60 protein-coding genes (3 of these 60 cut by a window edge) are annotated in these 53,922 nt (G+C 67.9%); 24 read left to right on the plus strand and 36 right to left on the minus strand.

Annotated elements, in window-relative coordinates:
- A protein-coding gene (locus tag ABIC65_RS02270) for an META domain-containing protein (protein ID WP_354306559.1) crosses the window boundary here: on the minus strand, nt 1-13 show its 5' end (the start). It extends 494 nt beyond the left edge of the window; only the first 13 of its 507 coding nucleotides appear in the window; its start codon is at nt 11-13; the stop codon falls past the left edge of the window.
- A protein-coding gene (locus ABIC65_RS02275) for a TrmH family RNA methyltransferase (RefSeq protein WP_354306560.1) crosses the window boundary here: on the minus strand, nt 1-785 show its 5' portion. 19 nt of this gene lie to the left of the window's left edge; the window shows 785 of its 804 coding nt (coding positions 1-785); the start codon lies at nt 783-785; its stop codon lies off the left edge, out of view. Before ABIC65_RS02275 ends, ABIC65_RS02270 begins: the two co-directional genes overlap by 32 nt.
- A 161-nt stretch (nt 786-946) precedes the next feature.
- Complete coding sequence (locus tag ABIC65_RS02280) at nt 947-1,219, minus strand: HPr family phosphocarrier protein (protein WP_064312097.1); 273 nt, start codon at nt 1,217-1,219, stop codon at nt 947-949.
- Complete coding sequence (locus ABIC65_RS02285; RefSeq protein WP_064312096.1) at nt 1,216-1,620, minus strand: PTS sugar transporter subunit IIA; 405 nt, start codon at nt 1,618-1,620, stop codon at nt 1,216-1,218. Before ABIC65_RS02285 ends, ABIC65_RS02280 begins: the two co-directional genes overlap by 4 nt.
- Nucleotide 1,621: 1 nt before the next feature.
- Nucleotides 1,622-2,554 carry an RNase adapter RapZ gene (gene rapZ / locus ABIC65_RS02290; RefSeq protein ID WP_354307762.1) on the minus strand — a complete coding sequence of 311 codons (933 nt, stop codon included), beginning with the start codon at nt 2,552-2,554 and terminating at the stop codon, nt 1,622-1,624.
- Nucleotides 2,555-2,604: 50 nt separating this feature from the next.
- On the minus strand, nt 2,605-4,179 hold the full coding sequence (locus ABIC65_RS02295) for a stimulus-sensing domain-containing protein (protein ID WP_436286692.1): 1,575 nt from the start codon (nt 4,177-4,179) through the stop codon (nt 2,605-2,607).
- Nucleotides 4,148-4,858: a response regulator transcription factor gene (locus ABIC65_RS02300; RefSeq protein ID WP_064312094.1), complete on the minus strand. Its 711-nt coding sequence runs from the start codon at nt 4,856-4,858 to the stop codon at nt 4,148-4,150. Before ABIC65_RS02300 ends, ABIC65_RS02295 begins: the two co-directional genes overlap by 32 nt.
- A 207-nt stretch (nt 4,859-5,065) precedes the next feature.
- Here ABIC65_RS02300 and ABIC65_RS02305 point away from each other — a divergent pair, with 207 nt between their 5' ends.
- Entirely contained in the window at nt 5,066-6,667 is a 1,602-nt protein-coding gene (locus ABIC65_RS02305; protein ID WP_354306562.1) for a phosphoenolpyruvate carboxykinase, read from the plus strand.
- 83 nt (nt 6,668-6,750) lie between these two features.
- Nucleotides 6,751-7,116: a hypothetical protein gene (locus ABIC65_RS02310; protein ID WP_354306563.1), complete on the plus strand. Its 366-nt coding sequence runs from the start codon at nt 6,751-6,753 to the stop codon at nt 7,114-7,116.
- Nucleotides 7,117-7,152: 36 nt separating this feature from the next.
- On the opposite strand, the gene ABIC65_RS02315 is transcribed toward ABIC65_RS02310, so the two are convergent.
- The 5 genes from ABIC65_RS02315 to ABIC65_RS02335 form a co-directional block, all read right to left on the minus strand.
- Complete coding sequence (locus ABIC65_RS02315; RefSeq protein WP_354306564.1) at nt 7,153-7,380, minus strand: DUF4170 domain-containing protein; 228 nt, start codon at nt 7,378-7,380, stop codon at nt 7,153-7,155.
- Nucleotides 7,381-7,457: 77 nt separating this feature from the next.
- Nucleotides 7,458-7,763 carry a hypothetical protein gene (locus ABIC65_RS02320; RefSeq protein ID WP_354306565.1) on the minus strand — a complete coding sequence of 102 codons (306 nt, stop codon included), beginning with the start codon at nt 7,761-7,763 and terminating at the stop codon, nt 7,458-7,460.
- Between the two features lie 4 nt (nt 7,764-7,767).
- The gene (locus ABIC65_RS02325) at nt 7,768-8,097 is read right to left on the minus strand and encodes a DUF3618 domain-containing protein (RefSeq protein WP_354306566.1); all 330 of its coding nucleotides are present in this window, start codon (nt 8,095-8,097) and stop codon (nt 7,768-7,770) included.
- Nucleotides 8,094-8,435 (minus strand): phage holin family protein, encoded by a 342-nt coding sequence (locus ABIC65_RS02330; RefSeq protein WP_354306567.1) that lies wholly within the window; start codon nt 8,433-8,435, stop codon nt 8,094-8,096. Before ABIC65_RS02330 ends, ABIC65_RS02325 begins: the two co-directional genes overlap by 4 nt.
- An 18-nt stretch (nt 8,436-8,453) precedes the next feature.
- Entirely contained in the window at nt 8,454-9,053 is a 600-nt protein-coding gene (locus ABIC65_RS02335; RefSeq protein ID WP_354306568.1) for a hypothetical protein, read from the minus strand.
- A gap of 113 nt (nt 9,054-9,166) precedes the next feature.
- Here ABIC65_RS02335 and eno point away from each other — a divergent pair, with 113 nt between their 5' ends.
- The 4 genes from eno (at nt 9,167) to ABIC65_RS02355 (ending at nt 13,404) form a co-directional block, all read left to right on the plus strand.
- Entirely contained in the window at nt 9,167-10,447 is a 1,281-nt protein-coding gene (eno, locus tag ABIC65_RS02340) for a phosphopyruvate hydratase (RefSeq protein ID WP_354306569.1), read from the plus strand.
- Nucleotides 10,448-10,521: 74 nt separating this feature from the next.
- Complete coding sequence (locus ABIC65_RS02345) at nt 10,522-10,824, plus strand: FtsB family cell division protein (protein ID WP_354306570.1); 303 nt, start codon at nt 10,522-10,524, stop codon at nt 10,822-10,824.
- A 146-nt stretch (nt 10,825-10,970) separates the two neighbouring features.
- A complete protein-coding gene (gene pdhA / locus ABIC65_RS02350) occupies nt 10,971-12,020 on the plus strand; it encodes a pyruvate dehydrogenase (acetyl-transferring) E1 component subunit alpha (RefSeq protein WP_019367919.1) in 1,050 nt (349 codons plus the stop codon).
- 1 nt (nt 12,021) lies between these two features.
- The gene (locus tag ABIC65_RS02355; protein WP_354306571.1) at nt 12,022-13,404 is read left to right on the plus strand and encodes a pyruvate dehydrogenase complex E1 component subunit beta; all 1,383 of its coding nucleotides are present in this window, start codon (nt 12,022-12,024) and stop codon (nt 13,402-13,404) included.
- Between the two features lie 60 nt (nt 13,405-13,464).
- Here the strand turns inward: ABIC65_RS02355 and ABIC65_RS02360 are convergent, their stop codons facing one another.
- From ABIC65_RS02360 to ABIC65_RS02370, 3 genes are read right to left on the minus strand one after another with little or no spacing between them, the layout of a single operon-like run.
- Nucleotides 13,465-14,199 carry a TadE/TadG family type IV pilus assembly protein gene (locus ABIC65_RS02360; protein WP_354306572.1) on the minus strand — a complete coding sequence of 245 codons (735 nt, stop codon included), beginning with the start codon at nt 14,197-14,199 and terminating at the stop codon, nt 13,465-13,467.
- The gene (locus ABIC65_RS02365; RefSeq protein ID WP_354306573.1) at nt 14,196-14,771 is read right to left on the minus strand and encodes a TadE/TadG family type IV pilus assembly protein; all 576 of its coding nucleotides are present in this window, start codon (nt 14,769-14,771) and stop codon (nt 14,196-14,198) included. Before ABIC65_RS02365 ends, ABIC65_RS02360 begins: the two co-directional genes overlap by 4 nt.
- Entirely contained in the window at nt 14,768-16,705 is a 1,938-nt protein-coding gene (locus ABIC65_RS02370; protein ID WP_354306574.1) for a TadE/TadG family type IV pilus assembly protein, read from the minus strand. Before ABIC65_RS02370 ends, ABIC65_RS02365 begins: the two co-directional genes overlap by 4 nt.
- A 75-nt stretch (nt 16,706-16,780) precedes the next feature.
- Here ABIC65_RS02370 and ABIC65_RS02375 point away from each other — a divergent pair, with 75 nt between their 5' ends.
- Together ABIC65_RS02375 and ABIC65_RS02380 are read left to right on the plus strand one after the other, a co-directional pair.
- A complete protein-coding gene (locus tag ABIC65_RS02375) occupies nt 16,781-17,461 on the plus strand; it encodes a squalene/phytoene synthase family protein (RefSeq protein ID WP_354306575.1) in 681 nt (226 codons plus the stop codon).
- Nucleotides 17,462-17,520: 59 nt separating this feature from the next.
- Nucleotides 17,521-18,012: an EF-hand domain-containing protein gene (locus ABIC65_RS02380; RefSeq protein WP_354306576.1), complete on the plus strand. Its 492-nt coding sequence runs from the start codon at nt 17,521-17,523 to the stop codon at nt 18,010-18,012.
- A gap of 4 nt (nt 18,013-18,016) precedes the next feature.
- Here the strand turns inward: ABIC65_RS02380 and ABIC65_RS02385 are convergent, their stop codons facing one another.
- The gene (locus ABIC65_RS02385) at nt 18,017-18,727 is read right to left on the minus strand and encodes an SDR family NAD(P)-dependent oxidoreductase (protein WP_354306577.1); all 711 of its coding nucleotides are present in this window, start codon (nt 18,725-18,727) and stop codon (nt 18,017-18,019) included.
- Nucleotides 18,728-18,731: 4 nt separating this feature from the next.
- The gene (gene purF / locus ABIC65_RS02390; RefSeq protein ID WP_354306578.1) at nt 18,732-20,195 is read right to left on the minus strand and encodes an amidophosphoribosyltransferase; all 1,464 of its coding nucleotides are present in this window, start codon (nt 20,193-20,195) and stop codon (nt 18,732-18,734) included.
- A 131-nt stretch (nt 20,196-20,326) separates the two neighbouring features.
- Between purF and ABIC65_RS02395 the strand changes: the two genes are divergently transcribed.
- Complete coding sequence (locus ABIC65_RS02395) at nt 20,327-20,575, plus strand: DUF7218 family protein (RefSeq protein WP_354306579.1); 249 nt, start codon at nt 20,327-20,329, stop codon at nt 20,573-20,575.
- Nucleotides 20,576-20,581: 6 nt separating this feature from the next.
- Here ABIC65_RS02395 and ABIC65_RS02400 read toward each other — a convergent pair whose 3' ends face one another.
- The gene (locus tag ABIC65_RS02400) at nt 20,582-21,715 is read right to left on the minus strand and encodes a lysozyme inhibitor LprI family protein (RefSeq protein WP_354306580.1); all 1,134 of its coding nucleotides are present in this window, start codon (nt 21,713-21,715) and stop codon (nt 20,582-20,584) included.
- A gap of 93 nt (nt 21,716-21,808) precedes the next feature.
- Between ABIC65_RS02400 and hisI the strand changes: the two genes are divergently transcribed.
- From hisI to ABIC65_RS02425, 5 genes are all read left to right on the plus strand, one after another.
- Nucleotides 21,809-22,171 (plus strand): phosphoribosyl-AMP cyclohydrolase, encoded by a 363-nt coding sequence (gene hisI, locus ABIC65_RS02405; RefSeq protein WP_010544966.1) that lies wholly within the window; start codon nt 21,809-21,811, stop codon nt 22,169-22,171.
- Nucleotides 22,168-22,665 carry a hypothetical protein gene (locus tag ABIC65_RS02410; RefSeq protein ID WP_354306581.1) on the plus strand — a complete coding sequence of 166 codons (498 nt, stop codon included), beginning with the start codon at nt 22,168-22,170 and terminating at the stop codon, nt 22,663-22,665. The genes hisI and ABIC65_RS02410 overlap by 4 nt, the downstream gene beginning before the upstream one ends.
- Before the next feature lie 70 nt (nt 22,666-22,735).
- Entirely contained in the window at nt 22,736-23,104 is a 369-nt protein-coding gene (locus ABIC65_RS02415) for a hypothetical protein (RefSeq protein ID WP_354306582.1), read from the plus strand.
- Between the two features lie 45 nt (nt 23,105-23,149).
- Nucleotides 23,150-23,578 carry a MerR family transcriptional regulator gene (locus tag ABIC65_RS02420; RefSeq protein WP_121077308.1) on the plus strand — a complete coding sequence of 143 codons (429 nt, stop codon included), beginning with the start codon at nt 23,150-23,152 and terminating at the stop codon, nt 23,576-23,578.
- Nucleotides 23,579-23,604: 26 nt separating this feature from the next.
- Nucleotides 23,605-25,407, plus strand: coding sequence for an acyl-CoA dehydrogenase C-terminal domain-containing protein (locus ABIC65_RS02425; protein ID WP_354306583.1), 1,803 nt, complete (start codon nt 23,605-23,607; stop codon nt 25,405-25,407).
- On the opposite strand, the gene ABIC65_RS02430 is transcribed toward ABIC65_RS02425, so the two are convergent.
- A complete protein-coding gene (locus tag ABIC65_RS02430; protein WP_354306584.1) occupies nt 25,404-26,714 on the minus strand; it encodes a cell wall hydrolase in 1,311 nt (436 codons plus the stop codon). The two genes, ABIC65_RS02425 and ABIC65_RS02430, sit on opposite strands and share 4 nt — an antisense overlap.
- 202 nt (nt 26,715-26,916) lie before the next feature.
- On the opposite strand from ABIC65_RS02430, the gene ABIC65_RS02435 reads away from it, so the two are divergent.
- Together ABIC65_RS02435 and ABIC65_RS02440 are read left to right on the plus strand one after the other, a co-directional pair.
- Nucleotides 26,917-28,734: a cation:proton antiporter gene (locus tag ABIC65_RS02435; RefSeq protein WP_354306585.1), complete on the plus strand. Its 1,818-nt coding sequence runs from the start codon at nt 26,917-26,919 to the stop codon at nt 28,732-28,734.
- Nucleotides 28,731-29,363 (plus strand): OmpA family protein, encoded by a 633-nt coding sequence (locus tag ABIC65_RS02440; RefSeq protein ID WP_354306586.1) that lies wholly within the window; start codon nt 28,731-28,733, stop codon nt 29,361-29,363. Before ABIC65_RS02435 ends, ABIC65_RS02440 begins: the two co-directional genes overlap by 4 nt.
- Nucleotides 29,364-29,499: 136 nt before the next feature.
- Here the strand turns inward: ABIC65_RS02440 and cysK are convergent, their stop codons facing one another.
- The 5 genes from cysK to ABIC65_RS02465 form a co-directional block, all read right to left on the minus strand.
- Nucleotides 29,500-30,420, minus strand: coding sequence for a cysteine synthase A (gene cysK / locus ABIC65_RS02445; RefSeq protein WP_354306587.1), 921 nt, complete (start codon nt 30,418-30,420; stop codon nt 29,500-29,502).
- On the minus strand, nt 30,417-31,739 hold the full coding sequence (locus tag ABIC65_RS02450) for an MFS transporter (protein ID WP_354306588.1): 1,323 nt from the start codon (nt 31,737-31,739) through the stop codon (nt 30,417-30,419). Before ABIC65_RS02450 ends, cysK begins: the two co-directional genes overlap by 4 nt.
- A gap of 65 nt (nt 31,740-31,804) precedes the next feature.
- A complete protein-coding gene (locus ABIC65_RS02455) occupies nt 31,805-33,199 on the minus strand; it encodes an MFS transporter (RefSeq protein WP_354306589.1) in 1,395 nt (464 codons plus the stop codon).
- A 224-nt stretch (nt 33,200-33,423) separates the two neighbouring features.
- Nucleotides 33,424-33,618, minus strand: a complete 195-nt coding sequence (locus ABIC65_RS02460; RefSeq protein ID WP_093295138.1) for a YdcH family protein — start codon at nt 33,616-33,618, stop codon at nt 33,424-33,426.
- 236 nt (nt 33,619-33,854) lie between these two features.
- Entirely contained in the window at nt 33,855-34,379 is a 525-nt protein-coding gene (locus tag ABIC65_RS02465) for a glycine zipper 2TM domain-containing protein (protein ID WP_354306590.1), read from the minus strand.
- 197 nt (nt 34,380-34,576) lie between these two features.
- Between ABIC65_RS02465 and ABIC65_RS02470 the strand changes: the two genes are divergently transcribed.
- Entirely contained in the window at nt 34,577-34,900 is a 324-nt protein-coding gene (locus ABIC65_RS02470; protein ID WP_354306591.1) for a WYL domain-containing protein, read from the plus strand.
- Between the two features lie 9 nt (nt 34,901-34,909).
- Here ABIC65_RS02470 and ABIC65_RS02475 read toward each other — a convergent pair whose 3' ends face one another.
- Nucleotides 34,910-37,219, minus strand: a complete 2,310-nt coding sequence (locus ABIC65_RS02475) for an ATP-dependent helicase (RefSeq protein ID WP_354306592.1) — start codon at nt 37,217-37,219, stop codon at nt 34,910-34,912.
- A 130-nt stretch (nt 37,220-37,349) separates the two neighbouring features.
- On the opposite strand from ABIC65_RS02475, the gene ABIC65_RS02480 reads away from it, so the two are divergent.
- The 4 genes from ABIC65_RS02480 to ABIC65_RS02495 all read left to right on the plus strand — a co-directional run bounded on the left by ABIC65_RS02480 (nt 37,350) and on the right by ABIC65_RS02495 (nt 41,635).
- Entirely contained in the window at nt 37,350-38,933 is a 1,584-nt protein-coding gene (locus ABIC65_RS02480) for a putative bifunctional diguanylate cyclase/phosphodiesterase (RefSeq protein ID WP_354306593.1), read from the plus strand.
- Complete coding sequence (locus tag ABIC65_RS02485) at nt 38,930-39,628, plus strand: hypothetical protein (RefSeq protein ID WP_354306594.1); 699 nt, start codon at nt 38,930-38,932, stop codon at nt 39,626-39,628. The genes ABIC65_RS02480 and ABIC65_RS02485 overlap by 4 nt, the downstream gene beginning before the upstream one ends.
- A 108-nt stretch (nt 39,629-39,736) precedes the next feature.
- Complete coding sequence (locus ABIC65_RS02490; RefSeq protein ID WP_121077287.1) at nt 39,737-39,928, plus strand: hypothetical protein; 192 nt, start codon at nt 39,737-39,739, stop codon at nt 39,926-39,928.
- 63 nt (nt 39,929-39,991) lie between these two features.
- Nucleotides 39,992-41,635, plus strand: coding sequence for an inorganic phosphate transporter (locus ABIC65_RS02495; protein ID WP_354306595.1), 1,644 nt, complete (start codon nt 39,992-39,994; stop codon nt 41,633-41,635).
- 37 nt (nt 41,636-41,672) lie between these two features.
- Here ABIC65_RS02495 and ABIC65_RS02500 read toward each other — a convergent pair whose 3' ends face one another.
- A complete protein-coding gene (locus ABIC65_RS02500) occupies nt 41,673-41,846 on the minus strand; it encodes a hypothetical protein (RefSeq protein ID WP_294254423.1) in 174 nt (57 codons plus the stop codon).
- Between the two features lie 125 nt (nt 41,847-41,971).
- Here ABIC65_RS02500 and ABIC65_RS02505 point away from each other — a divergent pair, with 125 nt between their 5' ends.
- Nucleotides 41,972-43,234 carry an MFS transporter gene (locus ABIC65_RS02505; protein WP_354306596.1) on the plus strand — a complete coding sequence of 421 codons (1,263 nt, stop codon included), beginning with the start codon at nt 41,972-41,974 and terminating at the stop codon, nt 43,232-43,234.
- Here ABIC65_RS02505 and ABIC65_RS02510 read toward each other — a convergent pair.
- From ABIC65_RS02510 to ABIC65_RS02520, 3 genes are read right to left on the minus strand one after another with little or no spacing between them, the layout of a single operon-like run.
- Nucleotides 43,231-43,860 (minus strand): GNAT family N-acetyltransferase, encoded by a 630-nt coding sequence (locus ABIC65_RS02510; protein WP_354306597.1) that lies wholly within the window; start codon nt 43,858-43,860, stop codon nt 43,231-43,233. The two genes, ABIC65_RS02505 and ABIC65_RS02510, sit on opposite strands and share 4 nt — an antisense overlap.
- Before the next feature lie 14 nt (nt 43,861-43,874).
- A complete protein-coding gene (gene rsmD / locus ABIC65_RS02515) occupies nt 43,875-44,414 on the minus strand; it encodes a 16S rRNA (guanine(966)-N(2))-methyltransferase RsmD (RefSeq protein ID WP_121077279.1) in 540 nt (179 codons plus the stop codon).
- Nucleotides 44,414-45,967, minus strand: a complete 1,554-nt coding sequence (locus ABIC65_RS02520; RefSeq protein WP_354306598.1) for a pseudouridine synthase — start codon at nt 45,965-45,967, stop codon at nt 44,414-44,416. Before ABIC65_RS02520 ends, rsmD begins: the two co-directional genes overlap by 1 nt.
- Nucleotides 45,968-46,076: 109 nt before the next feature.
- Between ABIC65_RS02520 and ABIC65_RS02525 the strand changes: the two genes are divergently transcribed.
- Complete coding sequence (locus ABIC65_RS02525; protein ID WP_354306599.1) at nt 46,077-46,508, plus strand: response regulator; 432 nt, start codon at nt 46,077-46,079, stop codon at nt 46,506-46,508.
- Between the two features lie 6 nt (nt 46,509-46,514).
- Here ABIC65_RS02525 and ABIC65_RS02530 read toward each other — a convergent pair whose 3' ends face one another.
- Complete coding sequence (locus ABIC65_RS02530) at nt 46,515-46,646, minus strand: hypothetical protein (RefSeq protein WP_354306600.1); 132 nt, start codon at nt 46,644-46,646, stop codon at nt 46,515-46,517.
- Between the two features lie 27 nt (nt 46,647-46,673).
- Nucleotides 46,674-47,867: an aromatic ring-hydroxylating oxygenase subunit alpha gene (locus ABIC65_RS02535; protein WP_354306601.1), complete on the minus strand. Its 1,194-nt coding sequence runs from the start codon at nt 47,865-47,867 to the stop codon at nt 46,674-46,676.
- A gap of 502 nt (nt 47,868-48,369) precedes the next feature.
- Between ABIC65_RS02535 and ABIC65_RS02540 the strand changes: the two genes are divergently transcribed.
- On the plus strand, nt 48,370-49,650 hold the full coding sequence (locus ABIC65_RS02540) for an MFS transporter (protein WP_232318580.1): 1,281 nt from the start codon (nt 48,370-48,372) through the stop codon (nt 49,648-49,650).
- A 4-nt stretch (nt 49,651-49,654) separates the two neighbouring features.
- On the opposite strand, the gene ABIC65_RS02545 is transcribed toward ABIC65_RS02540, so the two are convergent.
- The 5 genes from ABIC65_RS02545 to trpB form a co-directional block, all read right to left on the minus strand.
- Complete coding sequence (locus tag ABIC65_RS02545; protein WP_354306602.1) at nt 49,655-50,086, minus strand: hypothetical protein; 432 nt, start codon at nt 50,084-50,086, stop codon at nt 49,655-49,657.
- 77 nt (nt 50,087-50,163) lie between these two features.
- On the minus strand, nt 50,164-51,480 hold the full coding sequence (locus tag ABIC65_RS02550) for a bifunctional folylpolyglutamate synthase/dihydrofolate synthase (protein WP_354306603.1): 1,317 nt from the start codon (nt 51,478-51,480) through the stop codon (nt 50,164-50,166).
- A 133-nt stretch (nt 51,481-51,613) separates the two neighbouring features.
- Nucleotides 51,614-52,474 (minus strand): acetyl-CoA carboxylase, carboxyltransferase subunit beta, encoded by an 861-nt coding sequence (gene accD, locus ABIC65_RS02555; RefSeq protein WP_354306604.1) that lies wholly within the window; start codon nt 52,472-52,474, stop codon nt 51,614-51,616.
- The gene (gene trpA / locus ABIC65_RS02560) at nt 52,471-53,283 is read right to left on the minus strand and encodes a tryptophan synthase subunit alpha (RefSeq protein WP_354306605.1); all 813 of its coding nucleotides are present in this window, start codon (nt 53,281-53,283) and stop codon (nt 52,471-52,473) included. The genes accD and trpA overlap by 4 nt, the downstream gene beginning before the upstream one ends.
- A protein-coding gene (gene trpB, locus ABIC65_RS02565; RefSeq protein WP_354306606.1) for a tryptophan synthase subunit beta crosses the window boundary here: on the minus strand, nt 53,280-53,922 show its 3' portion. The gene runs 587 nt beyond the window's last position; only the last 643 of its 1,230 coding nucleotides appear in the window; its start codon lies beyond the right edge, outside the window — the gene reads right to left on this strand; it ends in the stop codon at nt 53,280-53,282. Before trpB ends, trpA begins: the two co-directional genes overlap by 4 nt.

The following is a 53,922-nucleotide window of genomic DNA, read 5'->3' on the forward strand; positions in this document are numbered from 1 at the left end:
TTGCGTACTTCATAGGCCATCACCGCCGTTGCCACTGCCGCATTGAGGCTGTCCGCCTTGCCGAGCATGGGGATCTTTACCAGCAGATCGCAGGCGGCTTCCATATGCGGCGGCATGCCCTGTGCCTCGTTGCCGGTGAGCAGGAAGGTCGGCGCGGCGTAGCGCGGGGCCTGATAGTCGTGATCGGTATCAAGGCTGAGGCCGACGAGCTGGCCGGGGCCGGCGCGCAGCCAGAACTCGAATTCCTCCCAGCGGGCGCGGGCGACCGGCACGGTGAACAGCGCGCCCATGCTCGCGCGCACCGCCTCGACCGAGAAGGGATCGACGCAGTCGTCGATCAGGATCAGCCCGCCGGCGCCCACCGCGTCGCCGGTGCGCAGGATGGTGCCGAGATTGCCGGGATCGCGCAGCCGTTCGGCGACCAGCCAGATCGGCGCGGTGCTGCGGTCGATATCGGCGAGGTCCAGCGCGAACTCCGGATACACGCCGACGACCGCGCCCGGATTGTCCTTGCCCGAGAGCTTGGAGAGGATGTCGGCATTGGTCTCGATCGCCTCGCCGCCCTGCGCCTCGGTGGCGGTGACGAGGGCGACGACCAGCGGGTGGCGGGCGGTCTCGGCGGTGTAGAACAGATAGTCGGGAACCCGGCCGGCCTCGCGCGCCTCGGTGAGGATGCGCAGGCCCTCGGCGAGGAACAGCCCCTCTTCGCGGCGGTGGCGCTTGTCGCGGAGATTCCGCATGCGCTTGATGAGGGGGTTGGAATAGGCGGTGATTTCGCGTGGCATCCGCGCGCTATAGGGCGGGATGGGGGCGGGGGCTACTATCTAGCCCCTCCTCCTACTCGGAGGAGGGGTTGGGGGTGGAGGGATTCCAGAACGTAGGTTGGTCTCGGTGAGACACTGCCCCACCCCAACCCCTCCCCTTCAGGGGAGGGGCTTAGCGCCCGCTATTCCTCGTTGAACCGCGCTTCGACCAGCTCGACCAACGCCTGCACCGCGCCTTCCGCGCCGTCGCCTTCGGCCCAGATCGTGATCGTGTCGCCCTTGGCGGCGCCGAGCATCATGAGGTCGAGGATCGAGGTGCCGGCGGCGCTGTTGCCGTCCTTCTCGACGGTCAGCTCGCAGGGCTGGGTGCTGGCGAGCGTGACGAAGGCCATGCTGGCGCGGGCGTGGAGGCCGCGGCGGTTCTCGATCAGAACCTCGCGCGACACCCGGCTCATTGCGGCGGCCCCAGCATTTCCGACGCGACGGTCACGTACTTGCGGCCGGCGTCGCGCGCGGCGAGCACCGCGTCGGTGACGGACATGGTCTTGCGGGCGCTGCCCAGGCGGATCAGCATCGGCAGGCTGATGCCGGCGATCACCTCGACCTTGCCCGCCTTCATCAGCGAGATGGCGAGATTGGAGGGGGTGCCGCCGAACAGGTCGCTCAGCACGATCACGCCTTCGCCCGAATCGACCGCGCCGATGGCGCTGGCGATGTCGGCGCGGCGGCCCTCCATGTCATCCTCGGGACCGATGCAGATCGCGGCGACCTGCTCCTGTTTCCCCACCACATGTTCCATCGCGACGACGAACTCCTCGGCGAGTCGTCCGTGCGTCACGAGCACCAACCCGATCATTCTATTCTCCGCCCCTAGCCATGGACACCGGCGCCCCCTCCAGGGAGTCCTGTGGCGCGGTCTGCAAATCTCTGTGCGTCACCGTGGGCGAAAATCCTTCGTCGCGCAACCGGCGGGCCATCCGTTCGGCGACATGCACCGAGCGGTGCCGTCCGCCGGTGCAGCCGAACGCGATCGTCACATAGGCCTTCCCCTCCGCCTGGTAGCGGGGGAGGAGCAGCAGCAGCAGCGACTCGATCTGCGCCATCGCGGCATCATAGGCCGGGTCGGCCTGAATATAGGCGGAGACATCGGCATCGAGTCCCGTGCCGGGACGAAGCACCGGGTCCCAGTGCGGATTGCGCAGGAAGCGCATGTCGAGGACGAGGTCGGCATCGCGCGGCAGGCCGCGGGAGAAGCCGAACGAGGTGACGCTGAAGGTGGTCTTGCCGCCGTCCGCCGAGAAGATCCCGCGGATCGTCTGCGACAGCTGGTTCGACTTCATGTCCGTCGTGTCGATCAGCCGGTTGGCCCAGCGGCGCAAGGGGCCGAGCAGCTCGCGTTCCCGCGCAATGCCGTCCTCGGCGGGGCGGTCCTGCGCCAGCGGGTGGCGACGGCGGGTCTCGGAGAAGCGGCGGATCAGCTCGGCGCCGCTGCATTCGAGGAACAGCGTGCCGACATCGAGGCCCTGGTCCTCGCGGAGTTTCTTGATGCGCTGGACGATGCTCTCGGCATCGAAGCCGCGCGTCTGGGTGCCGATGCCGAGGGCGAGCGGGCGCTCGTCGTCGCCGCCGTCCGCGCCGGGCGCGGTATCGAGCAGGCGGTTGAGGAGGAGGAGGGGGAGGTTGTCGACCACCTCCCAGCCGAGATCCTCGAGCGTGCGCAGCACGGTCGACTTGCCGGCACCCGACATGCCGGTGACGAGCAGGATATGTTTGGGGCGACGCCGTTGCATGGTGCTCTCGTTATAGGCTGCCGGGAGCGCGGGCGGGTCGACGGGCGGGCTCATGCGCGGGCCGCCAATGGCAGCCGCACCACGAAGCGTGCCCCCTGCGATCGATCCTCCCGCGATTCCACGATGATGCTTCCCTGATGGCCTTCGACGATGGTGCGGGCAATGGCAAGCCCGAGCCCCGAATGCTGGCCGAACGCCTCGCTGGAGGGGCGCACCGAATGGAAGCGGCGGAAGATCGCCTCGCGGGCTTCTTCCGGCACGCCGGGGCCTTCGTCCTCGACCCAGACAGCGAGCGTGTCGCCCTCCTCCTGCGCCGAGATGGCGATCAGGCCGCCGGGGGGCGAGAAGGAAAGGGCGTTCTCGATCAGGTTCTCGAACACGCGCTCGAGCCGCGTGGGGTCGCCCATCACTTCCATCGACTGGCCGCGGGGCCGATCGAAGCGGAGGCGTATCTCCTCGGGCACGCCGCGGGTCTCGCGCTGGCCGATCAGCGCCGCGATCAGCGCGCCCAGGTCGAACGGCTCGAAGGTGGTGCGGCTGAGCTGCGCGTCGATGCGCGACGCCTCGGAAATATCGGTGATCAGCCGGTCGAGCCGGTGCACGTCGTCGCGGACGATATCGAGCAGCTGGTCGCGCAGGGCGGGGTCCTTGACGTTCGACAGTCCCTCGACCGCCGAACGCAGCGAGGCGAGGGGGTTCTTGAGCTCGTGGGTGACGTCTGCGGCGAAGGTTTCGGTCGCGTCGATGCGGGCGCGCAGGGCCCCGCTCATGTCCGAGAGCGCGCGGGCGAGCATGCCAATCTCGTCGCGCCGCTCGGGCAGGCGGGGGACCACCACCTCGCGCGCGCGGCCCAGGCGCACCCGGATCGCCGCCAGCGCCAGCCGCCGCAGGGGCCGCACGATGGTGCGGGCGAGAAACAGCGAGAGCAGCACCGACACCAGCGAGACGATGGCAAGCACCACCCCGAGCCGATAGCGCTCGATCCGCACTGTTTGGGTGATGTCGCGCGCGTTGAACGCGGTCATCACCACGCCGAGGCCGGTGATCGGCGCGGCGGCCGTGATGACGGGGGTGCGATCGGGCGCGCGCCAAACCGACGCTGCCGCGGCGTGCGTCTCCAGCGCGGTGCGGACATCGGGCCAGTCCAGCCCGGCGTCGCGTGGCCGCTCGCGGTAGAGCGGCGCGCGGTCGGCGCCGGCGACCTTGTCGATCACCGCGTCGAGGAAGCGCGCGATCGTCTGGCCGACGGGATCCTTGTCCGGATCGCGCAGCAGCAGGTTGCGCAGGCCGAGTTCGCGGCTGTCGCTCAGCAGCTTGCCCTGCGGGTCATAGAGGCGGATGCGCGTGCCCATGTCGCGGGCGAGGCTGAGCACCAGCAGGTCGCGGCGCTTGTCGGTGGCCGAGGCGAGCGCCTGCGCGATCAGCCGCACCTCGCGGCTGGTCTGCTCGACGCGGCTGTCGACGATGCGGCTGCGATAGCTGTCGAGGTAGAAGAAGCCGCCGCACAGCAGCGCCAGCGCGAAGATATTGACCGCCAGAATCCGCGGCGTGAGGCTGACCCGGCCCGACCATCGCAGCGCCAGGTCGCGCTCGTCATTCATCCGAGAAGCGATAGCCCGCGCCATAGAGCGTCTCGATCGCGTCGAACTCTGGGTCTACCTGGCGGAACTTGCGGCGGACGCGCTTGATGTGGCTGTCGATCGTGCGGTCGTCGACATAGATGTCGTCCTGATAGGCCGCATCCATCAGCTGGTTGCGCGTCTTGACGATGCCCGGGCGCTGGGCGAGCGTTTCCAGGATCAGGAATTCGGTGACCGTCAGCGTGACGTTGACGCCGCCCCAGGTGACCTTGTGCCGGGCCGGATCCATGCTGAGGCGGCCGCGCTCCAGCGCTTCGGCGGGCTCGGCAGGCGCGGCGCCCTCGGCGACCGGCAGGGCGGGCTCGGTGCGGCGCAGGATCGCGCGGATGCGGGCGATCAGCAGCCGCTGCGAGAAGGGCTTGGCGATATAGTCGTCTGCGCCCATCGCCAGGCCGAGCGCCTCGTCGAGCTCGTCATCCTTGCTGGTGAGGAAGATCACCGGGATCTGGCTCTTCTCGCGGAGGCGACGGAGCAGTTCCAAGCCGTCCATCTTGGGCATCTTGATGTCGAGCACGGCCAGCTCGGGCGGGTTCTCGATCAGCGCCTTGAGCGCGCTTTCGCCGTCCGAATAGACGCGGGTCAGGAACCCCTCGGTCTGGAGGGCGATCGATACCGAGGTAAGGATGTTGCGGTCGTCATCGACCAGCGCGATCGTGGCGGTCATCCGGCTACCCGGGGCTGGCGCAAAATCAGCATCGACACCCGTTAGACCAAAGTTTCTTCCGCCTCAACCGACCGACAACGCTTACCCGGATTGACCCCCTCGGCAGACGCATGTCAGGACGCAAGTCGAAATAAAGTTGCGCGGCAAAACAATCATCTGCTTTGTCATATAAATAGCGCGATAGTGATTGAGGAGGGTGGTTTGAACATGCGTCAGTCGCGCCATGGTCTTGGCGAGCAGGGTATTGCAACATCGGCAGTGCTCCACTGGAACCTGATTACCGCGGCGCTGGTCGAGCACGCGATCCGGCGCGGCGAGGGCAGCCTTGCCGCGGAAGGCCCGCTGGTGGTTGCTACGGGCAAGCATACGGGACGCTCGGCCAAGGACAAGTTCATCGTTCGCGATGCCGAGACCGAGATCAATGTCTGGTGGGGCAAGACCAACCAGGCAATGACGCCAGAGCATTTCGCCGCGCTCAAGGCGGATTTCCTCGCCGAGCTGGGCAGGCGCGACGAGCTGTTCGTACAGGACCTCTATGGCGGGTCGCAGCCCGAGCATCGCGTGCGGGTGCGGGTGATCAATGAGCTTGCCTGGCACAATCTGTTCATCCGCACGCTGCTGGTGCGCCCCGAGGTCGAGGCCCTGACGGACTTCGCCCCAGAATACACGATCATCGATCTGCCTAGCTTCCGCGCCGATCCCGCGCGCCACGGCACCAGGAGCGAGACGGTGATCGCGGTCAATTTCACCGACAAGCTGATCCTGATTGGCGGCACCGCCTATGCCGGCGAGATGAAGAAGAGCGTGTTCGGCCTGCTCAACTATCTGCTGCCGGAGCAGGGCATCATGCCGATGCACTGCTCGGCCAATATCGGGCCGCAGGGCGACACCGCGATCTTCTTCGGCCTGTCGGGCACGGGCAAGACGACGCTGTCGGCCGATGCCAGCCGCACGCTGATCGGCGACGACGAGCATGGCTGGTCGGACACGGCGGTCTTCAATTTCGAGGGCGGCTGCTACGCCAAGATGATCCGCCTCTCGCCCGAGGCCGAGCCCGAGATCTTCGCCACCACCCGGCGCTTCGGCACGGTGCTGGAGAATGTGGTGATGGACCCGGAGACTCGCGCGCTCGATCTCGACGACGCGACCCTCGCCGAGAACAGCCGCGGTTCCTATCCGATCGACTTCATTCCCAATGCCTCGGCGGACAATCTCGGGCCGGTGCCTAAGAACATGATCTTCCTCACCGCCGACGCGTACGGCGTGCTCCCGCCGATCGCGCGGCTTACCCCCGAGCAGGCAATGTACCATTTCCTCTCGGGCTACACCGCGCGCGTCGCGGGGACGGAGATCGGCGTGACCGAGCCCGAGGCGACCTTCTCGACCTGTTTCGGCGCGCCGTTCATGCCGCGGCATCCCTCGGTGTACGGCAATCTGCTCAAGAAGCGCATCGCGGAGGGCAATGTCGCCTGCTGGCTGGTCAACACCGGCTGGACCGGCGGCAAGTACGGCGTCGGCCATCGCATGCCGATCAAGGCAACGCGGGCGCTGCTCAACGCGGCGCTCGACGGCAGCCTGAATGTCGCCGCGTTCCGGGTCGACCCGTATTTCGGCTTCGAGGTGCCCGTGGCGGTGCCGGGGGTGGACACGGCGATTCTCGACCCGCGCGCGACCTGGCCGGACAAGGCCGACTATGACGCCACCGCGGAAAAGCTCGTAGACCAGTTCGTCGAAAATTTCGCGCAATTCGAGGACCATGTCGAAGCCGGCGTCCGCGCCGCCGCGCCAAGGGCGAGGGCGCTCGCCTGAGCGACACGGCCGATCTTCCGCCGCGGTGCTTCCCCAGCGCCGCGGCGATCGTCCGGATCGGGGAGGGGCTGCTCGCCTGCACCATGCCGCGCGAGGACTGGACGCACGAGGCGCATCTCGCGGCGTGCTGCTATCTGCTCAGCGCGCGCGGGGATGTGGATGTCGATGCCGAGATCGGCGGGATCATCCGGCGCTTCAACGAGAGCGTCGGGGGCGTCAACGACGATCACAGCGGCTATCACGAGACGATCACGCGCGCCTATGTCGCCGGCGTGCGGCTGTATCTCGCGGAAACGCCCGAAGGCGATTTGCTGGCGCGGGTCAACGGCTTGCTGGCGTCGCCGATCGGCCGACGCGACTGGCCGCTGCGCTTCTACAGCCGGGAGCGGCTGTTCTCGGTGGCGGCGCGGCGCGGCTTCGTGGCGCCCGATCTGGCGCCGCTGCCATAAGCACCCCTCCCGCGAACGGGAGGGGCAACTTCGATCTCAGCCCTTTGCGGCCTCGACATCGGGATCGAGCAGGCGGTGGAGGTGGACCACCACATAGCGCATCTCGGCATCGTCGACGGTGCGCTGCGCGGCGGCGCGCCACGCCTTCTCTGCGCTCGCATAATCGGGGAAGATGCCGACCACGTCGAGCTTCGAGGGATCGACGAAATCGAGGGTCGTCGGATCGGCAACGCGGCCGCCGAAGACCAGGTGAAGCTTGCTCATTGCGCCTCCTGGGGGTGGGGGGATGCCGCAGCCCTTACCGGCACTGCAGCATCGCACTCAACCCCCTTATAGGCGGCTCAACGCTTCGAGGTCGCGTCCTTGGCGGCGTCGATCACCGTGCCGAACAGCGCCGAGACGCGTTCCTTGGTGGCATCGCTGTTCGGGATCAGCGACTCGATCTGCTCGCGGCCGCTGTCCTTGGCGGCCTGGACCGCGGCGGCGGCACCGTCGGCCAGCTTGCGGCCGAGCGGCTCCAGCGCCGCCTTTTCGCGCTCGAAGCGCGGCAGCAGCATGCCGATCACTACGCCCACGGCGATCCCGCCGGCGAGCAACAGGCCGGGGTTTTCGGTGAGGCGCGATCCGGTTTCGGTTTCGGTGCTCATGGCGTCATCCTTCTGTGCTGTCTGATTTTCCCGAACCCTTTGTGGGTCCATCGGTTTCGTCTTTGCCCTTGCGGAAAATGTCGACGATCCAGCCGCGCGCCAGCACCAGCCCGATTCCGCTGGTGACCGCGGCGGCAAGCCACGGGCGCTCGCGAACGGCCTCGGTGCCCTCACGGGCGATGGTGGTGACGGTCTGCCGCGCATTGTCCATCGCCTCGTGCGCGATGTTGCGCGGCTTGAGCCGTTCCTGGATCGTGCCGACCGTCGCCATCAGCTTGTCGCGCGCCGCACGAGCACGGGCCCGGGCGGCATCGGGATCGCGGGGTACCGTCATGCTTCGGCTCCCATCGCCTTGCGGATGCCGCGCGCCGCCACCCAGCCGAGCAGGCCGGCGACGACGAGGCTGACGCCGACGACGATCAGCGTCGCCCAGCCGGGGCCGACCAGCGTCGCCAGCGTCAGGATCGCGCCGACGATCAGGCCGATCGCCGCGGCCAGGGCGAGCGCGAGGGCCAGGACCGCGGCGATCGCCGCGCCCTTGACCTCGGCCACCTTGGACCGGGCAACCGCCTTGAAATAGTCGACCTCGGCGCGGGCATAATCCTTGGCGTCTTCGGTGAGCTGGCCGATCAGCTCACCGATGCCGGCGTCTTCCGTTCGGGGGGCGTCCATGCCCTGTGCTGTCCGTCCTTAGCTCTGGGTCGTGTCGGGCGAGGCCGGCGTGGCGGCGCCCGCGGGCTCGGCCTTGCGGGCGTCGTCGTTCGACGGCGTGGCGCTGGCGGTCGGCGAAGCGGCGCCGGGGGTGCCCGATGCCTCGATACCCGACTTGATCACGCGCGCCAGCACGAAGCCGAGCGCGGCCGCGGTGCCGACCGCGATCGCCGGGCTCTTCTTGACGAACTCGGTCGCTTCATCGAGCAGCTCGTTCACTTCCTTGCCGCGCAGCGAATCCGCGAAGCCGGCGATGCCGTCCGCGGCGGTACGGGCATATTGGCCATACTGCGCCCCGAGCTTGGCATCGACGTCGCCTGCGGCCGTGCGCATCATCTCGGCGACTTCGTCGAGCGCGCTGGTCGCGCGTTCCTTGCCGGTGCCGGCGAAGCCCAGGATATGCTCCTTGGCCTGGTCGGCATATTTGGCGGCTTCCTCGCGAATCGTGTCCGAGGCGTTGCGGGTGAAGCTGGCGCCTTCCGCGCCGGTTCCGCCCTCGGTGCCGCCGCCTGCCGCGCCGGTCGCACCCATATTGCCTGCGAGCGGATCGCCCGAAATGCTGGTCGTTTCGTCTGTCATGATCAAAAACCCTCCATGCTCGCCGAAACAACAACGGCCCCGTTTGCGAGTTCCCTTGCGAACCGCTAGAGGCACCGCGCGCCTCATTCCAGATATGTTACGGAGACCATGACGTGACCGCAATCATCGACGTCCACGCCCGCCAGATTCTCGACAGCCGTGGCAACCCCACGGTGGAAGTGGATGTCCTGCTGGACGATGGCAGCTTCGGCCGCGCCGCCGTGCCTTCGGGCGCATCCACCGGTGCCCATGAGGCCGTGGAAAAGCGCGACGGCGACAAGTCCCGCTGGCTCGGCAAGGGCGTCGAAGGCGCCGTCGATGCGGTGAACGGTGAGATTGCCGAGGCGGTTCTCGGCCTCGACGCCGAAGACCAGGCCGATCTCGACCGCACCATGATCGAGCTCGACGGCACCGCCAACAAGGGCCGCCTGGGCGCTAACGCGATCCTCGGCGTCAGCCTCGCCGCCGCCAAGGCCGCGGCCGATGCGCGCGGGCTGCCGCTCTATCGCTATGTCGGCGGCGTCAACGCGCACGTCCTGCCGGTGCCGATGATGAACATCATCAACGGCGGCGAGCATGCCGACAACCCGATCGACTTCCAGGAATTCATGATCGTGCCGGTCGGCGCCGAGAACATCGTCGAGGCGGTGCGCTGCGGCTCGGAAATCTTCCACACGCTCAAGAAGAAGCTGCACGAGAAGGGCCTGGCGACCGGCGTGGGCGACGAGGGCGGCTTCGCGCCGAACATCGCCTCGACCACCGAAGCGCTCGACTTCATCATGAGCAGCATCGAGGCCGCCGGCTACACGCCCGGCGACGACGTGATGCTCGCGCTCGACTGCGCCGCCACCGAATATTTCAAGGACGGCGTGTACAAGATGGTGGGCGAGGGCAAGACGCTTTCCTCGGCCGAGAACGCCGCGTTCCTGGCCGACCTCGCCGCGCGCTACCCGATCTTCTCGATCGAGGACGGGATGGCCGAGGACGATTGGGAAGGCTGGAAGGCGCTGACCGACCTGCTCGGCAACAAGGTGCAGCTGGTCGGCGACGATCTGTTCGTCACCAATCCCGAGCGCCTGCTGCGCGGCATCGAGGGTGGCTATGCCAACTCGCTGCTGGTGAAGGTCAACCAGATCGGCACGCTGACCGAGACGCTGGAAGCGGTGAGCATGGCGCAGCGCGCTTCCTACACTGCTGTGATGTCGCACCGTTCGGGCGAGACCGAGGACGCGACCATCGCCGATCTCGCGGTCGCCACCAACTGCGGCCAGATCAAGACCGGCAGCCTCGCGCGCTCGGACCGGCTCGCCAAGTACAACCAGCTGATCCGCATCGAGGAAGAGCTGGGCGACGCGGCGGTCTATGCCGGCCGTTCGGTGCTGCGCCGCGCCTGAACTAGGTAGGAACCGCAATCTTGCTAAGAGCCGATCGATCAGCGAAAAACATGGGCATGAAGCGCGCTTCGCCCATGTCCACGCTGCTGCGCCGCGCGGGGCTTCCCGCCGCGGCGCTGATCGCTATCGGCTTCTTCGGCTATAACGCGGTTCTGGGGCCCAACGGGATCGTCGCCGCCAAGGAAGTGCAGCACGAGCTTGCCACAAAGCAGCGCGACTATGCGCTGCTCGACAAGAAGCGTGCCGAGCTCAAGAATCGAGTCGATCTGCTCGATCCGAAGCATGGCGCCGATCCCGACATGGTTGACGAGCTTGCCCGCAAGCAGCTCAACGTCGTCCGCCCCGACGAAGTGATCATCCCGCTCGACAAGAAGTGATCGCCGTAGCGGCACCTGTTGCCAGCCACGGCGGAGCACCTTAGGGCGGATGTACGTGGGCCGAACCCGCGCGTTGGTTGCAAGCCTTGCGAAAACGCGCGTATAGGCACCCGCCTTTCCCCTCCCCGGATGAGGAATATCTGATCGTGGCCAAAGCACCGGCACGCAACGCACCCACCCCACCCGCCGTACCGAATCGCGAGCGGCCCAGCGAACCGGAACGGTTCAAGGCCTCGAAGGAACAGCTGCTCGAATTCTACCGCCAGATGCTGCTGATCCGCCGCTTCGAAGAGAAGGCGGGCCAGCTCTACGGCCTCGGCTTCATCGGCGGCTTCTGCCACCTCTACATCGGCCAGGAAGCCGTTGCGGTCGGCCTGCAGTCGGCGCTGGACGGCGAGAAGGACTCGGTGATCACCGGCTATCGCGACCATGGCCACATGCTCGCCTACGGCATCGACCCCAAGGTGATCATGGCCGAGCTGACCGGTCGCGGCGCGGGTATCTCGCGCGGCAAGGGCGGCTCGATGCACATGTTCTCGACCGAGAAGAAGTTCTACGGCGGCCACGGCATCGTCGGCGCGCAGGTCTCGCTCGGCACCGGCCTCGCCTTCGCGCACAAGTATAACGAGGATGGCGGCGTCGCCATGGCCTATTTCGGCGACGGCGCCGCGAACCAGGGCCAGGTGTATGAGTCGTTCAACATGGCCGAGCTGTGGAAGCTCCCGATCATCTACGTGATCGAGAACAACCAGTACGCCATGGGCACCAGCGTCAATCGCTCCTCGGCCGAAGACCAGCTGTACAAGCGCGGCGAGAGCTTCCGCATCCCCGGCATCCAGGTGGACGGCATGGACGTGCTCGCCTGCCGCGGTGCGGCCGAAGAGGCGCTCGCCTGGGTGCGCGCTGGCAAGGGCCCGATCATCCTCGAGATGAAGACCTATCGCTATCGCGGCCACTCGATGTCCGATCCGGCCAAGTATCGCAGCCGCGAGGAAGTCCAGTCGGTCCGCGACAAGTCGGATCCGATCGAGGCGGTGAAGCGCGAGCTCGAGACGATGGGCGTCACCGAAGAGCAGCTCAAGCCGCTCGAGGCGGAGATCCGCAAGATCGTGAACGAATCGGCGGACTTTGCCGAACAGACGCCGGAACCCGATCCGGCCGAACTCTATACCGACGTGCTGGTGGAGACCTACTGAGATGGCGATCGAACTCAAGATGCCGGCACTCTCGCCGACCATGGAAGAGGGCACGCTCGCCAAGTGGCTCGTCAAGGAAGGTGACGTCGTGAAGTCCGGCGACATCCTCGCCGAGATCGAGACCGACAAGGCGACGATGGAATTCGAAGCCGTCGACGAAGGCACGATCGCCAAGATCCTGGTCGCCGAGGGCACGGATAACGTGAAGGTCGGCACCGTGATCGCGATGATCGCGGGCGAGGGCGAGGATGCCTCGACCGCCGCTGCCGCGCCGGCGCCCGCCAGCCAGCAGACCGAGCCGACCCCGGCGCCGGCAAAGGCTCCGGAAACCGGCACTGCCCAGCTGACCGCCGCGGTCGAGAAGACCCGCCCGGCCGATCCCGCCGTGCCCGCCGGCACCGAGATGGTGAAGACCACGGTGCGCGAAGCGCTGCGCGACGCGATGGCCGAGGAAATGCGCGCCGACCCGCGCATCTTCGTGATGGGCGAGGAAGTCGCCGAGTATCAGGGCGCCTACAAGGTGACCCAGGGCCTGCTCGACGAATTCGGCCCCAAGCGCGTCATCGACACGCCGATCACCGAATATGGCTTTGCCGGCGTCGGCACCGGTGCGGCGATGGGCGGCCTCAAGCCGATCATCGAGTTCATGACGTTCAACTTCGCCATGCAGGCGATCGACCACATCATCAACTCGGCGGCCAAGACCAACTACATGTCCGGCGGCCAGATGCGCTGCCCGATCGTGTTCCGTGGTCCGAACGGATCGGCAAGCCGCGTCGGCGCGCAGCACAGCCAGAACTATGCGCCCTGGTATGCCAGCGTCCCCGGCCTGATCGTGATCGCGCCCTATGACTCGGCCGATGCCAAGGGCCTGCTCAAGGCAGCGATCCGCAGCCAGGATCCGGTCGTGTTCCTCGAGAACGAGCTGATGTACGGCCGCAGCTTCGAGGTGCCGAAGCTCGACGATTACGTCCTGCCGATCGGCAAGGCGCGGATCGTGCGCGAGGGCAAGGACGTGACGCTGGTCAGCTACTCGATCGGCGTGGGCGTGGCCCTCGAAGCCGCCGAGAAGCTGGCGGCCGAGGGCGTCGACGCCGAGGTAATCGACCTGCGCACGCTGCGCCCGCTCGACAAGCAGACCGTGCTGGAGAGCCTGAAGAAGACCAACCGCATCGTGGTGGTCGAGGAAGGTTGGCCGGTCTGCTCGATCGCGTCGGAAATCGCGGCGTTCGTGATGGAAGAGGGCTTCGACGACCTCGACGCGCCGGTGCTGCGCGTGACCAACGAGGACGTGCCGCTGCCTTATGCCGCGAACCTCGAGAAGCTCGCGATGGTGACCGCCGACAAGGCCGTCGCGGTCGTCAAGAAGGTCACCTATCGCTGATCTTCTGCCAGCGAGCAGAAAACAGGCCCGTCCGACATCCCGTCGGGCGGGCCTTTTTCGTCAGGCGCCGTAAAGGTCGCAGGTGGAGCGGTTGGTGGCCGGCGCGGGATTGTAGACCTGGCCGTAATCGCGGTTGTCGCGGACCACGAACGAGGCGACGTAGCGCATCGTCTTCGTGCTGGTGAACCAGCCTTTGCCGACCAGCGGCGTGTAGAGATAGTTGATCTCGACGAACATCACTCCCGAGTCGGTCGGTGCGCTTACCTGCGCGCCGTTCTCGCCCATCCCGTTGGGGGCGAGCGTGCCGGGGTGCTGGCTGCTGTTGTCGCCGGAGCTGGCGGTATTCACGCCGGCGGTCGGATCGTAGGTGACGCCGTCGGCCTTCACCGTCTTGCCGTAATGCGAGTCGTAGGTCGCGCCGCCCTTCAGGCCGATGCAGCGCTGCCAGTGGATGCGCTGCGTGCCGCCGCTATTCTCCAGGCTGGACAGCGTGATGCGGCCGTTGGCGGTGAGGTTGAGCGGCGTGCCCTGCTGCTTGGCGGCGAGCAGCACGTCGTTGATATCGACCTCGCGCAGCTGGGTGAAACCCGTGCCCTTGAACTCGCCGACCCGGCTGGCATTGTCGGCCAGCGCCAGCGCGATCTGGCTCAGCCGCTGGTTGGTGATCGCATAGTTGGTGAGCTCGGTCGCCCAGAGCCCGGCGGTCAGCACGATCGGCAGCCCGAGCGCGAATTCGAGCAGCGCGGCACCCGAGCGCGCGGCGATCAGCCGGCGGAGCAGCGGGCGCGGGCTCATGAGCAGGAGATCTTCTGCGGCATCGGGATCGACTGGGTGCCGTAGGGCTGGTTCTTGAAGCGAGTCGCGGCGGTAAGCACCACCTGGTTGCTCAGCCCGATCAGCCGCGCGACGGGGAAGATGCGGGTGTAGGTAGCCGTTACCTTGTAGATGGTGACGTCGCTGGCGCCGCCCTGGCCGGCGCGGCCGGGATCCATGTCCCACTGGCCGTTGCCGTTGATGTCGGTGAAGCACTCGCCGAAATCATATTTGTTGTTGCCGTTGCCGTCGACGAAGTCCTCGGGCTTGATCACCGAGAAGCTGGAATAGAACAGCCGGCTGGGGGTGACGGTCGCCTTGCCCGCGACCTGGCGGACGGCCGCGATCACCCGATTGTCGATGGTGGCGGTGTTGGCCGCCTCGATGGTGGAATCGCGCGCCGCCTTCTGCACCGCGCCTTCGAGCACCGCCTGGACATAGGCCTGGTAGCACAGGTCCATGAGGCCCATCAGCAGCCCCAGCAGCACCGGCAGCAGGATCGCGAACTCGACCAGCGTCGCGCCGCGTTCGTCGGACGGAAGCGGGCGGGTCATCTGCTGACCCGCAGCATCGCCACGCGCTTGGCGATCGTCTGGAAAGCGGCGTTGAGCGCGGTATTGTCCGCCGCGTAGAAGGCCTGCCCCGGCGTGGCGCATTGGGTAAGCTGGGTGGTCAGGGTCTGCCCGAACCCGACGACGAAGATCGAGATGTTGCGCGCCTTTGCGGCCGAGCAGGCGGCGAGGAAGCGGGCATAATGGTTGTTCTGCTGGGTGCTGTCGGAACAGTCCGACTGATATCCGGCCGTCGTCACGCGCTGGTCGTAGTTCTCGATGCCGTACATGCCGTACAGGCACATATTGGGCGCCATGTCGCCATCGGTCATGAACACGATGTAGCGCTTGGGCGGGTTGCGCCCGGGCCATGCCGAGGTGTCGGCTGCGAACAGGCCGGTGGGTGACAAAAGCCGTGTCCCCCAGATCATACCGGTATCGTGGTAGGTACCGCCCTGCGGCACGAAGTCGGGCGCGTTGACGTAGTTGCTGACGTCGGTCCGCGTCATCACCTTCAGCCGCTGCACCGGCTTCCCGCAGGATACCCAGCCATAGGCGATGTTCTGATAGGCGTTCAGTGGCGTATAATAGTCGAGCGTCCCGGTGCTGGTGCCATCACCATAGGGATTGGTGCTGTCGCCCGAATAGGTAAGGCTGGAATAGCCCCCGCGATAATAGACGACATCCGGCCACATCGGCCGCCATCGTGTCGCATCGCTGGAGGGAATAAGATCCGGGTTGAGGTCTGCCGGCAGGTTGGAATAGTCGAAACTGCTCGACGCTGTGGTGTTACGCTCTTCCAGGCAGCCCTGCCAACGGGAGGTTGCGCCACTGATCTTCGACGGATCGGTGATCGTGGTTCCGAGCTTGTATTGGCTCGTGTCGTAGGTGACCTTTTGGTAGCGCCAGTTCGGTTTTACGGGTTGAGCAGTCACCGTGCACGTACCGTTGTTGCTGTTCCCATTGGTGTTGGCGCTCCAGCTCACGCTGGTCACTGTGGCGCTGCCCGCCGTGGTGTAGCCTGACGCAGGATTGCGGTTGGCGTAGGCATTGCACTGGCTTTGGGTTTTGTTCGAGTAGGTGGTGGTCGTGGCCGAACCGTTGTTCGCATCACCGGCGAGCGTGCGGCTGTTATAGGTCCAGCTGTCTACGAGATAGCTTGGCGACAGTGCCGTCACCGCATAGCCGGCGTTGACGGTCGACGTGTAGGTGACGAAGCCGTAGCGCAGATGCGTTGCCGGATCGACCGCCGCGGCGAGGGTGTCGTAGAAGTTCAGCACCGCCTGGCGTAGACCTGCGATCTTCGAACCGGATTTTTCCGTCACGGCGTAGCCGGTCGTGCCATCCGGCGCCGGGCGCACATAGTTGTACACCGGCTGGCTGCAGCCGGCAGTCCCGTCCGCGGTCGTGCACGCCATCGAGCCGGTCGTATCCAGCACGAACATGATATCGGTGTCCGCGACGTCGTAGCGCGCTTCGCAATTCACCGTCAGCGCTTGGTCGCGGAAGCCCATCATGCCGGTTAGCGTCATCGGCACCGTGGCGGTGGCGGAGGCGGCGACCTGGTTCTCGCTGGTCTTGGAAGGCGTGAACGTGACCGACTTGGCGCCGAATAGCCCGAGCTTGAAATTGTTGGAAAAGAACGCGTTGGCCTGGGTCGTCGCCGCGGCGTCCAGCGTCGTCGAACTGCTCGACACCATGAACCGCCGCCCGGCAAGCGCGCCGGCGTCGCAGGCCTGCTGCAGCCGGTTCTTGACCATGTAGAGCCGCGCGGTGTCGACCGCCGAGCCGGCGATGAACAGCAAGGGGATCAGCGCAATCGCCATCATCGCCAGCGTGTTCCCGGCGACATCGCGGCGCAGGCGCGCGAGCAGCCCGCCCTGCGGGATCGTCCCGGAGAGGTGCCGCTCAAACCATTTGAGAACCGTTCTGCGCATGGCGATCGTTCGAAACCCCAGGGCGCGGGAGCCTTCGCTCTTCCGTCGCCGATCCTCCCGCCATAGAGGGAAGGGGTGAACGCTTCCCTAAACATGCCCCCCGAAGACCCCGAACGGGCGCTGATCCTGTCCTATGCCCCCGCCGCCGGGCGCCCAGCGCTCGCCGCATTGCTGGCGCTGGACGAGGCGCTGGCGCAGCTGCTGCGCACCACCAACGCGCCAGCGGTCGGCCAGCTGCGGCTCGCCTGGTGGCGCGAGGCGCTGGCCAAGCTCGACACCGCCCCGCCGCCTGCCGAGCCGGTGCTGCGCGGTCTCGCCGCCGAGCTGATGCCGCGCGGCGTCACCGGCGCGTCGCTGGTGCCGATCGTCCATGGCTGGGAAGTGCTGGTCGAGGAAGAGGCGCTCGATGGCCTGGCGCTCGCCCGCTATGGGGCGGGGCGGGGAAGCCTGTTCGTCGCGGCCGGCACCGCACTCGGCGCCGCGGGCGATCCGCTGGCGCTGGGGGGCGAGGGTTGGGCGCTGGCCGATCTCGCCCGCCATCTCGGCGACGGCGCGGAGGCCGATGCCGCCCGCAGCCTCGCCGCGCCGAAGCTGGCCGAAGCGTTGGGCCGGCGCTGGAGCCGCAATGCCCGCGCGCTGGGCGCGATGGCGCACCGCGCGCGGATGGACCTGGACCTGCCCGCGGACATGCCGCTGCCCATCGGTGCGCCCAAGCGAGTCGCGCGGCTGCTCTGGCACCGGCTCAGCGGGCGTTAGGTCTTGGCTGCATCCCCTTGAAGGTGTAGGTTGCATGCTCCTCGGGGGAGGATTGGGGCATGTGGCGATATGCGGTGGGCACCGGCGCGGCGTTGTTGCTGGCGTTCGGAGGATTTCTGCTGTTCCAGCACGGGCCGGCCCGCGGGCCGCTAGCGGCGATGCTGCAGCCCGCATCCGCCGCCGCGGGCACGGCCACGCCGCTGCCCGACGCCGCGCCCGAGGCCGATGCCAAGACCCGCGAGCAGAAGCGCTTCGACCGCTACGACAAGGACCGCAACGATGCGGTGAGCCGTGACGAATATTTCGCGGCGCGCCACAAGGCCTTCGCCAGGCTCGACACCAATGGCGACGGCAAGCTGAGCTTCGAGGAATGGGCGGCCAAGTCGATCGCCAAATTCACCGGCGCCGATGCCGACAAGTCCGGCACGCTCACTCGCACCGAGTTCGCGACCACCGCGCCGACGCGAAAGCCGGCAAGCGCCCGCTGCGCCTGCGCCAAGCCCGCGCCTGCACCAAGCCCCGCCGCCAAGGACGGGGACGACGAGAACTAGGGCGTCAGCCGACCCGTTCGAAATGGCCGCGCTCGAACCCGCCGGCCATCAGCGCGACGATGCGTTCGGCGACGACTTCGGGCGCCTTCACCGTCGCCGGATCCTCGCCCGGGAAGGCGCGGGCGCGCATCTTGGTGCGGGTGGCACCCGGATCGACGATGCCGACCCGGACCTGGCTGACATTCTCCAGCTCGTGCCCATAGCTAAGCAGCAGATTCTCGAACGCCGCCTTGGAAGCGCCGTACACGCCCCAGTACGCGCGCGGCGTGCGGCCGACGCTGGAGGTGACGCCCAGCACCCGCGCGGCCGGAGCCTTGCGCAGCATCGGATCGAACGCGGCGAGCATCGCCGCCTGTGCGCTGACGTTGAGCGTCAGCACCTTGGCGAACTCGGCGAAGTCGATCGCGTTCACCGCGCTCAGCGTGCCGAGCATGCCGGCATTGAGCACCAGCATGTCGAGCGTCGGCCAGCGCTCGCCGATCGCGCCGGCCAGGCGGCCGATCGCGTCATGTTCTGCGAGGTCGAGCGGCGCGATCGTCGCGCTTCCGCCGGCCTGGAAGATCGCGTCCTCCACTTCCTCCAGCCCGCCCGCCGTACGGGCGGTGAGGATGACATGCGCACCCGCCTTGCCGAGCGCGATCGCCGTCGCCGCGCCGATGCCGCGGCTGGCGCCGGTGACAAGGGCGGTCTGTCCCGCCAGCGGACCGTCGCTCACCGGCTCAGCCGACCTTCTCGGCGAGCAGCGCCAGCTGGTCCGGCGGCGGCGCCAGCTCGTCCTGGTCGGTCAGCGTCGTCGGATAGTCGCCGGTGAAGCAGGCGTCGCAATACTTCGGATGGATGTCCGCGCGGCGGGCCTCGCCCAGCGCCTTGTACAGGCCGTCGATCGAGACGAAGGCCAGGCTGTCGGCATGGATGAAGTCGGTCATCCCGCCCACGTCCATCTTGGCGGCGAGCAGCTTGGCGCGCTCGGGCGTGTCGACGCCGTAGAAGCAGCTGTGACGGGTCGGCGGCGAGGCGATGCGCATATGCACTTCCTTGGCGCCGGCATCGTGCATCATCTGCACGATCTTGAGGCTGGTGGTGCCGCGCACGATCGAATCGTCGATCAGCACGATGCGCTTGCCCGCGATCAGCTCGCGATTGGCATTGTGCTTCAGCTTGACGCCGAGGTGGCGGACCTTGTCGCCCGGCTGGATGAAGGTGCGGCCGACATAGTGCGAGCGGATGATGCCGAGCTCGAACGGAATGCCCGACTGCTGGGCATAGCCGATCGCCGCCGGCACGCCCGAATCGGGCACCGGCACGACGAGATCGGCCTCGACCGGCGATTCGATCGCCAGCTGCGCGCCGATCGCCTTGCGCACCGAATAGACCGAGCGGTTGTCGCTGATCGAATCGGGGCGGGAGAAATAGACATATTCGAAGATGCACGGCCGCGGCGCCTGGGGCGCGAAAGGCTTGTGGCTGGTCATCTCGCCATTGGCCTTGACGATCACCAGCTCGCCCGGCTCGACGTCGCGGACATATTGCGCGTCGCACACGTCGAGCGCGACGGTCTCCGAGGCGAACACGATCGACTCGCCCTGGCGGCCCATCACCAGCGGGCGGATGCCGAGCGGATCACGGCAGGCGATCATGCCCTCCGGCGTCATCACGATCAGCGAATACGCGCCCTCGACCTGCTTCAGCGCATCGATGAAGCGATCGATCAGCGTGCGGTACTGCGAGGTGGCGACGAGGTGGATGATCACCTCGGTATCCGAGGTCGACTGGAAGATCGCGCCGCGGCGGACGAGATCGCGCCGCAGCCGCATCGCGTTCGAGATGTTGCCGTTATGCGCCACCGCGAAGCCGCCGCTGGCCAGCTCGGCATAGAGCGGCTGGACGTTGCGGATCGCCGAGCCGCCGGTCGTTGCGTAGCGCACATGGCCGCAGGCGGCGAGGCCGGGGAGCGAGCGGATCACGTCGTCGCGATCGAAATTGCCGGCGACATGTCCCATCGCGCGATGCGTATGGAACTGATGGCCGTCCCAGCTGGTTATGCCCGCCGCCTCCTGGCCGCGGTGCTGGAGCGCGTGCAGCCCCAGCGCGACCATCGCGGCCGCGCCTTCGCTGTTGGAAACGCCGAATACGCCGCACTCTTCGCGCAGCTTGTCGTCATCGAACGGGTGTGTGGTAAGCATTGGCCCTCGGGGGGAACGGCAACGGTTGCCGGCCATATAGGCGCTTCATCCCGCTTTGTCTCCGGTCTGTAACAGCGAAAAGGACCGTTTACCCTTTTTGCAGGTTAACCCCCTGAGAAAGGAGCGCGATCATGGCCAAGGACCACGGTACGCAGATCAAGAACGACGAGCTCTACGAGAAGCTGCGGGATGAGGGCACCTCGAAGGAGAAGGCGGCGCGCATCGCCAATGCCCAGGCGAACGGCAGCCTCGATTCGGGCGGCGGCAAGCTGGACGACCGCAGCAAGGCCGAGCTGTACGACGAGGCGAAGGAGATCGGTATCGAGGGGCGGTCGAAGATGGACAAGGCCGAACTGGTGAAGGCGATCCGCAAGCACTGAGGCCTTTCAATCGCAGTTTTGCGCGTCTGCGAGGATCGCCGCCAGGGCGTTTCGGGCCGAAGTCGCGGCGGCTGCCGGCGAGCGGCCGAGGTAAGTCTGGTAATAGGTGGCAAGTTCGTGTTCGACGCCTGCCACCTCCGCCTTGCTCACGCCCTTGCGTTCCGGCAAGGCCGCTGCCTTCGTCGCCGGCGTGATACCGAGCCTTGCTGCATCGATGTGGTGGGCGAAGCCGCGATAGATCGCAAAGCGGATCGTGCCCTCGCATTGCGGCCAAGCATGATAGAGCTTGGTCTGTAGTGCCTCCAGCTGCGGCAGCGCTGGCAGGCTGGCTTGGCAGTCGTTTCCGAGCACGAAATTGTCCATCGTTGATCCGAACACCGGGCCCGTGGCGGAAAGTAGCGCGGGATGCCGAACGATTGCCACGCAAGGCAGGTCCCGCTGTATGCCGGAGAGCGAGGGTTCCTCCAGATAGGGGCCGAGAACCTGCAGCAGCGCGGCGAAGTGCCGCTCTGAAAGGAAGATATCTTCGATCTTCGTGACCGCGACGCCGTCTTGACCCGGATCACGAAGGATCGCGTTGCCGAACGACTGCTCGTCCTTCGTTTGGAGCGCGCTGAGGTAGGGCTGCAACAAGCTAGTGATCTTTGCGCGGCTGCGTGCCCGCTGTGGCGCGTTCCAATCGGCATCTATCGGCGCTTCGGACCAGAGCTGTACGGCTTCGAGAATGGGCGCGAATACAGGATCTTGCCGCCGCAGGATCGGCAGGGCGGTTGCCGGAGCAGCGATCAGCGTGGCGATTGCAAGTTCCTGGATCCGCACCGTGTAGAGCCGCTGCAGGCACCTGGAGAGCGGTTGCTCCGCCCGGGGCGTGGTGCAACTCCGCATGTTCTTCACCGCCGTGCGCTGCGCGGCAAGTTGGTTAGAAGGACCGCTCCCGAAGGCACTCCGCTTGGCCGCGGCGAACAGCTGCGCCATCTGCCGGTCAAGGCCGCTCAACGTCGGATCGGCGCAGACGGCTTTTTCGACCGCGGTGGCGGCTGCCGAGCAGGCGAAGCTAGGCCCCGCGTCAGCCTGCGATGCGGGGAGTGCAGGGGCCGGCGTGACGGCGAACGCAGCCAGGGCAAGCAGGATCAACATCATCTCCGTTCGAGCGCAGCACGCGCGAGCTTCTAAACTGCTCCATCGGGACATGCCAGGGATGACGCTCGCCGCGAACCCCGCTACAGCGCGCGCGTGACCGATATCCGCGAAACGGGCGCCACGCTCGACCCGAAATATGACGCCAACGGCCTGATCACCGCCGTCGCCACCCACGCCGCCACGGGCGAGGTGCTGATGCTCGCGCATATGAATGCCGAGGCGCTGGCGGTGACGCTGGAGACCGGCAAGGCCACCTTCTGGTCGCGCAGCCGCGGGCGGTTGTGGACCAAGGGCGAGACTTCGGGGCATTTCCTCCACGTCGTCGAGGCGCGGATCGATTGCGACCAGGATGCGCTGTGGCTGCGCGTCGAGCCGCACGGCCCCGCCTGCCACACGGGTGCACCGAGCTGCTTCTACCGCCGGATCGAGAACGGAGCGCTGGTGCGGGACGCATGAGGCGCACGGGGCTGGCGCTGCTGCTGGGGCTTGCCGCGTGCGGCGGGCCTGCCCCTGCGCCGTCTTCGGGCACCGCGGTCGATCTGGAGAATGCCGCGATCCAGCGCGGGCTGGTCCGGGATCCCAGGCATGTGAGCATCGCTGGCGCTTATGCGCGCGGGCCCGATCGGCTCTGTATCACACCGTCCGCTGCCGCCCATCGGATCGGCATCGTCATCGATTATGGCGAGGGCAATGGCTGTCGCGCCACCGGATCGGTACGCCGCGACGGCGAGGGGCTGGCGCTGACCCTCGGGCCCGAGGGCAGCTGTCGCTTCACCGCGCGCTATGACGGCGATCATCTCGCGCTGCCGGGCGCGTTGCCCAAGGCCTGCGCGCAGCTCTGCACCGGCCGAGCGGCGCTTGCGGGGGCGCAGTTCGCGCGGCTCGGCGAGTCGGTGCCCGAGGCCCAGGCGATGCGCGATACCGAGGGCCACGCGCTCTGCGGGGAGTAGACGCGGCGGTCGCGTGTGATACTCTTCTGAAGTGTAGCCGATGCCTTCTGGCAGCCATGGGAGAGAGCCGATGCGTGTTCTGGTCCTTGCGAGCGCAGCCTGCCTGGTGGCGGCCTTCCCTGCCGCCGCCCAGATCTGGGGCGGACCCGTTCCCTCCAGCGTCGGCGGCAGCTTCGCCGGACGGGGAATCCATGTCCCGGCGCGGCCACGGTCGGCGCGCAGCGAGATACGCGCCGGCGAACGCAGCGGCCAGCTGACCCGCGGCGAAGCGCGTCAGCTCGGGCGCGCGGACACCGTCAACAGCAACATTGCCGAGCGGCTTTCGAGCGACGGGCTCACCGAAAGCGAGGCCGCGGAACTCGAAATCCGTGCCATCGTCCTCCACGAGGATATCGTCCGCGCCCGCTTCAACGGCGACGCCAAGCCGCCGAAGAACTAGTGCGCGCCACTTGACGTTCACGTAAGGGTAAACTACAAAGGCAGCATGACCGCTGCTGCCGCTCCGATCGAGGCCCTGGCGCCGATCGAACCGCGTCCCGACCGCGACGCCTTTTCCATTTCCGACCTGTGCGCCGAATTCGGGGTGACCCCGCGCGCGCTGCGCTTCTACGAGGATGAGGGGCTGATCGCGCCCGAGCGGCGCGGCACCCAGCGCATCTACACGCACCGCGACCGTGCCCGGCTCGCCTGGATCCTGCGCGGCAAGCGCGTCGGGTTCAGCCTGGGCGAGATCAAGGAGATGATCGATCTCTACGATCTCGGCGACGGCCGCCGCGTCCAGCGCCAGGTGACGCTGGAGCGGTGCATGGACCGCATCCGCCATCTCGAAGCGCAGAAGCGCGACATCGACGCGCACATCGCCGAGCTCGCGCAGTTCGTCGACCTGATCAAAAGCAAAGACAACGAACACTAAGAACAACGAACGCTGAGGAACCTGAAATGCCGCAGTTTACCCCGCCCGTGCGCGACACGCGCTTCGTCCTCGATCGGGTCATCGGTCTCGATCGCTACACCAACCTGCCGCACTTCCAGGCAGCGACGCCCGACGTGGTCGATGCGGTGCTGGAAGAAGGCGGCAAGTTCGTCGCCGAGGTGCTGTTCCCGATCAACCATAGCGGCGACCAGCAGGGCTGCACCCGCCATCCCGACGGCAGCGTGACGACGCCGGAGGGCTTCAAGGAAGCGTACCAGCAGTTCGTCGAGAGCGGCTGGGGCACGCTGAGCGCGCCCGCCGAATATGGCGGCCAGGCGATGCCGCATGTCGTCGCGACGGCGTTCGAGGAATATATGATCGCCTCCAACATGGCCTTCGCCATGTATCCGGGCCTCACCCACGGCGCGATCGCGGCGCTGCTGGTCAAGGGCTCGGACGAGCAGAAGGCCAAGTATGTCCCCAAGATGGTCTCGGGCGAATGGGGCGGCACGATGAACCTGACCGAGCCCCAGTGCGGCACCGATCTCGGCCTCATCAAGACCAAGGCTGAGCCCAACCCGGACGGCTCCTACAGCATCACCGGCACCAAGATCTTTATCTCGTCGGGCGAGCACGACCTGACCAGCAACATCATCCATCTGGTGCTGGCCAAGACGCCGGGCGCGCCGGACAGCACCAAGGGCATCTCGCTGTTCGTGGTGCCCAAGTTCCTGGTCAACGACGACGGCTCGCTCGGCGCGCGCAACGGCGTGAGCTGCGGCTCGATCGAGCACAAGATGGGCATCCATGCCAATTCGACCTGCGTGATGAACTATGACGGCGCCACGGGCTGGCTGGTCGGCGACGAGATGAAGGGCCTCGCCGCGATGTTCATCATGATGAACGCCGCGCGGCTGGGTGTCGGCCTGCAGGGCCTCGGCATCGCCGAAGTCGCGATGCAGAATGCGGTCCAGTACGCCGGCGACCGCCGCCAGGGTCGCGCGCTGACCGGTCCTGCCGAGCCGACCGAGAAGGCCGACACGCTGTTCGTCCACCCCGACGTCCGCCGCATGCTGATGGAAGCGAAGGCGCAGATCGAGGGGCTGCGCGCGCTGTGCCTGTGGGGCGCGCTCCAGGTCGACATGGAGCATGCCGCCGCAACCGAGGAGGAGCGTCAGCTCGCCGGGGACCTGATCGGTCTGCTGACTCCGGTGATCAAGGGCGTCGGCACCGATATCGGCTACAAGGTCGCGACCGATTGCCAGCAGGTCTATGGCGGACATGGCTATATCGCCGAATGGGGCATGGAGCAGTATGTCCGCGATGCCCGCATCGCGATGATCTACGAAGGCACCAACGGCGTGCAGGCGATGGATCTGGTCGGCCGCAAGCTGGCGCTGAACGGCGGCCGGGCGGTGCAGGCCTTCTTCCGCGTCGTGAGCGAGGAAGTCGCGGCAGCCAAGGGCGATGCGAAGCTCGCGGGCTTTGCCGAGGCGCTGGAGAAGGCGCTCGGCCACCTGCAGGGCGCGACGATGTGGCTGGCGCAGAACGGGTTCAAGAACCCGAACGAGGTCGGCGCGGGCGCCTATCCGTACATGCAGCTGACCGGCCTGGTCGCGCTCGGCTTGATGTGGCTGCGCATGGCCAAGGCTGCGAGCGAGGCGCTGGCACAGGGGGCCGAGGACGTCGCCTTCCTCGAGGCCAAGCTGGTCACCGCGCGCTTCTATGCCGAGCGGTTCCTGCCCGATGCGAGCGGCCTGCGCCGCAAGATCGAGGCGGGCAGCGAGGCGGTGATGGCGCTCGAGCCCGAGATGTTCAAGGCAGCCTAATCGCTGCCGGGCGTTGACGAGGCCGGCGTTGCGGGAGCCGCAGCGCCGGCCTTGTTCTGTGCGGGCACTGGTTTGCGGCGGACGCCATCCAGCGGGCTAGGGCCTGTCGCTGGCGCAGGCGTCGCGACCGGCGTTGGCGTGGGTGAGGCGAACGGCTGCAGCGGGACCGCCCGGCGCATGCACTGGGTGAGTACCGGCCGCGCGAACTGCTCACAATTCCACAGCGCCTTGGCATATTTGGCGGTGTCGTCGCGGAGGTAGCTGAAGCTCATTGCCGCCGCCTGCTCGCCGGTCGGCGGGAGACGCGGGGGACGCTTGGCCGGATCGCTCCACGCCATGAACTTGCAGTAGGGGCGCTCGCCGCACGTCTTCATCGCCAGCGCTGGGAAGTTCTCCGCCGTAACGCCCTTGGGCAGGAGGATCAGGAAAACATTGGGATCGCCCGTGACCGGCGCCGGGACTGCACTTGCCGGGATTGCGGCCATGCGGGTCGCTAGGTCGGCCGGGAGATTGCTCGCCTCGTCCACGGGCAGTGCTTCGCCGAGATGCGCGGGCGAAAGCTTGCCCAGCAGCGCCACCTTGGGCTCGTCGGCAACATAGCCGCGATTGAACGCGGGCGGGGTGCCCCACCAGCCCGCCCAGCGGAAGAACAAATGGGTGTGCAGCGCGACGATCTTGTCGAGGCTCGCGCTCCAATAGGGCACCACCCAGTCGGTGTGGTAGTGCGTCGCATGGCCGACCGGGCGGAACACCGCGCCATGCAATGCCATCTTCGCGATCTCGCGGGCACGAGCCCAGGCGACCGGCGTCGGCGACCAGCGCAGCATCGCGCCGTCGCAGCTGAAGGTGAACTGGCAGCCGGTGCTGCGCTCCGATCCCTGGAACACCACGCCGCACACCGTCTTGGGGAAGGCAGGGTGGCGGACGCGGTTGAGGATCACCTGCGCGACCGCGCGCTCGCCCAGCGCATCGTCGCCCGCTTCATAGACCTCGGCTGCGGCAAGGCAGTCGACCGCGCGCTCCTGGCTATCCACCGCGCCGACGAGGTGAAAGGGCCGGGCGGCCGGATTGGGATCGGTGGAGAAGGGGATCGAGGCGTTGAACGCGCGCGCATCCTCGGGCGCCAGATCGGCGATCGCCACCGGCTCGACCGGCGGCAGCTCTTCCTTGGGCACTACCCGGTTGGGCAGCGCGACCGGCGGCACGCGGCGGGCCCGGTGCGGCATCGTGGGTGCGTTGATCACCAGCAGCGTCGGCACCACCAGCGCGGCGAGCGCGACGATGCCGAGGACGAGGCGGAGCCACAAGGGAGGAGAAGCAATGGGAGAAGCAGGCGTCACGGGCGGGTGCGATGTTCCGAAATCAGGGTGGCCGCCTGTATCCGAATGCGCCTGAACTGGGAACAACACAGTTCCGATCGCCAGCGAAACGGAACCGATGCGGCGGTGCAACCGTATTGAGGGCGGGGCGCGCAACGATTTTGCGCTTAGAAGAAGGTCTGTTCTCCGGATGCATCAACCTGCGCTCGTCATCGCGCTGATCGGTGCGCTCGGCATCGGGGCGCAGTGGATCGCCTGGCGCACCGGTTGGCCCGCGATCGCGCTGATGCTGGTCGCCGGCGTGCTCGCCGGACCCGTGGCAGGGCTGATCGAGCCGCATGCGGTATTCGGCGAACTGCTCGAGCCGATCGTCTCTATCGCCGTCGCGCTGATCCTGTTCGAGGGCGGGCTGAGCCTCAACTTCCGCGAGCTGCGCCGCACCGACGGCGCGGTCACGCGGCTGTTGGTGCTCGGCGTGCCGATCGGGTGGGGGCTTGGCACGCTGGCGCTCTATTATGCCGCCGGGCTCGTGTGGCCGGTGGCGACACTGTTCGCGGGTATCCTCGTCGTCACCGGGCCCACCGTGGTGCTGCCGCTGCTGCGCCAGAGCAATGTCGCGCAGCGTCCGCGCGCGATCCTGAAATGGGAAGCGATCGTCAACGATCCCATCGGCGCGCTGTGTGGGCTGGTGACCTATGAGTATCTCCGCCGCGCCGGGGATGGCGGCACGTTGCTCAGCGTGCTGGGCTCGCTGCTTGCGGCGAGCGTGGTCGCCGGGCTGATCGGCTATGTCGTCGCCAAGGCGATTGGCTGGGCGTTCCAGCGCGGGCATGTGCCTGAGTATCTCAAGGCGCCGGTGCTGCTGGTCGCCGTTATCGGCGTGTTCGTCGGCTCGAACCTGATCCAGCAGGAAACCGGGCTGATCACTGTGACGGTGATGGGCGTGGCGCTCGCCAACATGAAGCTGGATTCGCTCCGCGACATCCACCCGTTCAAGGAGAACGTCACCGTCCTCCTGATCTCGGGCGTGTTCGTGCTGCTCTCCGCCTCGCTCGATTTCGAGGTGCTGCGGCACTTCGAGTGGCGCTTCCTCGCGTTCCTTGCGGCGCTCTTGTTCCTGGTGCGGCCGATCACCGTGCTGCTGAGCCTCGCCTTCACCAAGGTGCCGTGGAACGAGCGGCTGCTGGTCGCCTGGATCGCGCCGCGCGGTATCGTCGCGGTGGCGATCTCGGGGCTGTTCGCGCTGCGGCTCGACAAGCTGGGATATAGCGACGGCTCGATCCTGGTGACCCTGTCCTTCGCCGTGGTGGTGGCGACGATCCTCGCGCACGGCTTCTCGATCGGCCCGGTCGCGCGGCTGCTCAAGGTGACCGGCGCCACCGAGCGCGGGCTGCTGATCGTCGGCGGCACGCCGTGGAGCCTTGCGCTCGCCGACCAGCTCCGCCAGCTCGAAGTGCCGGTGACGATCTGCGATACCAGCTGGCAGCGGCTGCGGCCAGCGCGCTCGGCGGGCATCGCCACCTATCATGGCGAGATCCTCGCCGAGGCGACCGAGGACCGGCTCGACATGTCGCAGTTCCAGGTGCTTGCCGCGACCAGCGACAACGAGGCGTATAACGCGCTGGTCTGCAACGAATTCGCCCATGAGATGGGGCGCGACAACGTCTACCAGCTCGGCAGCGGCGGCGATGACGAGGATGCGCGGACACTGCCGGAGTCGCTGCGGGGCCGCGCGCTGTTCACCAGTGGGCACGGCGTGGAAGAGATCGTCGAGCGCGATCGCGACGGCTGGAGCTTCCGCAAGACCCGGCTAACCGAGCAGTTCGACTTCGACGCCGCGAAGGCCGACCTGCCCGACGCGGCAGACATGCTGCTGCTGGTGCGCAAGGGCGGGCTGCTCCGCTTCTTCTCGCATGCCAGCCGCCCGACGCCGCAGCCCGGCGACACGATCATCTCGTACGTGCCCCCCATGCCGGCGGCGCGACGACTGCAGGAGGAGGTTGCATGAGCAGATGGGCGATGCTGGCGCTCATGGGGGTGCTGGCAGGCTGCAATGTGCGGGAGCCCGCGCGCGACAATGCGGCGGCCGAGAACAAGAGCATCCTCGCCGAGGAGGACGAGCTGGCGAACAACAGCGCTGCCGAAGCGCCCAAGTCGATCCTGCGGCCCGAAGTCGTGCCGGACGAGCCCGAAAAGCCCGTGCTGAAGCCGGCGGATCTGGTGGTGCCGTTCGGCGCCTCTGGCTACAGGCTTGACGATGCCGGCAGGAAGCTGCTCGACGAACTGCTGGGCAACGCGACCATGGCCGCGGGCGGACCGATCATGATCGGCGGCCATAGCGACACGCGCGGCAACGACCGCGACAATCTGGTCTCTTCGCGCAAGCGGGCGGAGGCGGTGCGGGACTATCTGCTGTCGAAGGGTGTGCCGGCCGAGCGGATGACGGTGATCGCGTTCGGCGAGACTCGCGCGCTGGTGCCGAATGCCAAGGCGGACGGCAGGGACGATCCGGAAGCGCGGGCGAAGAACCGGCGGGTCGAGGTGCAGGTGGCGTTGCCTGTTGCTACCGAGCCGGCGGCAGCCGTTCCGGACAACGGAGCGGTCGACGCATCGATCGTCGATTCCAAGTCGCAATAGAAAACAACGACCTGTCATCCCGGCGAAAGCCGGGATCCATTGCCTTCAGCGTCACGGCTCTTGCTGCAACCGAGTGGTGAATGGATCCCGGCTTTCGCCGGGATGACGGTGGAGGGGCAGTGCCCTCCATCGCCGGTCAGCTCTCGGGCAGGAAGTCCGGCACGCTCAGATAGCGCTCGCCGGTGTCATAGTTGAAGCCGAGCACACGCACGCCGTCGGGCAGGTCGGGGAGCTTCTGCAGGATCGCCGCGAGCGTGCCGCCCGAGGAAATGCCGACCAGCATACCCTCTTCGGCGGCCGAGCGGCGCGCCATGTCCTTGGCCACCGCTGCGTCGACCTTGATCACCCCGTCGATCGCGTCGGTGTGCAGGTTCTTCGGCACGAAGCCCGCACCGATGCCCTGGATCGGGTGCGGGCCCGGCTGGCCGCCCGAGATCACCGGCGACAGTTCCGGCTCCACCGCGAACACCTTGAGGTTCGGCCATTCCTTCTTCAGCGCCTCGGCGACGCCGGTGATGTGGCCGCCCGTGCCGACGCCGGTGATGATCACGTCGATCGGCGTGTCGCGGAAGTCGTTGAGGATTTCCTGAGCAGTCGTACGCACATGCACGTCGATGTTCGCAGCGTTTTCGAACTGCTGCGGCATCCAGGCGCCAGGCGTGCTCTCGACGATTTCGAGCGCGCGCTCGATCGCGCCCTTCATGCCCCGCTCGCGCGGGGTGAGGTCGAAGCTCGCGCCATAGGCGAGCATCAAGCGACGGCGTTCGAGCGACATGCTCTCCGGCATCACCAGAACCAGCTTGTAGCCCTTGACCGCCGCGACCATCGCCAGGCCGACGCCGGTATTGCCGCTGGTCGGCTCGACGATGGTGCCGCCGGGCTGGAGGCTGCCGTCCCTCTCAGCGGCCTCGACCATCGCCAGCGCGATGCGGTCCTTGATCGAGCCGCCCGGGTTCGAGCGCTCGGACTTGATCCACACCTCGGCGCCGGGGAACAGCTTGTTGATACGGACGTGCGGCGTGTTGCCGATCGTCTCGAGGATCGAATGGGCCTTCATGTCGTCATCTCCTTGGGAGGAACTTCGAGGGTGGCCGGGGGATCGAAGGTTCGAGCCCGCTTGAGCTCAGGGAATAGCTTCGACCACAGGACTGTGACAAGGATCGCGCCGATACCGCCGCCGATTACCGCGGCTACGGGACCGATCAGCGCGGCGAGGAAGCCGCTTTCGGCTTCGCCCAGCTCGTTGGAGCCGGAAATGAACAGGGTGGAGACCGCACCGACGCGGCCGCGCATCTCGTCCGGCGTGTAGAGCTGGATCAGCGATTGGCGGACATAGACCGAGACCATGTCAGCCGCACCCAGCACGAACAGCGCAGCGAGCGAGATCAGCACCGCAGGCGAGAGATCGGTGCCGACCGCCTTGGGGCCGAGCACCGGCACCAGCAGCGGAGCCGCCGCGCCGAACACCACCGTCGCCAGGCCGAACAGCGCGACCGCGACCAGCATCTTCACGCCCACATTGGTCTTGAGCGGGCGCCACGAGAAGAACAGGGCCGTCACCACCGCACCCAACGCAGGCGCCGCGCGAAGGTGCCCGAGGCCCTCCGATCCCACCTGCAGGATGTCGCGCGCATAGACGGGCAGCATCGCCGTCGCGCCGCCGAGCAGCACCGCGAACAGGTCCAGCGAGATCGCGCCCAGCACCAGCCGATTGCGGCGGACATAATGCAGGCCGTCGACCATCTGCGACCACGGGCTGCCGGTGAACTTGCGATTGGCGACCGGCACCGGGCCAATCAGGAACAGCATCAGCAGCGAGACGAGGAACAGCCCGCCCGATACGGCATAAGCAAGCCACGAGGCAGCCGCGTAGAGATAGCCGCCCATCGCGGGGCCGATCACGGTACCGGTCTGCCAGGCGAGCGAGCTGAGCGCGATCGCGGTCGGCAGCACGTGCTTGGGCACCAGGTTGGGTGCCAGTGCGCCGAGCGCCGGGCTCACGAACGCGCGGGCGACGCCGAGCAGCGCGGCGATGGCGAACAGCGCGGGAAGGGTGATGGTGTGCTGCCAAGTCATCCAGGCGAGTGCGAGCGCGCAGAACGCCTCCAGCGCCAACGCCGCGCGCGCGATCCAACGCCGGTCGAGCCGGTCTGCCACCCAGCCGGCAAACAGCGACAGGAACAGCAGCGGCAGAAACTGCGCCACGCCGATCATGCCGAGCTGGAATGCCGCTTCCTTGATGCTCATCGTCCGGCGGGCGATGTCGTAGACCTGCCAGCCGATCACGATCACCATCGCCATCTGCCCCAGCGTGGCGGCGAGGCGGGCGACGAAATAGGCGCGGAAATTGCCGATGGCGAACGGATGCGGTGACATGGTCTCGCTCTTGGCGCGGCGTTCGGCCCTGCGCAATGCTTCCATAGGTTGGGGGGGCTAAAGCTCTATCCCATTTGCGCGGGCTGGGCTTGGTCCGCCTCGACCTTGGCCGGGTTGCGGACCGACGGACGCAGGCGCGCGAGGCTGCAGATACCGGCGATCAGCGCCAGGCCCGCCGCGGCTAGGGCAGGCGTCATGCCCGCGCCGACGCCCATCGCCAGCAGCGCCGCGACCAATGTCGCGCCGGTGGTCTGCCCGACCATCCGCGTCGTCGAGATCAGGCCGCCGGCCGCCGCCGCGCGTTCGACCGGGGCCGAGCCGATGATCAGCCGCGCATTGGGCGACAGGAACATGCCGAACCCCGCGCCGGTCAGCGACATGCGCCAGGCGATGTCGAAATAGCTCGGGTCGTGCGGCAGGAAGGCGAGGGCGATCAGCCCGGCGATGGCTACGCCCATGCCGATCCCGCCCAGCGCGCCTGCCGGATATTTGTCGGATAGCGTGCCGGCCAGCGGGGCGACGAACATCGTCGTCAGCGGCCAGGGCGCGATCACCGCGCCCACTTCGGACGGGGCGAAGCCATAGCCGTGCTGGAGCCGGAAGGGCAGCGAGAGCAGCAGGCTCATCGTCGCGACGAAGGCGGTGAAGGCGCCGACGGTGGAAAGTGCCAGCACCGGCCGGGCGAGCAGGTCGACCGGCAGGATGGGCTCGGCCTCGCCCTGTTCGCGGCGCACGAAGATCACGCCGATCGCGATGCCCGCGATGACCACGGCGGCGGAAACCACGGGGCTGTCGCCATGCACGGCGCTTTCCGCACCCCCGATCACCAACCCGAACATCGCGGCGCACAAGACCGCTCCGAGCACGTCGAACGGCGCCTTGGACCGTGGAATGTCCGGCAGCGAGCGGCCGAGCAACAGGCTCGCGACCGCGAAGGGCACCGCGGAGGCGAACACCCAGGGCCAGGGTCCGATCGCGAGCACGAGGCCGCCCAGCGTCGGCGCGATGGCGGCCGAGACCGACACCACCACCGAATTGACGCCGAGCCCGCGCCCGAGCTGCTTGGAGGGGTAGATCTGCCGTACCAGCGCCGAAGAGACGCTGAGCGCCGCCGCCGCACCCGCCGCTTGGGCGGCGCGAACGATCAGCAGGAACGGCAGGCTCTTGGCGAAGAAGCACAGGATCGTCGCCACGGTGAAGACGATCTGCCCGATCTGGTAGAGCCGCTTGAGCCCGATCCGGTTGCCCAGCCCCGAAAAGGGCAGGAGCAGCATCACCAGCACCAGCTGGTACACCGTCACCACGGCGACGGCGGAGGAGGAGTCGACGTGCAGGTCGTGCGCGATGGTGGGGAGCGCCACGGTGGCGATGGCGCCGTCGATCACCACCAGTGCCGTGCCGAACGACACGGCGGCGATGGCGGTGAGGCGGCGGGGCATGGGAAGGCCGTCGGTTTGCATTCCGGCCTTAGTGCATCAGCACGCGCTCGGTTCCCAGCCCGGAACAACAGGGCCAAACCATGGTTTAGTCGAAAGCGAAACGACGCTTTCAGGAGATTGAAATGGGCAAGGGTATCCTATTGTGGCTGTTGGGGATTCCGCTTCCCATCATCATCCTGCTGCTGATCTTCTGGCATTGAGGATACAGGGTCCGGCGGCGACCGCCGGACCCAATCCGCCGCCGCTCAGCGCCGGCTCGGCACCAGCGCGAGCCGTGCCGCCGGCCCCGGCAGATGCAGGTGCAGCCGGTCCTTCACCGCAAGCTTGTGCTTCTTGAGCTGCGCCAGGCGAAAGGCGTCCGGCAAGCGGCGGCGCAATTCGCTGCGGATCTCGCGCTCGAGCATCCGGTGGGTAGCGATCAGGCGTTCAACAATCGTCATCGTCATGGCTCCAAATCGATGATTGCATCGATCGAGCGGCCCGATGGGAGGGTGGTGCGAGGGAGTAGGAGAACACCGCCGATCCTGCACCGAGCATGCTCGATGCGGTCCGACATCACGGGGCTTCAGGTGAAGCCGCCGCCAGAGGGGCCCGGTCCCGCAGATTCAACATAGGTGAACGTCGTCAGGGGACAAGGGGCTTCGCGACGAACCGTGCGAAGCCCCCAGCGCCTGCGTCAGCGGCAGCGCACATCCTGATTGTTCATCTGATTGTTGCGGTCGACCGAGTTGCCGATCGCGCCGCCGGCGATCGCGCCGAGCAACGTGCCGACCGTGCTCGAACGGCGGCTGGAGATGACATTGCCGAACAGGCCACCAGCGGCTGCACCGACGATCAGGCCGGTCGTGCCATCCGGGCGCTTGCAGTAATAGCGCCCGTCGTCACCGCGATAGACGCGGTCGTTCGAGCTCAGTACGCGCTCGCTGTCGCCCGGGCGATAGTAACGCGAGGGCTCGTAATCGCCTTCGTCGCGGGCGTCGATGCGCGGCGGCGGGGGCGGGGCATGGGCCAGCCAGTCGCTGTAATTGGCGTAGCGCTCCGAGGCCTGCTGGAACAGGCGATATTCACGGTCGAACCGGTCGCGCGCGGCCTCGAAACGGGCGCGCTCCTGATCCGGTGAGGAATATTGCTGCGCCGAGGCCGGCGCTGCGACCGAAAGGCCGGCGGTCGCGAGCGCAACCAGGGCCAGGACATGCTTCATGCGAGTCTCCTTCATTCACCCCGGCCGGCGCGGTGGCCGGGAACGGCGTCTCCATCTGCCCTTGCGCGTGAAGCGCGGCTGAACGAAGCTATGCGCGAAACAAAGCTGGGAGGGGAGTGTCCCATGGTATAATGCGCTTTGCGCTTGCTGCTCTGCAGCATTGGTATCATATTTGTCTCATGAACGTTAGCGCTGCCGTGACCGAAGCCCCTGTCAACAACACGCCCTTCGTGCTGGAAGGGATAGTTCGCCTGCGGTGCCTGCAGGTGACGTACAACCGCACGCGGATGATCGTCGCGCCGTACATCCTCTACACGCGCAACGAGTCGCTCTACACCGACGCCCAGATCGTCTCCCGCGAGGGCATGCTGCCGCGCGAGCCCAAGATCGCCACCTTCAAGGTCGACGGCCTAAAGGAAGTCTCGGTGCTCGATCGCGCCTTCGAGATCGGCGAGATGTTCGATCCCGAGCTCGAAAAATATGTCGGCACGACGCTGATGAAGGTCGAGCCCGCGGCCTGACCCTGCCGGTCAGTCGGGTACGCTGACGAAGCTGTCCATCACCCGCTTGCGCCCGGCCTGCTCGAAATCGATCTCGAGCTTGTTGCCCTCGATTTCGGCGATGGTGCCATAGCCGAACTTCTGGTGGAACACGCGCATGCCGAGCGCCAGGTCGCCGCGCGGCTTGGCGCCGAAACTGACGGCGGAAGCACGGCTTTCCAGCACGCGTGGCTGGTCGCGGGTGAAAGTACGGGTGCTGAAGCTGCCGCCCGGGTTCTTGGGATCGACCCCCGCCGCACGCTGCCAGCCAGGACCCCGGCCCGCGCCGCGCGCGACATCGGCGAAGGGATCGCTCCGCTCGCTCCAGTTCGCGCGCCACAGGCTCTCGCCGCCAGTCATCGTGCTTTCCGACTCGACATGTTCGGGCGGCAGCTCGCCGACGAAGCGGCTCGGCAGACTCGAGGTCCATTGTCCATAGATGCGGCGGTTGGCCGCATGGAGGATGATCGCCCGTCGCCGCGCCCGGGTGATCGCGACATAGGCGAGCCGGCGCTCCTCCTCGAGGCTTGCCAGCCCGCCCTCGTCGAGCGCGCGCTGCGAGGGGAACAGCCCTTCCTCCCAGCCGGCGAGGAACACGGTGTCGAACTCCAGCCCCTTGGCGGCGTGGATGGTCATGATCGTGACCTTGGGCTCCTCGGCCGAGGCCTCGTTGTCCATGACCAGGCTGACATGTTCGAGGAAGGCCGAGAGGCTCTCATATTCCTCCATCGCGCGGACGAGTTCGTTGAGGTTCTCCAGCCGCCCCGCCGCCTCGGCAGTGCGGTCGGCCTGCCACATCGCGGTATAGCCGCTCTCGTCGAGGATGATGCGGGCGAGATCCGGATGCTGGAGGTCGTCGCCCATGCTCCGCCAGCGCGCCATGTCACCGATCAAATTGCCGAGCGAGCGCCGTGCCTGCGGGGTCAGCTCGTCGGTGTCGAGGATGCGCGCCGCCGCGGTGGTCAGCGGCAGCCCCTGCGCGCGGGCATATTGGTGGACCTTGGCCAGCGCCTTGTCGCCGAGCCCGCGCTTGGGCACGTTGACGATGCGCTCGAAGGCGAGGTCGTCGGCCGGCTGCGCGACTACCCGCAGATAGGCGAGCGCATCGCGGATTTCCTGGCGTTCGTAGAAGCGGAAGCCGCCGATGATCCGATAGGGCAGGCCGATCGCGATGAACCGGTCTTCGAACTCGCGCGTCTGGTGCTGCGCGCGGACCAGGATCGCGGTCGCGTCGAGGCTGAGCCCGCCGCGCTGCAGCCCCTCGATCTCCTCGCCGACGCGGCGGGCTTCCTCGGGCCCGTCCCACACGCCGAGCACCTTCACCTTCTCGCCGACGTCCATTTCGGTCCACAGCGTCTTGCCGAGGCGCCCGCCATTGTTGGCGATCACGCCCGAGGCAGCGCCAAGGATGTGCGGGGTGGAGCGGTAATTCTGCTCCAACTTGATCACAACGGCACCGGGGAAGTCCTTCTCGAACTTCAGGATATTTTCCACCTGTGCGCCGCGCCAGCTGTAGATCGACTGGTCGTCGTCGCCCACGCAGCAAATGTTCTTGCGCTCCTGCGCGAGCAGCCGCAGCCAAAGATACTGGACCGAGTTGGTATCCTGATACTCGTCCACCATGAGGTAGCGAAATCGCTTCTGATACTGCTCCAGCACTTCACGATTGGTCTTAAGAATCGTGAGCATATGGAGGAGGAGGTCGCCGAAATCGCAGGCATTGAGCAGCCGCAGCCGCTCCTGGTACTGGGCGTAGAGCGACTGGCCGCGGCCGTTGGCATAGCTCTCGGACTCGCCGGCATCGAGATCGGCGGGGATCATGCCGCGGTTCTTCCAGCCGTCGATCAGCCCGGCCAGCTGGCGCGCCGGCCAGCGCTTCTCGTCGAGATCGTTGGCGACGATCAGCTGCTTCAGCAGGCGCAGCTGGTCGTCGGTATCGAGGATGGTGAAGTTGCTCTGCAATCCCACCAGCTCGGCGTGGCGGCGGAGCATCTTGGCGCCGATCGCGTGGAAGGTACCGAGCCAGGGCATGCCCTCCACCGCTTCGCCGACCAGCCGGCCGACGCGCTCGCGCATCTCGCGCGCCGCCTTGTTGGTGAAGGTGACCGCCAGGATTTCGGACGGATAGGCCTTTCGCGTCCACAGCAGGTGCGCCAGCCGCGCGGTGAGCGCCGCGGTCTTGCCGGTGCCCGCGCCGGCCAGCACCAGCACCGGGCCCTCGGTGGTCAGCACGGCCTCGCGCTGGGGTTCGTTCAGGCCCTGGAGATAGGGGGCGTCCTGGGGGGAAGGGGCAAGCGACATCGTGAACAACTAGGGAACGTCGGCGACGGGGGCAAGCACCCGCCGCGCCATCAACCTCCGTATCGCTACGGAAGCGGCGCTTTTCGTAACTGCTCTACAATGAAACAGGCCCCCCGGCCACGGAGAAAACATGCGCCGTCGGTCGCACAAGAAAACCCGCCACCACGTCATCCGGCCGATTGAGGCCGTGGTGATGCTGGGTGCCGCGGCCTTGTCAGCGGCCGTATTCGACAAGACCGACATGTTCGAGCGACTGCTCGCCTTCATGGAGGCGCATGAGGCATGGCAGCTCGACGAGCTTTTCGTCACGTTCACCCTATGCGGCATCGGCTTCATCGTGCTCGCCATACGCCGCGCGAGCGACCTCGCCCGCGAGATCGAGCAGCGCGAGGCCGCCGAGGCGCGCGCCAACCAGCTTGCCCGGCACGACCCCCTGACCGGCCTCGCAAATCGTCGGGTGCTGCAGGACGAGCTGCCCGTGCTGATCGAGCGCGCGGCCGACGACGGCACGCAGTGCAGCCTGTTCTGCATCGACCTCGATCACTTCAAGCCGGTCAACGACGTGCATGGCCACGAGACCGGTGATGCGGTGCTGGCGCAGGTCGCCGAGCGGCTCGCCAAGCTGGCGCGGGGCGGCCTGCTCGCGCGCGTGGGCGGCGACGAGTTCGTGCTGGCGCTGGTCCATGGCGACGGCAGCGATACCGCCAAACGGCTGGCAACGCGGATCATCCGCGGGCTCAGCGCGCCCTACCAGGTCGGCGATCGCCGGATCGAGATCGGCGCCACGATCGGCATCGCGCGCAGCCCGAACGACGCGGTCCAGGCCGACGAGCTGCTCCGCGCCGCCGATGTCGCGATGTACGAGGCCAAGCGGGCGGGGCGGGGCACCTGCCGCTTCTTCCAGACCGAGATGGACTCGCGGCTGCGCGCCCGCGCCGCACTCGAGGCCGATCTGCGCGGCGCGATCGAGCGTGGGGAGGTGCTGCCCTATTACCAGCCGGTGATGGCGCTCGCCGACGGCCGGGTGGTCGGGTACGAGGCACTTGCCCGCTGGCAGCATCCGGAGCGCGGGATGATCGCGCCGGACGAATTCATCCCGATCGCCGAGGATCTCGGCCTGATCGACATGCTCTCGGTGCGGATCCTCCACCAGGCGTGCATCGCCGCGCGCGACTGGCCGCCCGATGCGACGCTGTCGATCAACATCTCGCCGATCCAGCTCAAGGACCCCTGGCTGTCAGCCCGGCTGCTCGCGGTGCTCAGCGAGACCGGGTTCGCGCCGGGGCGGCTGATCGTCGAGGTGACCGAGAATGCGATCATCGAGGATATCGATGCGGTAAGCGAGCTTTTCCGCTCTCTCCAGCGCACCGGGATCCGGGTGGCGCTTGACGATTTCGGCAAGGGCTATTCCAGCCTGTCGCACCTGCGCCAGCTGCGCTTCAACCACCTGAAGATCGACAGCTCGTTCGTCCGCACGATGGACTCGGCGGAGAGCCGCAAGATCGTGCGCGCGGTGGCGGGGCTGGGGCGCGCGCTCGGCATGCCGGTCACCGCCGAGGGGGTAGAGACCCCGGCCGCGGCCGAAGCGCTGCGCGAGATGGGCTGCGAGCAGGCGCAGGGCTTTTTCTACGGTCGCCCCAAGCCGGTCGCCGATCCGGCACCACGCGCTGCCGAGGCACGCGGTGAAGAACCTACCGAGGTGGATCGCGCATGATGCGCGTTTGGGCCGCAGCCATCGCCGCGCTAGCCGTGCCGCTCGCCGCGCATGCCCAAAGCGGGCCCGAGCAGATCGAGCAGCTCGAGCCCGAGGCTGGCGAATGGCAGCTGCAATATTCCGGCGCCTATGGCGGTGCCGACAGCCATGAGCTCGAGATCGGCCGCGGTGTCGGCGGCCACTGGGCGCTGGGCGTGGGCGCCGAGGTCGAGGCGGTGGACGGCCATCTCGAACTGGATGCGTTCTCCGCGGTCGCGCTGGTCCGGCTGGTCGAGCCCGAGGACCGGCCGGTCGGGATGGGGCTGATGGGGCAGGTCTCGGTCGATCGCGCGGGGCGCTATGCCGGTGCCGAGCTGCGCGGCATTGCCGAGTCCCGCAGCGCGCGCTGGTGGCTCCAGGCCAATGTCATGCTCCGCCACCGCCGCGAGGATGGCGAGGCGGGCACCAACCTCGCCTATGTCGCCTCGGTCCAGCGGGGGCCTGCCCCGTTCTGGTACGGGATCGAGGTGTCCGGACGCGCGGCGCGGCTGGGCGGCGACGACGATGCGGCACCCGCCGGCCAGCATTATGTCGGCCCGAGCGTGACCTATCGCAGCGACCTCTCCGGGCTGGAACTCGGCCTGGCGTGGATGGCGCGGGTGGCCGGCAACGGGGCGCCGTCGGGCCCGCGGGTGTTCGCCCAGCTCGACTTCTGACCAGCGCCCGGCGGCGCTTACCGTTGCAACCCGAAATCGGTAGCAGCGTGTCGCAGGGTGGATTGCCCTAGCGCAATGCGCCGCCTATGGGCGGCGCCAGATTAACCCATGGCAAACTGGTTTTCCTCTCGCCGGACCAAGGTCCGGCTCGCGGCGGTGCTGACGCTCGCCATCGTTGCAGCGGTGGTCGCATGGCGCGCCCCGCAGAAGCGCGATCCCGGATGCGTGTCCGGGCGCCAGGAGGAGCGGGATCAAAGCGGCAAGGTGGTGCGTATCCGGCACACCGAATGCCTGCGTTGAACCCGGTATCCTCCCAGCTTTGTCATCACCCCGTCACATGCCATCCGCAAAGGCGCTAACATCATGGCGACGCTAGCAATGGACCAGGCTCCGTCGGCAGAATTGCCGCGAAGTCCCCGATTCACCGATAAAACCCACCCCATAGCCAAGCTCCTCTTCGTCGCCATCCTGGTGGGCGGCCTGGCCTTTGCCGGGTGGAGCATCGTCGTCGACACGCGCGAGGCGGGCGAGCAGCTGGCACTTGGCGTGTTCGCGTTCCTGGGTCTCGCGCTGGTGATCGCGCTGGGGTTCGAATTCGTCAACGGCTTCCACGACACCGCCAATGCGGTGGCGACGGTGATCTACACCAACTCGATGCCGGCCCAGCTGGCGGTGATCTGGTCGGGTTTCTTCAATTTCCTCGGCGTGATGACGTCGAGCGGCGCGGTCGCCTATGCGATCGTCACCCTGCTGCCGGTGGACCTGATCCTCAACGTCGGCTCGGTCGGTGGTTTCGCGATGATCTTCGCGCTGCTGCTCGCCGCGGTGCTGTGGAACCTCGCGACCTGGTATGTCGGCCTGCCCAATTCTTCCAGCCATGCGCTGATCGGATCGGTGCTGGGCGTCGGCTTCGCCAATCAGCTGATCCTCAGCGGCTCGCGCGGCGGCACCGCCGGCGTCGACTGGAGCCAGGCGACCAAGGTATTCTCGGCGCTGTTCTGGAGCCCGCTTATGGGCTTCGCCTGCGCGCTGCTGCTGATCGTCGTGATGCGCGTCGCGCTTTCCAAGCGGAAGACGCTGTTCCGGGCACCCGAAGGCGATGCGCCGCCGCCGCACGGCATCCGCGCGCTGCTGATCGGCACCTGCACCGCGGTCTCATTCTTCCACGGATCGAACGACGGCCAGAAGGGCATGGGGCTGATCATGCTGATCCTGATCGGTTGCGCGCCCACCGCCTATGCGCTCAACCGCACGCTGCCGACGAGCGCCACCGCGGCCTTCGTCCAGACCTCGCACGCGGCCACGGCCGTGTTCGACGCCCGCAGCGGCAGCGCGACGCTGACGCCGGCCCAGGCGCGCACGACCCTCACCGATGCGCTGCAGCACCGCAAGGCCGAGGGAACGAAGGTCTATGCCGCGCTCGAGGCGTTGTCCCAGTCGCTGACCGAGCAGGTCGCCAGCTATGGCTCGCTGAGCAAGGTGCCGGCGCGCGCGAGCTCGAACATCCGCAACGACATGTATCTCGTGCTGGACACCAGCAAGCTCGCGACCAAGAAGCCCGAGGGCTTTAAGCCGGAAGAGCTGAAGGCGCTGAAGGCCTATCAGGACGGACTGGAGAGCGGCACGCGCTTCATTCCGCTGTGGGTGAAGATCGTCGTCGCGCTGGCGCTGGGCCTGGGCACGATGATCGGCTGGAAGCGGATCGTCGTCACCGTCGGCGAGAAGATCGGCAAGCAGCACATGACCTATGGCATGGGCGCCGCCGCCGAGATCGTCGCCGCCGCGACGATCATGGGGGCCGATCATCTCGGCGTGCCGGTTTCGACCACGCACATCCTGTCGTCGGGCGTGGCCGGTGCGTCGGTCGGCAGCGGCGCGGGCCTGCAGGCGCGGACGATCCGCAACATGGCGCTGGCCTGGCTGATGACGCTGCCCGCGGCGATGCTGCTCTCCGGCGGGCTCTACTGGCTGATGCTCACCGGCATCCGCCTCTTCGGCATCCACTGATCGGAAGGGCGGGACTAGGGTCCCGCCCTTTCTCGCATCAGCCGCGCAGCAGATCGTGTGCGGCGAGGTGCAGGCTGGCCCGCACGCCGCTGGTATCGGCGCGGAGATCCGCCTTCACATGATCGACGGGGTTGTAGGCGGCGACCAGCACGCCCGCGAGCAGGCTGAACACGGCCGCATAGACCAGACGCTTGATGGGCGATTCGCGCATATCCGACTCCCTATTTCCGGTGCAACGCGTGCAGGGGTTCGATACCGTACCGAAACTGTCCCCCCGCTGAACGCGGCTTGACCCGCGCGACGACTGGCCCGAGGGATGCGGCCGGAGGATCGCACATGGCCCATGCCGCCACGCCCGCCTCCCACCGCCGCATCCTGTTCGCGAGCCTGGTGGGGACGTCGGTAGAGTTCTACGATTTCTATATCTACGCGACGGCGACGGCGCTGGTGTTCGGCCCGCTGTTCTTCCCCGCGCAGGAGCCGTGGCTGCAACAGGTCGCGGCCTATGCAAGCTTCAGCGTCGCCTTCTTCGCGCGGCCGCTGGGCGGGCTGGTGTTCGGCCATTTCGGCGACCGGCTCGGGCGCAAGTCGACCCTGGTCGCCTCGCTGATGCTGATGGGCGCCTCGACCGTGCTGATCGGCTGCCTGCCCGGCCACGCCATGATCGGCTGGGTGGCGCCGCTGCTGCTCTGCCTGCTCCGCTTCGGCCAGGGGCTGGGGCTGGGCGGCGAATGGGGCGGGGCGAGCCTGTTGGCGGTGGAATATGCGCCCAAGGGGTGGGCCTATCGCTATGGCAGCTTTCCGCCGCTCGGTGCGCCGGTGGGGTTCATCGCGGCCAACGGCCTGTTCCTGCTGCTCGGCGCGTTCCTCACCGACGACGCATTCCGCGACTGGGGCTGGCGCCTGCCGTTCCTGGCAAGCGCCGCGCTGGTCGGCCTCGGCCTGTGGGTCCGCCTGCGCATTGCCGAAACGCCGGCCTTCGTCGAGGCGGCCGAGCATGCGCCGCCACCGCAGGTGCCGCTGGGCGTGCTGCTCCGCAACCATCTCGGCGCGACGCTGGCGGGGACGCTGGGCACCGTCGCCTGCTTCGCCTTGTTCTACGTCGCCACGCTGTTCGCGATCGGCTTCGGCACCAAGACGCTCGGTTATCCGCGCGCGGCGTTCCTCGGCGCCGAGTTGGCCGCGATCCTGTTCATGGCACTGGGCATCGGCGTCGCCGGCTGGCTGGCCGACAAGCGCGGCGCGACGCTCGTGCTGGCGCTGGGCTGCGTCGCGATGGTGCCGCTGGGACTGGCGATGCCGGTGCTGCTGGTGCCGGGCTCGCTGCTCGCGGTTTTCGTCTGGCTCGCCGCCGGGCTGTTCGTGATGGGCTTCGTCTACGGGCCCTTGGGCGGCTGGCTGCCGAGCCTGTTCCCGGCGCAGGTGCGCTACACCGGCGTTTCGGTGACCTTCAACCTGGGCGGCATCCTCGGCGGCGGGCTCACCCCGCTGATCGCGCAGACGCTCGTCGAGCGCGGCGGGATCGGCACGGTCGGCTGGTATCTGGCCGGGGCCGCCGGGCTCAGCCTGATCGGGCTGCTGCTGACGCGCCGCCGCTAGGCAGCACGCTCAGCCGTGGCATAGGGCGAGAGCACTCGCCAGCCGAGGCGCTGGTAGAGGCATCGTCCTTCTTCGGTTGCCACGAGCAGTTCAGGGACGTCGTGGCGCGTGCGCATCGCTCGCAGCGCTGCCATCACGCCTGCGCCCAATCCTCGCCGCCGATGGGCCGGCGCGGTGACGATCCGATCGAAGACGAGCGCTTCGCTGGTCTCCGCTGCGTAACCCGAGGCGGCCGAGGTGCCGTCCTCGCCGAGGATAGCGACATGGCAGACCGGCCCCACTAGCAACGTCTCGCACCGATAGCCTGCCGGAAGCGATCGCGACCCGGGCCAGCTTCCGGCCTGCATGAAGAAGGCGGGCGGGTGGACTTGCCAGCCATCGGGCAGCAGCCGGCGCAGCGCCTCGTCATCCCCGCACAATTTGATCAGCCGCCCCGGCTGATCGACTTCGCAGGCCAGCGCGGAGAGGTCCGGGTGCGACGCGGCGAAGACCCAGCGACAATATTCGCTGTCGGAACGGGTATCGACTCGGTAGCCGCCCCGATCCGCCACCGGTGCCGGGAGGCCGCGGGCGAGCGACCTGCCGGCCAACCAGGCGTGGAGCAGCGCAGGCGAGATAGCCTCCATGCCCCGCTCCGAGATTATTCCGGGCGAAGCAGGGTCAGCTTTGCCTTGCCGTACACGCGGTCGGCATCGACCACGAAGCCGGCAAGCTCGACATCCTCGGTCTTGCCGGTCTCGATGCTGATCCAGGTGCCGGGGCCGGTCCAGCCGAGCCGAGCCAGCTTGTCGAGCGCGACGATGCCAGCGCCGGTGCCATAGGGCGGGTCCATCAGGATCAGGTCGAGTGGCGCGCGGGCGGGGCCCAGCGCCATCACCGAACCCGGGCGGACATCGGTGCCCTTGGCGCCGAGCTTGGCGATATTGGCCTTGAGCGCGTCCAGCGCCGCACGATCCTGCTCGACGAACAGGCACGAGGCGGCGCCGCGCGACAGGGCCTCCAGCCCGAGCGCGCCCGAACCCGCGAAGAAGTCACCGACGGCCAGTTCCTCGAAGCTGCCGAGCCGCGAGGCGAGCATCGAGAACAGCGCCTCGCGGGTGCGATCGGCGGTGGGGCGGGTGGTGTCGCCCTTGGGCGCGGCGAGCGGGCGGCCGCGCCAGTCTCCAGCGATGATCCGCATCAGCCGCGCCCCCGCGGCGGACGGCCGGGGCCGCCGGGTCGCTGCGGACGATCGCCACCGCCGCCGCCGGGTCGCGGCGTGCGCGGACGCTCGGACGTGGTGCTACCGCCGGGACGCGGCGTGCGGGGACCACGCGGGCGCTCGCCCTCGTCCTCGCCAAAGCGCGACGGGCGCGGCGTACGATTGCGGTCGGTCGCGTTGCCGCGCTGCTGTGCTTGCCGCGGGCCACGGGGCCGCTCGGCCTCGTCGCCACCAAAGCGGGAGGGTCGCGGCGCACGGTTGCGATCGGCAGACCCGCCATCCGGCCGGGCAGCACGCGGACCGCGCGGACGATCGCCATCGGCACCGCCAAAGCGCGACGGGCCGGTGTTGCGGCCGCGGTCTCCGGTCTCGCTACCGCGGGACCAACTGCGCTCGCCATCCCGCGGCGTGCGGACGCGCTCGGCGCCCTGTTCGCCGCGGGCGTCGCGGCGGCCGCGGGGCCGGTCGACCAGATCGCCGGCGCGCGGCTCGCGGGTGTCGCGGAAGGACTTGGCGCGGGCGGCGCGAGCGGGCTTGCCGATCCCGCCCTCCGCCCCCTCGCGGACGCCGAGCCGGCCGCCGGTCCGCGGCCGCTCCTCGCCGTCTTTCGGCTTGGCCTTGGGCGTGGCGCGGGCGGTGAACACCGGGCCCTTGGCCACCGGCACCGGCTTGGCGATGCGCCGACGGCCTTCGGGCTCGACCTTGGCAGGCTTTTCCACCTGCTCGATCGCGCGCTGGCGGGTGGCGAACTGCAGGTTCGACGCCGCCTTGCCGCCGCCGGCCTTGCCCAGCACGGTGCGGAAGGTGATCAGATCGGCCTGGCGGATCTCGTCGACGTCGCCGGCAGGCAGGTCGTTCAGGTAGAAGGGGCCGTAGCGCGTGCGGATCAGCCGGCTGACCTGCAGGCCCAGAAACTCCAGCACGTTGCGGACTTCGCGGTTCTTGCCTTCGGTCAGCGTCATCTCGATCCAGAGATTGGCGCCGGTCCGCCGCTCGATATTGGCATTGATCGGGCCGTAGCGCACGCCCTCGATCTCGATGCCGAGCATCAGATCCTCGAGCTGCTCCTGGCTCACCTGGCCATAGGCGCGGGCACGATAGGTGCGCTCGACGCCGCTCGCGGGCAGCTCCATCTCGCGCTTCAACTCGCCGTCCGTGGTGAGCAGCAGCAGACCCTCGGTGTTCAGGTCGAGTCGGCCGACGGGCATCACCCGGGGCAAGCCCTCGGGCATGCGATCATAGATGGTCGGGCGGCCGGTGAAGTCGCGCTCGGCGGTGAGCAGGCCGGCGGCCTTGTGGTAGCGGAACAGGCGCGCAGGCGTCGCCGCGGCGACGGGATTGCCGTCGACGGTGACGCCGTGGAGCGAGGTGAGGATGGTCGCGGGGGTATCGAGCGTCATGCCGTTGAGGGCGATGCGCCCCTCGGCGATCATCCGCTCGATCTCGCGCCGCGAGGCGATGCCGGCACGGGCGAGGAGCTTGGCGATACGCTGCGGCGTACCGGCGGTTTTGATAGGCTTGGAGTCAGACACCGCAGCGCTATAGCGATTTCGGCGGGGCTGGCAAAAATATATACGGTGCCACTTTGTGACTCGCGCGTTACGGGCTGTGCCAAGCGGTTGATTCGGGGGCCCAACGGGGATGTTGTTCGGAAGGAAGAAGCGGCGGATCGAACATCTGCTCGTCGTCGAGGACGAGCCGCTGGTGGCGTTCGATACCGAGCATCTCCTCCGCGAGTCGGGCTTCACCATCGTCGCGACGGTCGACTCGGTGGCGGATGCGACCCGGATCGTCGATTCGCACGAGGTGCTCGACATGGTGCTGGCGGACATCAACCTGGCGGACGGCAGCGGGATCGAGGTGGCGCGCGCTGCCTTTGCGCGCGGCATTCCGGTGCTGTTCGTGACCGGCGGGTGCCCGGCGGATGCGCGGGCGCTCGCGGCGGGGTGTCTCGCCAAGCCCTATGCGCAGCGCGATCTGGTGCTGGCGATCGATGCGATCGAGGCGGTGCTGGAAGGCGGCAAGATACCGCGCCGCCTGCCCAGCAGTTTCAACCTGTTCCTGGGCGGCTGACGCCGATCAGTGGACGAACAGCGTCACGACCACTCCGGCCCAGGCGAAAACCGAGGCGAGCACCGCCAGCTTCGCGACCATTTCCTGCGGCGAGGCCTGGTTGGCGGCGGTAGCGGCGCGGGTGCGGGTACGGGACATGGCGAACTCCTTTGTACGACGCCGGCGTTATAGCACCCTTTCCTGAACAGAAGCCTGACCGGAGGGGCGAGTCGCACCGTTGACGGGCATGTTGTCGCACGAAACCCACGCATCGACCGCATCGTGGAAAACGCGGACCCCCTGTTCGAGGCGTCCGAGCGTCACCTGCTCAATCGCGCCCGCGGCGAGCCCCTCTTGGGCCAGCGCACATGCCCGGAAATCCTCCGACGCGAATACGCCGCCATCGAGAAGCTGCCAGCTCCGCTCCCAATGGTCGCGCGCCTTGTCGGTGGCGGGGGCTTCGGGGATCAGCATGAAGTCCTCGACCCAGACCTCGTCGACCGCGCGCGGCATCAGCACCATAAGATTGATGTAATCGGGGCTGACGGCGAGCACCGCGCCGGGAAACATCTGGTAGGTATAGGTGATCGCGCCGCGCAGCGTCGTCCAGTCCTCCGACTCGAGCGCGGCGATGCTGGCGGCACGGCCGACGGCGGAGCGCTGGTGCGGACCGATGCGATCGGCCGCGGAGATGCCGTCCTGGAAGAAGGGCGCGATGCTGTCGGCGTGGAGGCGCTGGATGTGGTAGCTCTCTAGGAATGCGTCCATCACCAGCTTCCAGTTGGCGGGGATGCGGTGGGTGCGCCGGCGGAAGCAATGCTGGCCGGCGAGGTCGAACGCGGCGAAATCGTTCGCCAGTGTGTCGGCATGGGTGAAATCCGCGCCCTCGTCGAAGGCGAACCAGATCAGCCCGCCGGCTTCGTGCGTCGGCAGGCGGCGCAGCCCGAACGCGGCCTTGTCGAGGCCGGGGAACGCCTCGGCGCGGGGCACGCCGGCGAGGCGACCGTCGAGCGTGTAGCTCCAGGCATGGTAGGGACACACCAGGCGGGGGGCGGCCACGGCCTCGCACCCTTCCACCAGCCGCGTGCCGCGGTGCCGGCAGACGTTGAGGAAGACATGCGCCTCGCCGTGTTTGTCGCGGGTGATCAGCAGCGGCTTGCCGAAGCCCTCATGCGGCACCGCCATGCCGGGTTCCGGCAGTAGTGCCGAGGGCGCGAGGACGAGGGGTGCGCGATCGAAGATGCGCGCGCGCTCGGCGGCGAAGCGTTCAGGCGAGGTGTACACGCTTGCGTCGACGTGGCTGATCGGGCCCGCACCCGCGTCGCCGCCCTGCGCCAGCATCGCCGCCAGCGCGCGCTGGCCCTGCGTCGGTGCGTTCATGGCTATCCTCTCCCGAATTTTCGGCTAGTTTCGCGCCTCCATGCCGAACCAACAAGCCCCCATCGCGGCGAGCGACCGCGCCAGCACCTTCTATGTCCTTGCCCAGGCGGCGCTCGTCGCCGGCCTCGCGCTGCTGGCGGTGCCCTGGGCACGCGTCGCTGGTGCGGCGGTGCCGGGCTATGGCTTCGCCGCGGGCTGGAGTGATGGCGTCGCCAAGCTCGCGCCGTCGATGACCTTCCTGCTCGGCCTGCTCGCGCTGGGCGCAACGCTGGTGCTGAGCATCGCCTGGCGCCGTCGGGGCGGGGCGAGCCTGCTCGTCGCTGGGAGCATCGTCGGGGCGGCGCTGCTGGCGCTCGCGGTGCTGTTCACGCTGTTCTCGCCGCCCAAGTCGCTGGCGGGTGCGGTGCTGTCGCTCGACTGGGGCGGCGGCGCAGCGCTTGCAGCGCTGATCGCGGCATTCCTCCTCGCGCGGAGAGCGGCACCGGCGGATTGGCGCGCGGACCTGCCGGATGGCGTGCGGCCCTATTTCGCCAAGGGGCCGCTCGCCTCGTTCGCGCTCGGCGTCTCGTCGGGCTTCCCCTTCGCGATGATCGGGGCGACGCTCACCACGCGGCTCGCCCAGACCGGCATCGACAAGTCGACCGTCACCGCCTTCACGCTCGCCATCCTGGTCTACAACTTCAAGTTCCTCTGGGCATGGATCGTAGACAGCGTGCCGATCCCGATCCTGGGGCGACTGGGCCAGCGTGTCTCGTGGCTGATCGTGGCGGGCGTGTTGGTCGTCGCGGCGACGATCAACCTCGCGCTGGTCGTGCCGGACCCGGCGAATATCTGGCCCACCGTTACCGCCGCCGTGCTGATGGGCGCGGCGGGGGCGACCTATGACATCGTCATTGACGGCTATCGGATCGAGGTCCTCCAACCACACGAGCTCGGCTATGGTTCGGGCATGTCGCAATATGGCTGGCGGATCGGCTCGGTCGCAGCCGGCGCGATCGCGCTGGTCGTGGCGGGGCAGGTGGGCTGGACCGCGGGCTATGCTGCCTGTGCGGTGTTCGCGCTGCCGGCCATTCTCACGGGCCTGATCGTCGGCGAGCCCGAGCGCCACCGCGCGCCGGCCGAGCGTCGCAGCATCGCGACGGTGGCAAAAGGCATCTGGGGGCCCTTCGTCCAGTTCTTCGCCCGCGAAGGCGCCCTGATCGTGCTCCTGTTCATCCTGGTCCACAAGATCGGCGACACGCTCGCCAACCTGACCTTCCGGCTGTTGTTCAACGATCTCGGATTCTCGAACGACGAGATCGCCTTCTACGACGTGTCGCTGGGCTTCTTCGCCTATATGCTCGGCATCTTCCTGGGCGGCGTGCTCTATGCGCGGATGGGGATGAAGCGATCGGTGATGCTCAGCCTGATCCTGATGGCGGTCTCCAACCTCAGCTTCGCAGCGCTCGCCGCGGCCGGGCATTCGAACATCGGCATGGCGGGCGCGATCGGATTCGAGAATATCGCCAGCGGCATCGGCGGGGTGACGGTGATCGCCTATTTCTCCGCGCTCACCGACCTGCGCTTCACCGCCGCGCAATATGCGCTGATCTCGGCGGGGGCGAGCATCGTCGGCCGGTTCATCACCGGCACGACGGCGGGCAGCCTGATCGAGGCGATGGGCTATGTGAACTTCTACCTGTTCACCACCGTGATCGCGCTGCCGGGCGTCGCGCTCTACTGGTGGATGATGCGCAGCGGGCTGGTCGACCGCTCGATCGGCAGCGCGGGCCAGGAGCGCTAGGCGCTCAGGGCTCCAGCGGCAGCGCGAGGTCGGCGAAGCTCTGCGCCAGCGCGTGCGCGGTGGGCAGCAAGCCGGTCGCGTCGCGCACGCCGATCAGGTCGGCTAGCAGCAGCGCCGCTGCCTGCGGATTGGTGCGGACCTTGCCCAGCGCATTGACCAGCGCCGCTTCGGACGCGGTCATGCGCGGGCAGCACCAGGGGGCGATCTGCACCGGGCCGGTCGCCATGGCGGACATCTCGTGCATCAGCGTGCGCAGCAGCATCAGCGGGCGGCGGAAACCCTTGCCGAACGCGACCAGAAAGGCGTGCGCGGTGCTCGCGTCGTGCAAGCCCTGCGATCCCGTCTGGCGGACGCCGAACAGCAGCAGCCGCACGCCCGGATCCTCGGGCTGGAGCTGGGGCAGGGCGGTGACGAGGGTCTGGACGGACGGCTGCATGTGATTCTCCGATGGGCGTCGGAGCAATCATCGCATTCTGTTATTAATAGTCAATCGCAATAAGGCGGGTCGCAGCGTCAGTCGGTCAATTCGCCGTTCGCCTCCAGCACGACGCCGGCCAGATAAAGCGAGCCGAGGATGAGCACCGCGCTCGGGCCGCCGCCTTCGACGCGTTTGGCGGTAATGCGGAGTGCGTCCGCCACGTTCTCGGCAGTGCCGGTCATGGGCACGCCAAGCCGCGCGACCAGCGCCGCAAGCTCGGCGGGGTCGTGATGGGCATGGCCGGGAATAGGCACGGTGGTGACGCTGGCCAACCGGGCGGCAAGCGGGGCGATCAGCCCCTCCGGATCCTTGTTGGCGAGCATGCCGAGCACGAGGTGGCACGGGCGGTCGGCAGCGACCTCCGCGACCGTTCCCGCAATTGCAGCACCCGCGGCGGCGTTGTGGCCGCCATCGAGCCAAACCGGTGTCCCGGCCGGGAGCAGCGCGGCGAGCGGACCATTGCCCAGCCGCTGCATCCGCGCCGGCCACCGGGCGCTGGTCGCCGCAGCGGCGAGCGCGGTGGCGGGGATGGCAAGCGCGTCCTGGTGTCGCAGCATCGCGATGGCGAGCGCGAGATTGCCCGGCTGATGCGGGCCCGACAGAGTCGGCAGCGGCGTTTCAACCGTGCCTTTCGAGTCGCGATAGATGAGCTGGTCGCCCTCCAGCGCATAGTCCCAGGCCGTGCCTTGCGCGAGCACCGGCACCCCGGCGGCTGCGACCACCGCCGCGATCTCGGGATCGTAGCGCATCGTCACGAGCGGCACGCCGGGCTTGGCGATGCCGGCCTTTTCGCGGGCGATCTGCGGCAGCGTGTCGCCGAGGAAGGCCTGATGGTCGATGCCGAGCTGAGCGATGCCGGTGGCGATCGGCGCGGGGACGATGTTGGTGGCGTCCAGCCGCCCGCCAAGGCCGACTTCGATCACGCAGGCGTCGGCGGGCGTGCGGGCGAAGGCGAGGAAGGCGGCCGCCGTCGTCACCTCGAAGAAACTCGCGCCGATGTCGCCGCCGGCGTCGAGCACCTCGGCGAGCAGCGGGGCGAGCGTGGCGTCGTCGATCAGCGTGCCGGCGAGGCGGATGCGCTCGTTGAAGCGGACGAGGTGCGGGCTGGAATAGACATGGACGCGCAGGCCCGCGGCTTCGAGCGCCGCGCGGAGGAAGGCGCAGGTCGAGCCCTTGCCGTTGGTCCCGGCGACATGCAGCACCGGCGGCAGGCGGAGATGCGGGTTGCCGACGCGCTCCAGCAGCCGGGCGATGCGCTCCAGGCCGAGGATGTCGGCGCCGGGGGAGAGCAGGGTCAGCCGGTCGAGCTGGGCCTGAACGGCGGGATCGGTGGAGCGAGCGAAGTCAGGCATGGCGCTTTTGAATCAAGCCCCTCCTCCTTGGAGGAGGGGTTGGGGGTGGAGGGATGCCAGAACGTTGGTTGGTCTCGGTGAGACACTGCCCCACCCCAACCCCTCCCCTGAAGGGGAGGGGCTTAAGGAGGGCTCACGCCGCGGCGCGCGCCTCGCACAGCAGGCCAATCAGCTGGCCGAGCGTGTCGCGCAGCTCCTTGCGGTGCGTGACCATGTCGACGAGACCATGATCGCGATAATATTCGCTGGTCTGGAAATCGTCGGGCAGCTTCTCGCGGATCGTGTTCTCGATCACGCGGCGGCCGGTAAAGGCGAGCGTGGCGCCCGGCTCGGCGATCTGGACATCGCCCAGCATCGCATAGGCCGCCATCACGCCGCCCGAGGTCGGATCGGTCAGCACGACGATATAGGGCAGGCCCGCATCGTGGAGCATCTCGATCGCCACGGTGGTGCGGGGCATCTGCATCAGGCTGAGAATGCCCTCCTGCATGCGCGCGCCGCCCGAGGCGGTGAAGACGATATAGGGCGCCCGCGCGGCGATCGCGGTCTCGACGCCCGCGATGAACGCCTCGCCCACCGCCTGGCCCATCGATCCGCCCATGAAGGCGAAGTCCTGCACGCCGATCACTGCCTTGTGGCCGTGGATCGTGCCGCTGGCATTCTGGAACGCGTCCTGCTCGCCGGTGCTCGCCCGCGCCGCCTTGATCCGCGCCGTATAGGGCTTGGAATCGCGGAACTTCAGCGGGTCCTCGGCGACCTTGGGGCTCGGCAGCAGCTTGTAGACGCCCTCGTCGAACAGCTGCTCGAACCGCTTGGTCGCGCCGATGCGATCGTGGAAATCGCAATGCGGGCAGACGTTCTGGTTCTCCTCGAACTCCTTCATGAAGACCATCTGTCCGCATCCCTTGCACTTGTGCCAGAGATTGTCGGGGCTCTCCTCGCCACGGGTGGTGACATAGGCGAGCGCGTTGCGGACGCGCGTAATCCAGCTCATGCGACTTCCTTGCGTGCGGCGACAAGCGCCGTCTTCAGCGTATCGATATAGGCGCGAACGGGCTCCGCCGCATCCGCGCCGTGACGGCCGACCAGCTCGACGATCGCGCTGCCCACGACCACGCCGTCGGCAACGCGGCCGATGGCGGCGGCCTGTTCGGGGGTGCGGACGCCGAAGCCCACCGCGATCGGCAGGTCGGTGGCGGCCTTGAGGCGGGCGACCGCCGCCTCGATCGAGGCCGTGGCAGCCTGTTGCAGCCCGGTAATCCCGGCGACCGAGACATAATAGAGGAACCCGGAGGCACCCTGCAGCACCGCGGGCAGGCGGGCGGCGTCGGTGGTCGGCGTGGCGAGGCGGACATTGCCGATCCCGGCAGCGCGCAGCGCTTCGCCGAGGCTGTCGTCTTCCTCCGCGGGAATGTCGACGCAGATCACGCCGTCCACCCCGGCACTGTGCGCGGCCGTGGCGAACCATTCCGGCCCGCGGCGCGTCATCGGGTTGGCATAGCCCATCAGCACCAGCGGCACCTCCGGATGGCGCGCGCGGAACGCGGTGGCGATCGCGAGCACATCCGCCGTGGTGGTGCCGGCGGCGAGGCTGCGCAGGTTCGCGGCCTGGATCGCCGGGCCGTCGGCCATCGGATCGGTGAACGGCATGCCGAGCTCGATCACATCGGCCCCACCCGCGACCAACGCGTCGAGGATCGCGGCGGTAGCACCGGGCGTCGGGTCGCCGGCGGTGACGAAGGTCACCAGCGCGGCGCGGCCCTGGTCGGCGGCGCGGGCAAAGGCGTTGGCGAGACGGGTCACATCTTCACTCCCAGCGCATCGGCGACGGTGAAGATGTCCTTGTCACCGCGACCGCAGAGGTTGGCGAGGATCACCTTGTCGCGCGGCATCGTGCGGGCGACCTTGGCCACCGCCGCGATCGCGTGGCTCGGCTCGAGCGCGGGGATGATACCCTCGGTGCGGCAGAGCAGCTGGAAGGCATCGAGCGCCTCGGTGTCGGTTACCGCCGTGTACTCGACGCGGCCGATGTCGCGCAGCCAGGCGTGTTCCGGCCCGATCCCCGGATAGTCGAGCCCCGCCGAGATCGAGTGCGCCTCGGTGATCTGGCCGTCCTCGTCCTGCAGCAGATAGGTGCGGTTGCCGTGGAGGATGCCCGGTGACCCGCCCGCGAGGCTGGCGGCATGGCGCTTCTCCAGCCCTTCGCCCGCCGCCTCGACGCCGAGCATCTGCACCTCGGCATCGTCGAGGAACGGGTGGAACAGCCCGATCGCGTTCGAGCCGCCGCCGATCGCGGCGACCAGCAGGTCGGGCAGCTTGCCGGTGCGCTTGAGCATTTGCTCGCGTGCCTCGCGGCCGATCACCGACTGGAAGTCGCGGACCAGCTCCGGATAGGGGTGCGGGCCGGCGGCGGTACCGATGATGTAGAAGGTGTCCTCCACA

Origin of the sequence: Sphingomonas trueperi, assembly GCF_040545665.1 — a bacterium.
In the GTDB taxonomy this organism is placed as follows: domain Bacteria; phylum Pseudomonadota; class Alphaproteobacteria; order Sphingomonadales; family Sphingomonadaceae; genus Sphingomonas; species Sphingomonas trueperi_B.

Coding starts and splice junctions, on each gene's coding strand:
- ABIC65_RS02280 (WP_064312097.1), bottom strand. CDS start 1,219: ATGAGCCGGGTGTCGCGCGAGGTTCTGATCGAGAACCGCCGCGGCCTC.
- ABIC65_RS02285 (WP_064312096.1), bottom strand. CDS start 1,620: ATGATCGGGTTGGTGCTCGTGACGCACGGACGACTCGCCGAGGAGTTC.
- rapZ (WP_354307762.1), bottom strand. CDS start 2,554: ATGCAACGGCGTCGCCCCAAACATATCCTGCTCGTCACCGGCATGTCG.
- ABIC65_RS02295 (WP_436286692.1), bottom strand. CDS start 4,179: ATGGCGCGGGCTATCGCTTCTCGGATGAATGACGAGCGCGACCTGGCG.
- ABIC65_RS02300 (WP_064312094.1), bottom strand. CDS start 4,858: ATGACCGCCACGATCGCGCTGGTCGATGACGACCGCAACATCCTTACC.
- ABIC65_RS02305 (WP_354306562.1), top strand. CDS start 5,066: ATGCGTCAGTCGCGCCATGGTCTTGGCGAGCAGGGTATTGCAACATCG.
- ABIC65_RS02310 (WP_354306563.1), top strand. CDS start 6,751: ATGCCGCGCGAGGACTGGACGCACGAGGCGCATCTCGCGGCGTGCTGC.
- ABIC65_RS02315 (WP_354306564.1), bottom strand. CDS start 7,380: ATGAGCAAGCTTCACCTGGTCTTCGGCGGCCGCGTTGCCGATCCGACG.
- ABIC65_RS02320 (WP_354306565.1), bottom strand. CDS start 7,763: ATGAGCACCGAAACCGAAACCGGATCGCGCCTCACCGAAAACCCCGGC.
- ABIC65_RS02325 (WP_354306566.1), bottom strand. CDS start 8,097: ATGACGGTACCCCGCGATCCCGATGCCGCCCGGGCCCGTGCTCGTGCG.
- ABIC65_RS02330 (WP_354306567.1), bottom strand. CDS start 8,435: ATGGACGCCCCCCGAACGGAAGACGCCGGCATCGGTGAGCTGATCGGC.
- ABIC65_RS02335 (WP_354306568.1), bottom strand. CDS start 9,053: ATGACAGACGAAACGACCAGCATTTCGGGCGATCCGCTCGCAGGCAAT.
- ABIC65_RS02345 (WP_354306570.1), top strand. CDS start 10,522: ATGTCCACGCTGCTGCGCCGCGCGGGGCTTCCCGCCGCGGCGCTGATC.
- ABIC65_RS02355 (WP_354306571.1), top strand. CDS start 12,022: ATGGCGATCGAACTCAAGATGCCGGCACTCTCGCCGACCATGGAAGAG.
- ABIC65_RS02360 (WP_354306572.1), bottom strand. CDS start 14,199: ATGAGCCCGCGCCCGCTGCTCCGCCGGCTGATCGCCGCGCGCTCGGGT.
- ABIC65_RS02365 (WP_354306573.1), bottom strand. CDS start 14,771: ATGACCCGCCCGCTTCCGTCCGACGAACGCGGCGCGACGCTGGTCGAG.
- ABIC65_RS02370 (WP_354306574.1), bottom strand. CDS start 16,705: ATGCGCAGAACGGTTCTCAAATGGTTTGAGCGGCACCTCTCCGGGACG.
- ABIC65_RS02380 (WP_354306576.1), top strand. CDS start 17,521: ATGTGGCGATATGCGGTGGGCACCGGCGCGGCGTTGTTGCTGGCGTTC.
- purF (WP_354306578.1), bottom strand. CDS start 20,195: ATGCTTACCACACACCCGTTCGATGACGACAAGCTGCGCGAAGAGTGC.
- ABIC65_RS02395 (WP_354306579.1), top strand. CDS start 20,327: ATGGCCAAGGACCACGGTACGCAGATCAAGAACGACGAGCTCTACGAG.
- ABIC65_RS02400 (WP_354306580.1), bottom strand. CDS start 21,715: ATGATGTTGATCCTGCTTGCCCTGGCTGCGTTCGCCGTCACGCCGGCC.
- ABIC65_RS02410 (WP_354306581.1), top strand. CDS start 22,168: ATGAGGCGCACGGGGCTGGCGCTGCTGCTGGGGCTTGCCGCGTGCGGC.
- ABIC65_RS02415 (WP_354306582.1), top strand. CDS start 22,736: ATGCGTGTTCTGGTCCTTGCGAGCGCAGCCTGCCTGGTGGCGGCCTTC.
- ABIC65_RS02420 (WP_121077308.1), top strand. CDS start 23,150: ATGACCGCTGCTGCCGCTCCGATCGAGGCCCTGGCGCCGATCGAACCG.
- ABIC65_RS02425 (WP_354306583.1), top strand. CDS start 23,605: ATGCCGCAGTTTACCCCGCCCGTGCGCGACACGCGCTTCGTCCTCGAT.
- ABIC65_RS02435 (WP_354306585.1), top strand. CDS start 26,917: ATGCATCAACCTGCGCTCGTCATCGCGCTGATCGGTGCGCTCGGCATC.
- ABIC65_RS02440 (WP_354306586.1), top strand. CDS start 28,731: ATGAGCAGATGGGCGATGCTGGCGCTCATGGGGGTGCTGGCAGGCTGC.
- cysK (WP_354306587.1), bottom strand. CDS start 30,420: ATGAAGGCCCATTCGATCCTCGAGACGATCGGCAACACGCCGCACGTC.
- ABIC65_RS02450 (WP_354306588.1), bottom strand. CDS start 31,739: ATGTCACCGCATCCGTTCGCCATCGGCAATTTCCGCGCCTATTTCGTC.
- ABIC65_RS02455 (WP_354306589.1), bottom strand. CDS start 33,199: ATGCAAACCGACGGCCTTCCCATGCCCCGCCGCCTCACCGCCATCGCC.
- ABIC65_RS02460 (WP_093295138.1), bottom strand. CDS start 33,618: ATGACGATTGTTGAACGCCTGATCGCTACCCACCGGATGCTCGAGCGC.
- ABIC65_RS02465 (WP_354306590.1), bottom strand. CDS start 34,379: ATGAAGCATGTCCTGGCCCTGGTTGCGCTCGCGACCGCCGGCCTTTCG.
- ABIC65_RS02475 (WP_354306592.1), bottom strand. CDS start 37,219: ATGTCGCTTGCCCCTTCCCCCCAGGACGCCCCCTATCTCCAGGGCCTG.
- ABIC65_RS02480 (WP_354306593.1), top strand. CDS start 37,350: ATGCGCCGTCGGTCGCACAAGAAAACCCGCCACCACGTCATCCGGCCG.
- ABIC65_RS02485 (WP_354306594.1), top strand. CDS start 38,930: ATGATGCGCGTTTGGGCCGCAGCCATCGCCGCGCTAGCCGTGCCGCTC.
- ABIC65_RS02490 (WP_121077287.1), top strand. CDS start 39,737: ATGGCAAACTGGTTTTCCTCTCGCCGGACCAAGGTCCGGCTCGCGGCG.
- ABIC65_RS02495 (WP_354306595.1), top strand. CDS start 39,992: ATGGCGACGCTAGCAATGGACCAGGCTCCGTCGGCAGAATTGCCGCGA.
- ABIC65_RS02500 (WP_294254423.1), bottom strand. CDS start 41,846: ATGCGCGAATCGCCCATCAAGCGTCTGGTCTATGCGGCCGTGTTCAGC.
- ABIC65_RS02505 (WP_354306596.1), top strand. CDS start 41,972: ATGGCCCATGCCGCCACGCCCGCCTCCCACCGCCGCATCCTGTTCGCG.
- ABIC65_RS02510 (WP_354306597.1), bottom strand. CDS start 43,860: ATGGAGGCTATCTCGCCTGCGCTGCTCCACGCCTGGTTGGCCGGCAGG.
- rsmD (WP_121077279.1), bottom strand. CDS start 44,414: ATGCGGATCATCGCTGGAGACTGGCGCGGCCGCCCGCTCGCCGCGCCC.
- ABIC65_RS02525 (WP_354306599.1), top strand. CDS start 46,077: ATGTTGTTCGGAAGGAAGAAGCGGCGGATCGAACATCTGCTCGTCGTC.
- ABIC65_RS02530 (WP_354306600.1), bottom strand. CDS start 46,646: ATGTCCCGTACCCGCACCCGCGCCGCTACCGCCGCCAACCAGGCCTCG.
- ABIC65_RS02535 (WP_354306601.1), bottom strand. CDS start 47,867: ATGAACGCACCGACGCAGGGCCAGCGCGCGCTGGCGGCGATGCTGGCG.
- ABIC65_RS02545 (WP_354306602.1), bottom strand. CDS start 50,086: ATGCAGCCGTCCGTCCAGACCCTCGTCACCGCCCTGCCCCAGCTCCAG.
- ABIC65_RS02550 (WP_354306603.1), bottom strand. CDS start 51,480: ATGCCTGACTTCGCTCGCTCCACCGATCCCGCCGTTCAGGCCCAGCTC.
- accD (WP_354306604.1), bottom strand. CDS start 52,474: ATGAGCTGGATTACGCGCGTCCGCAACGCGCTCGCCTATGTCACCACC.